Genomic DNA, 57,671 nt, shown 5'->3' on the forward strand with positions numbered 1-57,671 from the left:
ACTTACGCACTTGTTCTTTGCCACAATGGATGGTCCGGGAGGCTTTAATCGTTCTACAAAATCGTGGAATATGGTATTGCCTCTGAAATAGGTTCGACCGTTCTAAAGTACGGCATTGAAGCGATGTGCAACGATGGTGAAAGAAACCACAAAGACGGTTTGCTAAGTTTAAAGTCGTGAAAAGTGCGAAAAATAGAAATTGATAATTATAAATAGTGTTATGAGATTTTTGGGACAGCTTTTTTTTATTTTGATTTCCATAGGAGTCTTTTTCGGATGTAAGAAGGAAAATGCAAATCAAACTTTTATAGAAGAGAATATAGAATTTGCATCTGGTCAAATCGGATTGCAATTGGATGCAATTCGTAAAACCAATAAGGTGTTGAATCCAAGAACAATTAATGAGGATGGGACTACCCGCTATGTGAATCCGCAATGTTGGACAAGTGGCTTTTTTCCTGGTACGATGTGGTATATGTATGAACTAACTGGCGAGCAGAAATGGATCGATTACGGGACTGAATTAACTGAATCGTTGGAGAGTGTGCAATACCTGAAGTGGCATCACGATGTGGGTTTCATGATCGGATGTAGTTATGGCAATGCATACCGATTAAACAAAAAAGAGAAGTATGCCAACGTGATTGTCCAGGCAGCTAAGTCGTTATCAACCCGATTCAGACCCGGAGCAGGCGTTATACAATCGTGGAATACCACAAACGGATGGATGTCGCAGCGTGGTTGGGAATGTCCGGTCATTATAGACAACATGATGAACCTCGAACTGTTGTTTAATGCCACGCGCCTGAGTGGTGATTCCACTTTTTATAACATTGCAGTACAGCATGCTAACACTACTTTAATAAACCAGTTCAGGGAGGATTTTAGCTCGTGGCATGTTGTTGACTATGATACTATTACCGGGGATGTGCGTCAGAAAAATACCGCGCAGGGGTATTCCGATGATTCGGCCTGGGCCAGAGGGCAAGCCTGGGGCTTGTACGGCTACACAGTGTGTTATCGCGAAACAAAGGATCCCAGGTATCTTAAGGTGGCCGAAGAAATAGCTAATTTCATTTTTAGCTCACCAAGTTTACCGGATGACTTAGTGCCGTTTTGGGATTACAATGCACCGAATGTTCCTAATGAGTTGCGCGATGCTTCAGCCGCTGCTATAACGGCGTCTGCCTTGTACGAACTTAGCGGTTTCTCTGAAAACAGGGAGCTTTATCTTGTAAAAGCGAAAAAGATAATGGAATCATTGGCCTCGTCGGTCTACAGAGCAAAGTTAGGAGAAAACAATTTCTTTTTATTAAAACACTCAGTAGGAAGCATTCCTCATGGAGCCGAAATTGATGTACCTCTCAATTATGCTGATTACTATTTCCTTGAAGCACTCAAACGGTTTAGGGAATTAGAACAATAATTAATCTGTTTCACTCCCATCCGCCAAGAATTCTTGGCGAAATAATAATTAGCGAACCATGTGTATGAAAAATAATAGTGAGAATAAATTAATGATGGCCTTTCGAAACCTAGCGGCTCTATTAGTCGTGCTTTGTTTTTCGATAGGCCAAACCGAAGCGCAACAGCACGACTGGGAAAACCCTGCGGTGATCGGGATCAATAAGGAACAACCGCACGCCACGCTCTATCCTTTTGATACATGGGAACAGGCCCTGAGTGGGCAAGCAGAAAATTCACAATGGATACAGCTGTTGAATGGAAACTGGAAATTCAACTGGGTTAAGCACCCGGACGAACGACCTGTTGACTTTTATCAGACCAGTTTTGATGATTTTAAATGGAACACCATTCCGGTACCGTCTAACTGGCAGTTGCACGGCTATGGAAAGCCGATTTATACCAATGCAACTTATCCGTTTAAAAACAATCCTCCCTACGTTATGTCGGAGCCGGATAGCGCCTACACTTCATTCGAAATGCGCAATCCGGTTGGCTCTTACAGACACCAGTTCATGGTTGATGAGAGCTGGGATGGACGCGAGCTGTTCATCCATTTTAATGGTGTGAAAAGTGCATTCTATTTATGGATTAATGGTAAGAAAGTAGGATATAGTCAGGGAAGTATGACTTCAGCAGAGTTCAATGTGACCGACTATGTGAAGCCGGGTAAAAACCTTTTGGCGGCGGAAGTATACCGCTGGAGTGATGGTTCCTACCTGGAAGATCAGGATTTCTTCAGGTTCAGTGGAATTTTTAGGGATGTTTACCTGATGGCTGCACCAAAATTGCATATCCGTGACTTTTTTGCCCGAAGCACTTTCGACGCGGATTATAAAAACGCAGAATTGAATGTTACGGCTTACATTCACAATTATGGAGAAAAAGCTCAGTACCGCACGCATTTGCAGCTTGACCTGGTGGATGCCAATGGCAATTACTACAAACAATCGCCTTTAGCAGAACACCTGACGGTGATGATTTTTCCCGGTAACGAAAGTGTTGTTCATTTAAAACAAAAGGTTTTGAATCCGCGTCAGTGGAGTGCCGAAGATCCATACTTGTACAAAGCTATTCTGACGCTAAAAGATGATCAGGGCAATGTGCTTGAACGGGTATCCACCGATTTTGGTTTCCGTGATGTAAAGGTGGAAGAAGGTGAATTGCTGGTTAATGGACAGCCTGTCTATATAAAAGGAGTGAACCGTCATGAGCACGACCCTGTTACGGGACGTAATGTATCCAAAGAGCGTATGTTACAGGATGTGTTAATCATGAAGCAAAATAACATCAACACGGTGCGGATGGCACACTATCCCAATGATCCCTACTTTTATGAGTTATGTAATAAGTACGGCTTGTATGTTATTGATGAAGCCAATGTGGAATCGCACGGAGTGGGTTATGAACCAGCTAAAACACTGGCCAACCAACTGGAGTGGCGCGAGGCTCATGTCGATCGGATTCGTCGGATGGTAGAGCGCGATAAAAACCATCCTTCCATTATCATCTGGTCATTAGGAAATGAAGCCGGAGATGGTACCAGCTTTGAAGTGGCGCGCGATTACATCCGTCAGCGCGATCCGGAGCGTCTGGTGCAATACGAGCGCGCCGGCACACGCAGTTATACCGATATTATCTGTCCGCAATATTCTCATCCGTGGGAATTGGTTAATTATGCCACAGGTAAGAGTGGTTCTGTGTACCCAGGCTCATGGAGATGGGGTACCTTTGATTATGCGGCGTCGCAAACACGCACACAGCCCTGGATTTTCTCTGAATATGCACACGCTATGGGCAACAGTTTAGGTAATTTCCAGGATTACTGGGATGTAATTGAAGGGTATAAATACCTGCAGGGTGGTTGTATTTGGGATTTTGTAGATCAGGGGCTTCAGGCTACAGATGATAACGGAAACGTGTATTTCAAATACGGTGGTGATTACAAAGATTACCCTAACGATGGTAATTTCTGCTGTAACGGAATTGTACGACCAGACCGAACACCAAACCCTGCTTTATATGAGGTGAAAAAGGTTTATCAATATCAAAAGGTTGAACCAGTGAACCTGTTGATCGGGGAAGTGGATTTGTTTAATAAGCACTTCTTTATAGGAACAGAACATTTGGTATTTAGCTGGGAGCTTACCGAGAATGGAAAATTGCTGCAGCAAGGACAATTGCCTCATTACAACGTGGTACCTCGTCAAAAGATGCGTATCCGCATCCCGTTTGAAAGGCCGCAATTGAAGCCGGGTGCCGAGTATTACCTGAAAGTAACAGCTGCTTTGCGCGAAGATGCTTTATGGGCGAAGAAAGGGCATGTAACAGCCTGGGACCAGTACGCTATCCCTTTTGAGGTACCGGCCATGGAAGAACAAGATCTTGCGGCATTACCTGCTGTTCAGGTCTCGCAAAGCGAAGAGGCGATTCGTGTGTTCAACAAGGAATTCTCGGTTGAAGTAGATCCTAAAAGTGGCCAGTTGGTGTCGTACAGGCAAAGAAAGACCGAGCTGCTTACCGCGCCTGTGAAAGTGAATTTCTGGCGTGTGCCAACCGACAACGATCGAGGCAATAAAATGCCTAAGCGCCTGGGAGTGTGGAAGCAGCCTCAAATGGAAGTTCAAACAATAGATGTGAAGCAGGTGAGCAGCACACAAGTTATTGTGGAGGTTAAAAATAAGCTGGAGATTGGAAAGAATAGCCAGTTAGTGAATAAGTATACCATAACTGGAGATGGAGCATTGAGAGTGCATACATCGGTAAGTTTAGAAGGTGAAGAAATCCCTGAAATGCCTCGATTCGGAGTTCAACTAGCCATTGATGACAAATACAACAATGTTAGTTTCTTTGGTCGTGGCCCATGGGAAACCTATTGGGACCGCAAAACATGCGGGGAAGTGGCTATCCATTCGGGAAAAGTAGATGAATTTATTCACGATTATGTTCGCCCTCAGGAAAATGGTAATCACGCCGATGTTCGTTGGGTAACACTGACCGATTCAGGGAAGAACGGATTGAAGGTGGTTGCCAAAGAATTAATTCATTTTTCGGCATGGCCTTATAGTATGGAAACACTGGAGGCAGCGACCCATCCTGTTTATTTGAAACGAGATGGCAACATTACTTTGAATATTGATTATAAGCAGATGGGAGTTGGTGGTGACGACAGTTGGGGATCTAAAACCCATGAAAAGTATTGGCTGAAAGCAAATAACTATGCGTTTGAATTTGTTCTACAATGGGAGTAGCATTAATATAGCGGCAGTGGATAAAAATGACCCTGTAGTAAGGAATTTTTGAGCCAATGGTGTACTGGTTGAAGCATCGTGACGATCCATGGTTTCAACAAGTTTTTAACAGGTTAATTAGTTGGAAACATAGGTCAGAATAGCTATTTAAAAGATTATGAAAGAGAAAAAAAATCTGCGGATATTATTGATTGTGATATGTTCCTGTGTTTTTTTGGTGGGATATCAATTATTGAAGGGTAATGGTACCGAAACAGATATTGAACAAGGCGTTAAGCATCCTAACGTTGTCATTATATATGCCGATGACTTAGGATATGGTGATATAAGTGCTTATGGGGTAGGAAAACTTAATACGCCCAATATAGATCGGATAGCTACCGAGGGTATTCGGTTCGGAAATGGATATGCCACTTCTGCAACCTGTACACCAAGCCGTTATTCATTGCTCACCGGGCAATACCCATGGCGTAATGCCAAAGCTCAGGTGCTTTCAGGAGACGCACCTTTTTTGATAGATACTGAGCAGCCTACATTGCCAAAAATATTGAAGAATGCTGGCTACAGAACAGCCGTAGTAGGGAAATGGCATTTAGGAATGGGCGACGGCTATGTGGATTGGAATGAGACAATAAAATTAAATCCCAATGCCATAGGTTTTGATTATTCATACGTGATGGCTGCTACCAACGACCGTGTGCCCAATGTGTATGTTGAGAATGGTGATGTGGTTGGATTAGATAAAACCGATTCATTAAAGGTTAGTTACAAGAAAAACTTTGAAGGCGAACCAACCGGAAAAGCCAATCCTGAACTTTTAAAAGTAATGTATAGCCACGGACACGATATGAGCATTAATAATGGTATTTCCAGAATTGGCTATCAGAAAGGAGGGAAGTCTGCGCAATGGATAGATGAAAATATGGCAGATACATTTCTTGTAAGGGCGCAGCAATTTGTAAAACAAAGAAGTGACAATCCATTCTTCCTGTTTTATGCCCTGCACCAGCCGCATGTGCCGAGGGTGCCACATCCCCGATTTGTGGGCACAACAGGAATGGGACCGCGTGGCGATGTTATTGCAGAAGCAGATTGGTGTGTTGGTGAATTTCTGAAAACGCTGGAGCAGGAAGGGCTAATGGAAAACACCCTTATTGTATTCTCGAGTGACAATGGGCCGGTCCTCGATGACGGTTATTTGGACGAATCGGCAGAGAAAGTAGGTGATCATACACCCGCCGGTCCTCTCAGGGGAGGTAAATATAGTTTATATGATGCCGGTACAAGGGTTCCTTTTATGGTGATGTGGAAAGACAAAATTAAACCGGGAGTGTCGGATGCAATTATTTCTCAGGTTGACCTGGTGGCATCCTTAAGCAAATTAACTGGGCAAACCGTCCCACAAACCGATAGCGAAGATATGCTGGATGTGCTGCTTGGCCACTCGCAAAAAGGAAGAGAAAGTGTTGTTATCGAAGGGCTCTATCATCGAACAGCATTCAGGAAAGGCGACTGGATACTGATACCTGCGTACGAAGGCACCAAAAAAGTGCGTTGGGGGGTCGATAATGAAACTGGTTTTGGATATGATACACAGCTGTATAATATTACAGACGATGTTGCGCAGCAGAATGATTTGGCAAAACAGATGCCTGAAAAGGTAAATGAGCTGATGGAAGAATTTAGAATAATTTTAGATGACAACTGATTCATAGTAAGGAGTTAGCTGGCGAGGCTCATTTAAGTTGTTATCCAGTTATGCATTAAAAAGATATTGATTGGGTTTTGTTCTGTTGGCAAGCAAGGTAGCGGATTGTTAGGCGATGGAGCCTTTCTTATTACCTAGTTGTGATTTAAAATGCTGTCTTGGTTCCCGTTAAATTTTGATGAGATTATTTGACCTTAACCGAGAATAAATTACAGGGTAGTTATAGATGGATATAATCTCTAATTTGATCCATTTGGAATAATCAACGTTCGAATGTTCCAATGTTCCAGTCTATTTGAGATATTCTAAATTCTGATATTAGAATCTTGAATATTATCTCAAGCATTCTATTTTAGAATGGAAAATGAAAAGATTGGAACATTGGAACAATTTTAGAAGGATCTATTTAGATGCATCATCAGCAAATCTGTTTCTTGGGTTTCCAGTTCAATTTTTTTCGAAGATTTCCTAAGGAGCAAGAGTATTGTCTAGAGTGAATCTGTTTTTTTGCAAAAGCGCAGTTAAATCGAGTTTTATTGTTGGTGCAATGAAACCCTAGATCTTTTAATACCTGTTTTAATACAAATTCATCAGTCCTATCTAGTCCTAGGTAATCTCTAGCAGGAGAAATAGCAAACTGGATATCGTTGTCATTTGAATAAGAAAACCACAGATCATTTAGAAGTCCTAAGAAAGTAGTTGTTGTTATGTCCATAACTTCGAAGTACCTTTCCCCCTTTACAATTTTGTTTAGGGCAGGAGTCTTATAAGCCTCATAAGGAAACCAAAACCGTGTTGAATTATTCCAGAAGAATTGGTGATGATTCATAAGATAGTCCAAAAAATTAGGTAATTCTGCTTCAATCTTATCTAACAAGAATGGATCCTCACTGTTAGGGGCAAGAGGAGCAACTTCTAATACGAAATACCTGTTCTCTTCTATATCGACTTCAGCAAAGTCTGCAATCTCATTTGATGCCATTACGAACTTAGTATAGTTTGGAACACTCAAGTGATTTTTAAATTTAGCATTGATGATTCGACTAGAACTAGTTGCTTCATTACGTATGGCTACTTGGAGTCTTTTGTTGATGCAAGCTTCATCTACTAAAACAAAATTTTTAGTTCCCCATGTCAGATTGAATTGAGATTCAAGGTCTGAGGATGAAACTAATTGAGCATTGTTTTGAAACATTAATTCAATTAATCTGAGAAATGTTGTTTTGCCAGTACTTCGCTCTTTTGATAAAAGTACTAGAATCGGTAGACGTTGTTTGGGATACTTCCAGGCAATAGCTAGATATTCTAGGATTAATTCGGTATAGGTGTGTTTTGAGAAGGGGAAAGGTTTTGAGTATGGAGCAATATGCTTTAAAAACTTTAAGATTGTTGGCCAATTTGTAGATTTATTATCTGTTACAGTATGTTGCCCCTCTGGATGAGACGGTAAGTCGTATAGATTAAAATTTCTCACACCATCTCCTAAGTCGATTGAACGGTTATAGGTATTAGGAGTGTTGTCCGGTTCTATTGTAAAACCTGCGTAAACAGGAATCTGATGGAAATTTTCTTTTGGAATATTGTAAACTTTAATTAAAGTTAGAGGACTAACTTCGTCTAATAATGCAAAGGTATTTCTTCCATTCGAACTTAGTCGATATACATAGTATTCAGATTTTATAAAGAAGTGTTCAAGTTTAAAATGCTCTGTATTGACCATAATGATGAATTTTGAGTATAGAATACCTAGAAATATGATAGATATTAAGTATCTATTATTAGTATCGAAGCAGGTATCCTACACTTGATTAATAGTAAAAGTTTTGAAAATGGCTAGATCTTTGAAATTCAAGTCTTCAAATTTAGAGACTGATTTAAAACAACTCCGATAATGACTTCCAGGAATTATTTTGAAAGCATATAGTCGTTCCTTCTGACGACTCTACGTGCTTATCGCTATCTTTCAAAGCTCTCTAATGCGGAGTAAATTTCTTTTTTTCGGTAATAAATACGATTACTTATTCGATGTGGAGTGAGAAAACCCTTCGCCTCCCATCGTTGCATTGTAAGATTTGTTTTAACTTTCAACAATGCCATAGCATCTTTTCGTGAAAGATACTCTGTTTGCTCCAGTTTTTGTTTTACCACATTCTCCGCGGTCGATTTGGCAACCTTGTCGATAATCTCCATTAGATCTTGAGCTCTTACTTCAAACCTGAGAGCTCCAGGAATCTTTACAAGGTTAGTAAAGTCATACACCATACTTAATTATTTGTATTGAGACCGCGAAACAAATAAAGACTGTTTTATTAAAAGAGGGTAAAGTTTTTTTCAAAAAGTTCCCTTCTTGATAATTAGGGGATTAATACGAAATCTTTTTCAATATATTTTTTGATGCGATTATAAATAATAGTCGAACCTTCCGTGTTGTATATGTTTAAGCGTCTATTATCTTCAGGTTTATTCATATTTGCTTTTGCAATTTCATTAGCTTCATCTAAAGTTAAAAATGGAGCTTGGTCGAAGATCTCAAGATCATGCATTATTAGGCTAACCATAATGCATTTTTCTTTTTTATTTTTCATTGGGAAAAGTTCATTGATTAAATAAAAGAAGCCATTGATAAGGTATTTTATTGGATCGATTTCCAAGACTAAATGTAGTAGCTGAATTTCTTGGCCGATTAGATATCTGATTCTGGTTTCTCGATGACATATATCTGAATTGTAGAAACTTTTCGCTTCCAAGTATTGCTTCTTTATTTTGGGTCTCAGCTTTTTATAAACTTTGGTATAATAGGATCTGTAGATTATTTCAGTAACAACAGGATTCCACTTAGTATGTGCAGCCTGGTCTGATAACTCCGAGATGGTTTGACTTTGCTCCAGAAATGTATCAAAAAAACAACCTGCCTCCTCAAACATTTTTTGATCCATATCTTCAAAGGCCTTATTTTGTATTCTCTCAAACCCAATAGTTCGTCTTCTAAAGCTCAAAATCTGATTGAGAAATTCGTTTGATATTCTAGTCATTTTAGATTAATTGTGTTGCGATTCCCAGTGCTTTAAAAGCATCTCGGCATGCTCTTCTTCATTTACTTTGATGTAGCTATAGAATGCTTTCTCTGTTTTATGTCCAGTGATGGCCATTATGCTGATGGATGGGAAGCCAGACTTATAAAGGTTGGTTGCGAATGATCTTCTGGCGGTATGGCTAGTGACCATTTCCCATTTCTCTTTAACTTCAGTTTCTCTTCGGCCACCTTTAGTTAGACTTTTTGATATTTTTTCTGAAAAATTAGCTGTTTTGCAGACTTCTTTAATATAATCATTGAATTTTTGATTGCTAATCATTTTTGGAAGCTCTCCATCGTATTTTTCAATAATCGAACGTATTACGGGATGAAGTGGGATTACTACACGTTTTTGCGTTTTCTGTTGTTCGAGATGAATAAAGTTGCCTTTAATATTGTCGTGATTTACTTTATCCAGGTCGCTAAATCTACAGCCAGTCCAACAGCCTATAAGAAATATATCTCTAGCTTTGTCTAAGTATGGTTTTGAGGATAAGTTTAGTTTAGATATGATATTTAGCTCCTCCTCACTTAAGTATATATTATAAGATTCTTCTGTTTGCTTTTTGAAGCTCTGATAACTTGTGTTGTTATGAATATTTCGTTCTAGTGCTGCTCGACAGAAGACCTTGAGATTTTTAATTCTTGAAGCAATCGTATTCTTTGCGAACCCTTTTCCTGTTAAATATTTAATAAACTTGTAGTAAAAATCGATATCCAGATCATTCCATGTTAAGTCAGGGTTGAATTCTTTTAGGCTTTTTAGAGTGGAATGGTAAGCGCGGATAGTTCGGTATTCGTTCTCCGATTTGTCAATCCACTCTTGAATCCATTGAGACATGGTGGTAGAGCTATTATTTTTGTGCTTCTCAGGGAATAGATATTTGTCGACAACATCATTTAACCAGCCGGTTGGATAAGTTCTTGTCTTTGCGGCTTCTTCCAATACGTGATTCTCAAGATTCTTTAGCCGAAGTTTCAAATTATCTTTTCCCTTAAAGCTTGTTCTCTTTAATTTCTGAGAACTTAGATCCCAATATTGTAGGGAGACTTTTTCCCCTGTCTTTGAAATTTGATCAGTTTTCCCGGATTTGAATCGAATCCGTATTGAAACCATTTGTTTAGGATCATCTTTCTTTGTTCTAACCTTAAAATATACATTTGGCATATTGCTTGTGTTAGGTTATTAAAATGAATAGGGTGCAAATAAACAGAATTGCACCCTATAAATGTGCACTCAAGTAATATTTTTTATAATTTCAGGAATACGGCATTGGTTGAATTGCCAGTTAACATAGGGGATTGATGTTTGTTGTGTATTATCTATTCTCATGAAAGAGGACTAAAATTATTCCCGTCGGGACTACTTTTGAAAACTCAAAGCCCTTGTGATCTGGTTGATTGCAAGGGCTTTGTTTTTTCAGGGGACAGGTTTGATTTTAAAATGCCCACAAAGAGAATCCATAGGAGGCCATAGGTGCTCTTGTTATCTATTGATGGAGTCGCTCCTTTTATCTTTTCATTTATGTTTAGACAGCAACCAGAGGTGCTGCTGATTTTATTCCTGATTACAGTCGATAATCGAGCGCGTGAGTTCCTGCTTTTTGCGTTTTTGGGAAGAATCCCCTCTTGTTGGTGGGGGATTTATTGAATTTTTGCTGCTTTTTAGACTAACTGCGGGCATGTAAAAGTATCGTTCATGAGTCGAAACGGGCTATTGGGTGGTTCAAAAGCCTCGCTCATGAAGTCATGGCCATTTTCTTACCTCTCTTCATCCATTTATTCTATTTTTGGAAACAAACAAAAGTGCAATTTGTAGGCCGTGAATTTTAGTCGCCCATGGCATTGGATTGATCAAGCGAAGATGTTCAATTTCTTTTGAGTGTGCAGTGGTAATCCGGCTGGGTGTTGTTTGATAGTCGTTGAGAGGGGCGTAATTTTTATTCGAAAGTTCACTTTTGTTTACAGCTTAAATTTTCGAGGGAATGACGTGTGATTCAGTTGAGCAGTGCCAGCGGAATTATTAGATCGTAATTTGAGCATACACTAAAAGTATAACATACCTAAATTTGTGAGATGAATCATGGAAAAACAATTAACCATTGCCGTTGATTTTGATGGCACCATCGTTGAGCATAAGTTTCCGGCCATAGGAGGCGAACTTCCATTTGCCACGCACACCTTAAAAACCCTGCAGGAAAAGGGGCATCGGTTGATTTTGTGGACCTACCGCAGTGGGGAGCAGCTTGATGAGGCTGTTGATTTTTGCAAGGACAGGGGGTTGAGCTTTTATGCCGTGAACAAGAATTACCCCGAGGAAAAGATGACAGATAGTATCAGTCGTAAGATTTTAGCCGATGTGTATATTGATGACCGCAACATTGGTGGCATGCCCAGTTGGACCGAGATTTACCATCTGATTCACCCCGAGGAAGCCCCGAGAAAGGAAAAACAAAAAGCCAAAAGATGGTGGCAGTAGCTGCCTTGTGGGCAAGAATAATAGCATTTTAGGGTATCTGAAAAAGATAGCCAATCACTTTACAAACTAACAAATGAATCTTCTTCAACTAATACCCCGGATCTGTATTCTGCTTATTTTGGGTTTATCTTCCTGTAGAAACAGCCAAGAGCTTGTTTACATGCAGAATGTTTCCAATCATGAGATTCTGGAGGCTTTGCCGGACTCTATAATTGAATACCGGGTCAAGCCCGGCGACATCTTGTATGTTAGTATTAAGTCGATGAATGCCGAGGTGAATGCCCTCTTCAATCCCGAAGCTGGTATGAGTACACAGAGTTACAATTCTTTTCAGAAGTTTACCACGCCACAAGGCGCCTACCTGTATGGTTTTGAGGTGAATAAAGACGGGGATTTGCGACTTCCCATTTTAGGCTTGATTCCGGTGGCGGGGAATCCCCAATCAGAGATTGAAGCCATTGTCCAGGCTCAGGCCGATAAGTACATGAAAGATGCCATTGTCAAAGTGAAATTGCTGAATTACATGGTGACCGTGCTGGGGGAAGTAAAAAGTCCCGGTGTCTATTATAATTACAACAACAATTTCACCTTGCTTAGCGCTTTAGGGATGGCCAATGGGAATACCGATTTTGCAGATATTAACAAGGTAACTATCATACGTCCGATGGAGAGTGGAAAGAAGGTGATCAAGCTGGATCTGTCCAATAAGGAATCCTGGATGTCGGAGGCCTTTTACTTGTATCCCAATGATTATGTGTTTGTAGAGCCGGATAAGCATAAAAACTTTCAGCTGAACAGTCAGGCTTATTCACTGATGTTTTCATCATTCAGCATTCTTTTAGCTGTTTTTGGATTTTTATTGTGATGATTCAGGCTCAACTCGTCGGTCGCCTTGGTGTTGTTTCGGAGCAAGGTAGAGGCATAAGAAAGATAAACTTGTTCGGAGTGGGATATAGCTTCCAGTAAAAACAGATCAATTCGTTGTAGTACCTTTTTAGCACCCTGATAAAATATGAATAAAGATTATAGTGCTCAGGCACAGCCCGTAAATGCAGAAGACGAAATTAACTTAAAACGTCTGTTTTTTATTTTATTGCAAAAGTGGTGTTGGCTGCTTCTGGTTACTCTTGTTGGGGCTTTGGGTGGCTATCTTTATGGTAAGTTTACTCCTCAGTCGTACCGTATCAATACAAGTATTATTGCTCCGGAAGATAAAAGTGTGGTTAACCTTGGAAGTTTATTTGAAAGCGAAATGCCTGGAGTTGGGAAAATCACTATCAATAATGAGATTGAACTGCTGAAATCGTATACGCTGAATCATCGGGTTGTTGGAAATTTGAACTGGCGTACGGCCTGGTACGAACGGGAGCTTTTGATCTGGAAAGGGTTGTATGCCCATGAGCCTTTTCAGGTGGAGGAAGGATATAACGGGCAAAATGTTGAAGGGGTTTACCTGAACATTACCCCGATGGGCGGCAATACTTGCAGGGTTGAAGTTGACGGTACGGGTTTTCTCCATAATCAAAAGGTGGAAATCAGTTTTTCCGAAACCATTGTGTTGGGTCAACCTTTTCAAAATCAATTTTTCAATTTCACGCTTCATCCGAAGGAAGGAGCAATGGACTATGAGGACAAAGAGTATCGTTTTGTCTTTCAGAATAGCAATAAGCAAACCTTCTGCTTTCTGGATCGGATGCAGGTGACTCAGGCGGATAAACTGGGAGAAGTGATTTGCTTGACGCTGGAAGGTACAGAGCCGCTTCGGAATATTCATTACCTGAATGAGTTGGTTCGGGTGTACCTCGATTTGAAGCTACAACAGCAAACGCAGACTCAGAAGCGATCGCTGGAGTTTATCGATAAGCAGTTGTCCGGTATTTCCGACTCACTGCATTTGGCAGGAACAACTTTTTCTGAGTTTCGTTCGCGTAATCAAATCATTGATCTTAGCGCACAGGGTGCAATGGTGATGCAGCAGCTGGGAGATATTGAACTACAGAAGTCGCAGCAGCAAACCAGGTTAGAATATTTCCGAAACCTGCTCAATTACCTCAATAGGGGACAGGATATTAATCAAATTTCAACTCCCTCGGTGGTTGGTATTGAGGATCCGTCCTTGAATGCAATGGTTTTGAAACTTTGTGATTTATATAGTCGACGGGAAGTCCTCTCGTTTAGTGCATATGAGAGTAACCCTACCTTGGTGCTGCTGAATCAGGAAATCAGACAGGTAAATGAGCAACTTCGCGAAAACCTGCTCAACCTGATTGATAATGCCCAAATCAGTATTAGGAGTTTGGATGTTCGCCATGACCGGATTAATGACGAGCTTAATAACTTGCCTGGGCAGGAGCAGCAGCTTGTTAATATCCAACGGCAATACCAGCTGACAAGTGAGATTTATACGTTTTTGCTCCAGAAGAGGGCGGAAATTGAAATTGCGTTGGCAGCAGCTGTAGTTGATGTTCAGATTATTGATCAGGCTCGTTTGGAGCGTATCATTCCGATGGGGAAATCAAATTTTTTGTTATTGCTCTTCGGGGCGTTTATGGGGCTGGCTTTGGCTGTGCTGGTCGTGCTGTTGTTAGAGCAATTGAATAGTAAAATCCATTTGCTGGAAGACGTGGAAAATCGGACCACTCTTGCGATTGTCGGTAATGTTTTGCATAGTCGTGAAAAGTCGGAGTTGGTAGTTATGGAGCATCCAACGGCGCCGATTTCTGAATCGTATCGAACCATTCGTACCAACCTGCAATATAAATTTAGGGGGCCGGGAGAGAAAGTTATAGGCATTCATTCCATTAGTCCTGGTGATGGAAAAACCTTTACATCAACCAATCTGGCTTCGATTTTGGCAATGAATGAAAAAAAGACCTTGCTGATAGGAGCTGATATGAGAAAGCCGCGTTTGCATCAAATCTTTGGAGTTGATAATCGCCATGGATTGAGTAGTTACCTTGTTGGACAGGGAACTGTGAGGGAGGTTGTGAAGGAAAGCCTGATTGATAATCTGTTTGTTATTCCTTCGGGACCTATACCTCCTAATCCGGCCGAGTTGCTGGAGCGGAAACGACTTAAGGAATTGATCGATTGGGCGAAAGGCGAATTCGATTACATCATTTTTGATAATGCGCCGGTGTCGATGGTGACGGACGGGTTGATTACCAGTCAGCAAAGTGACTTGAATCTGTTTGTGTTGCGCTATGGTGTGAGTGATCAAGATCAGCTTCGGTTTATTAATGATATGACAAAAAAGGGAACCATGCCCAATGCTGCGTTGGTAATTAATGATATTAAGTTGAAGGGATACGGTTTTAGTTACTCCTATAAATATGCCTATGCAAAGGGGTATTATGCAGAATAAAAGTCAGGGGGGTGAGGTGTTTGTGTATTGAGTTGTCGCTATATGGGTTCTTTGCGGTCAAGATTGAAAACGTGTCATTATTAGTCATTCATTGGATGCTCGATTCTCGCCATTTTCATTTGACATTGTGCCTGCGTTCCTTCGTGCGCTCGTGCGTTCTTCTGCCTTCTTCCTCTCTAGCGTCTATTGTCTGTTGTCAGATGTTCAGATTCTCAGATCGTCAGATTGACGGATTTTACAACGTTCACGGGGTCTTGAGTTCGTGCCTTCGTACGTTCGTGATTTCTCTGCCTTCTCCCTTGTTTCTTTAACCTTGTCTCTTGCTTATACCGGACGGGACTTCATTTTTTCCAGTTGATGAAAAAACGAAGGAAAAAAATCTTGTCAACCGGATCCTTCCACGCGCGTCCCGGTTTTTTCTTTCCGGCCCACTTCCCTGAACACCCACCAAAAACCGCTTCCGCCATCGCTGGCCCGGGCGAGTTTGACGGCCTACGCTGCATTCGCCTGCGGCGAAGTGGGGGGCTTGATTGAGGCCTTTCAGGCTTTTGTCAGTCCTATGAAATCTTCACCCTGTTAAATTTTCACTTTGCTATTTCACTGGGTGAACTGCGTGAATTTCACAGGATAAATTGTCAGTTCTCGGTTATCAGTTTCAAATTCCAGGTTTCAAGTTCCGTCATTGCGAGCGTAGCGAAGCAATCTGTTTTCGGATGCTCGGATTTTCGGATGTTCAGATTTTCGGATTCCAATAATGTGCATGCGTTCGTGCGTTCATCCTGTCTCCTGTCTATTATCTAATGTCTATCGTCAGTTTTCCAGATGCTCAGATTTTCGGATACTCGGATGTTCAGACACTCACTACTTTATCCTTTAACCCTGTTCCGGTCTCCGTTTCCCGCCCTTGTTTAACCGCTACGCGGTATGCTTTGCGCGTTGGCCTTCCCCTTTAGGGGCTAGGGGTAGCGTTGGACTCGTGCGTTCTGCTTGCTGGTTTTAACCACCCCGTCCCCGGAGTACCGGGTCCACCGCTCCTTACCAGGCGGGGAAAGGGTATGGTTCGGAGAGCAAAAGACAAAGCGCATTCGTGCGTTCTTCCTGTCTATTGTCTAAAATCTAAGGTCTAAAGCCTAGCGTTATCTAAGCCTCATAGACTCCCGCGGTCAGCGCATATTCTCTAGGATAAACAGGCCTTGGGTTGGTATTCATCGAAATGATTTTCCCTTTGCTAAAGATGTTGCTGAACGCTGCCGGGCTCTTTAGGGTTTCTTTGGCTTTATCAATGCCTTTGTCTTCTTTGATAGCCGATTTGATGGCTCCCTTTTGGTAGTAATAACGCGTTACAATTTCATCAGTCAGGATTTCTTTCAGCTCCTCCTTAAAGGCCTCCAGGTCTTTGTCCAGCTCATGGCCAATCTTGATTTTCAGCTGTTCAAATTCAGCTTGGGCGATCTCATAGTATTTTTCTTCTTTGGCTGTTTTTAGCAGCTCGTTGAACGCCTCTTCCGTTTCCGATTGGTAGGAGAATTTGCGCGCTTTCACAAAAGCTTTAAAATCGTTGAAAATCTCGTTGGTCAACTCAAATTCTTCCGGAGTGGCGATTGACTCGTGTTCGCTGGCAAATTTGGTGGCATAGTCGAAGAAAAGGAAGTCGCGCATAAGGTTGATGGATAGGCTGCTGATTCGGTCCATGTCAATTTTAATGTCCGGAACAATGCCGCCGCCGTCGTATACCTTACGTCCCTTTTTGGTGGTGAATTCACTGATCAGCGAGTCCGGAACAACGCCTACGCTGCCATCCTCGTTGCGATGTGAATAGTCGAGTGCCTGAATGCACCGCCCGCTGGGAATGTAATATTTAGCTGTGGTAACTTTCAGTTTGGCGTTGTAGCTCAGGTCGCGTGTGGTTTGTACCAAGCCTTTTCCGAAGGTGCGGTTGCCAATGATTACCGCGCGGTCCAGGTCCTGAAGGGCGCCCGACACAATCTCAGATGCTGAGGCAGACCCCCGGTTTACCAACACCGCGATGGGCATTACTGTGTCAATGGGGTTTTCGGTAGCATGATACACTTTATCCCATTGTTTTACTTTGCCCTTGGTGCTGACCACTTCCGATCCTTTCGGAACAAAAAGGTTGACAATTTTAACTGATTCCATAAGCAGGCCGCCCGGGTTGGAGCGCAAATCAAGAATCAGTGATTGGGCCTGATGCTGCTCTTTCAGTTCTACAAAGGCTTTTTTGACTTCATTGGCACAGTTCTGGGTGAAGTTGGAAAGGCGAATGTAGGCTGTTTCGTCGTCGAGCATGCCATAGTAGGGAACCGCATCAATCTGTATTTTTTCACGGACGATGTCAATGTCCAGCTTTTTCTTTTGTCCCGGGCGTTCAATCTTAATTGAAACCACTTTATTGGCAGGCCCCTTAAGCAGGTTGCTTACATCTTCAACCGACAGGTTCTGGGTTTCCTTTCCCGCTACTTCCAGCAGAATGTCACCGGCTTTTAGGCCCGCCTTTTGGGCTGGAAACCCTTCGTAAGGCTCAGCAATAACAACCTGTTTGTCGTGCTTGCTTATGACGGCTCCAATGCCGGCATATTCTCCCGTGGTCATAAACTTGAAATCTTCCATTTCTGATTCGGGAATATAAGTGGTGTACGGATCGAGCGATTCAAGCATGTCGTCAATGCTGGTTTTGACCAGGTCCGTCGGGTTGATGTCGTCAACATAGAACAGGTTGAGTTCGCGAACCAGGGTGTAAAAAATATCCAGATTCTTGTCGATTAGGAATAACTTTTCATCGCGGTTGAAGCTTGTGAATACCAGTAGTCCAGAGAGAAGGACGGCAGTGAGGGTTAATCCTATTTTTGTTTTCCTGTTTTGTTTCATGGTGAACTGTTTTTAATGCAGACGACAAAAATAATAAAGCTTTGTTTAAAAGCGGTTGTCATTTTCAGCTAATTAGTTAAATAATCTTAATTGGCATTACACTTTCAAGTTGAATTTTGACGATAGCAAACTTCGTGCACCAGTGTTTGTCTTCGTTAAAGAAGAAGATACCGCTTTTTTAAAAGGCTATCTTTGTGTTATGGATGCAAGTTCAAAACGGCTCCCGGCCGTTTTTTTTCAGCGCGGTACGCTGCAGGTAGCCAGCGAGCTGGTGGGTAAAACCCTTGTTCGTGTGTTTGATGATGGAACGGTTTGTCGGTACCGAATTACGGAAACCGAGGCCTATTGTGGGCAGGAAGATTTAGCGTGTCACACCAGCAAGGGACGTACCCGGCGAACTGAAGTGATGTTTCAGCCGGGTGGGCTGGTGTATGTGTATTTGATATACGGCCTGTATTGGCTGTTGAATGTGGTCACCGATCAGGAAGGACAGGGCTCGGCCGTGCTGATTCGTGGGCTGGAAGGATTTGATGGGCCGGGAAGGGTGGGGCGTGAGTTGCAACTTGACCGGTCGTTTTATGGGGAGGACCTGGATACTTCCGCGCGGTTGTGGGTGGAAGATGCCCCTCATGATGTAACAGTAACCGCCTTGCCGCGTATCGGAATTCAGTATGCCGGGGAGCCTTGGGTGAGTAAGCCGTGGCGTTTTAAACAGGTGTCGGAAATTTATATTTCCCCCGCAGGCCCTGAGCACAGGTAAAAGGTGGCTGTTATTCCGGATATCCCTTGCTATCGGCTATTTGAGTGCAGGAGGGTATTTGCAGCTTCTTGCTTGTAAATCTTTGGGTTAATTTTATTTTAGCTGCACTTTTCTGTTTGGTTTTTCAGAAAAAAGAAATACTTTTGCAGTCCCGATTATTGTCCGTACTTGCAGTTCTTATAAATGATTGATAATGTTGTTGGTAGAAATCTTATTAACATGCCCGATGTTGATAAGTCGGAAGCCTCTCAACCAATTGGATTGTAAGTTTTTGCAACTTTTAGTGTTAATTTAAAAAATTAAAGGCAAGTGGATACTTTATCTTACAAGACCGTTTCGGCCAACAGTGCCACGGCAAATAAGGAATGGGTTGTGATTGACGCAACAGACATGGTGCTTGGTCGTTTGGCCACAGCAGTAGCCAAGATTCTGAGAGGCAAACACAAACCTAACTTTACACCTCACGCTGACTGTGGGGACAATGTAGTTGTTATCAACGCTGAAAAAGTGCGTTTAACAGGTAACAAACTGAGTGATAAAATTTACCTGCGCCACACTGGGTACCCAGGTGGACAGCGCAAGCAAACTCCAGCCGATATTTTAGCTAAATATCCGGAACGTTTAGTGGAGAAAGCTGTAAAAGGTATGCTACCCAAAAATCGTTTGGGCCGCAAGGTTTATGGCAACATGAAAGTATACGTTGGTGCTGAGCACAAACAAGAGGCTCAAAATCCAAAAGTAATTGATTTAAACAAGATTAAACTATAACAATGGAAGTCGTAAATACCCTAGGACGTAGAAAATCTGCTGTTGCTCGTGTTTACATCAGCGAGGGCAAAGGAAATGTTACCATTAATAAAAGGGATTTGAAAGAGTATTTCCCCAATGGAACACTGCAGTATATTGTTATGCAACCCTTAAACCTTGTTGGTGTAGCTGATCAATATGATGTAAAAGTAAATCTTGACGGAGGTGGTATTAAAGGACAAGCTGAGGCTTTGCGTTTAGCAATCTCCAGAGCTTTGATCGAAATCGATCCGGAAGCAAGACCAGTATTGAAACAAGCCGGCTTTTTGACGCGTGACCCACGTGAAGTGGAACGTAAAAAACCAGGTCAACCAAAAGCACGGAAACGTTTCCAATTCTCAAAACGTTAAGAACGATTATCAATCTAAATATGACTGTGGATCTGAAATCACTGAGACTTCCAACTTTTGGTTAGGAGCTACTCAGCGGTTGCTTTTCAACAAATTATTTAAAAAAGTAAAAAGATGCCAAGAACAAATTTTCAAGAATTATTGGATGCAGGTGTACACTTTGGTCACCTGAAAAGAAAGTGGAATCCAAACATGGCTCCATACATTTTCATGGAGAAAAACGGAATTCACATCATCGATTTACAGAAAACTGTTGTGAAAATCGATGAGGCCGCTGCCGCCTTGAAACAAATTGCCAAATCGGGACGCAAAATTTTATTCGTTGCAACGAAAAAACAAGCTAAAGAAATCGTTGCCGATGCCGTAGGGGGTGTGAACATGCCTTACGTAGTTGAGCGTTGGCCAGGGGGTATGCTAACCAACTTCCCAACCATCCGTAAAGCGGTGAAAAAAATGATCGCTATCGACAAAATGGCGAATGACGGAAGTTGGGATAACTTGTCAAAACGCGAAAAGTTGCAAATTACACGTCAGCGTGCTAAACTGGAAAAAGTTCTGGGAAGTATCGCCGACTTAACGCGTCTTCCAGCAGCCTTGTTTGTTGTTGACGTATTGAAAGAAAAGATCGCTGTTCGCGAAGCTCAGAAATTGGGTATTCCTGTATTCGCAATGGTTGATACCAATTCAAATCCAGAGGGATTGGATTTTGTCATTCCTGCTAACGATGATGCTTCTCAATCGGTTCGTTTGATTGTTCGCCTGATGTGCGATGCTATTGGCGAAGGTTTGAACGAGCGCAAAGTAGAGCGTGAAAACGAAGGAGACGAAGACAAACCCAAAAAAGCCAGAAGCAAAAAATCAGCTGCTAAAGCGGAAGTGAAAGCTGAAGTAAAAGCAGAAGCTAAGGCTGAAGGAGATGTTGAAGTAGAGAAAAACAACGAAGAATAATTGCTCTTTTAACAACTAAAAACACAAACAATTATGGCAATTACTGCTGCAGATGTAATGAAGTTGCGTAAAGCAACAGGCGCCGGCATGATGGACTGTAAAAACGCCCTTGCCGATGCAAACGGTGATTTTGATGCCGCCGTTCAGATAATCCGCGAAAAAGGTAAACTGGTAGCAAACAAGCGTTCTGACCGCGAAGCTTCAGAAGGTGTTGCGCTTGCTGGTGTTAGTGATGATAATAAATTCGGAGCAATCGTTGTTTTGAACTGTGAAACAGACTTCGTGGCCAAAAATGAAGACTTTGTTAATAAAACCAAATCCTTTTTGGATGCGGCAATTGCTAACAAAGCAGCTGACTTGGAAGCATTGAAAGCACTGGAAGTTGATGGACGTACAATTGAATCACACGTAGCAGAGCAATCTGGTGTGATTGGTGAGAAAATTGAATTGTCTTTCTACGCTAAAGTGGAAGCCGAAGCTGTTGTTCCTTACATTCACCCAGGAAATAAATTAGCCACTTTGGTTGGTTTCAACCAAGGAGTAGCTGATGTGCAAATTCTGAAGGATGTAGCGATGCAAGTGGCTGCAATGAGCCCGGTAGCTGTTGATAAAGACAATGTTGCTCCTGAGGTTGTTGAGAAAGAATTGGAAATTGCTAAGGAAAAATTCCGTCAGGAAGGCAAGCCAGAAGCAATGCTTGACAAAATCGCTCAAGGTGCTTTGAATAAATTCTTCAAAGAAAACACATTGTTGAATCAAGCCTTTGTGAAAGACAACAAACAAACAGTAAAAGAATACCTGCAATCAGCTGATAAAGGGTTGACGGTTACTGAGTTTGTTCGTACAACACTAGCAGAATAAGAGCTTAGAACTCTATACATAGCAGGGCTAACCATTTTGGTTAGCCCTTTTTTTATGCCTTGTGTTTGAGGAAAAGTTTCTGAGTACATAGGGGCAGGGGCATGGACTTCCAGATGCTCACGACTGACTACTTTCTTTCTCCTTTAACTTTGGCTCTTGCTTCTCTTAAGCCATCCGGCCCGGTTCCCGGGGCACCTTCCCTTCGAGAGTGGAAGGAAGGTCAACCACTGGGGCATGTGTGCATTCTAACTTGTTTTTTCTTTTGCGTGCTCTGTATCAATGCCTGAATAAGGTTGAATGGGAAATAAAGATTATTGGTTTTCTCTTCAACGAGTGCAGCCATCTTGCATCAGAGAATCATTCTACCCTGTCCGACAACGACCATCTTTTAAAAGATGAGAACAATCTTACAGAAGATCATGATGCTACCCCGCCCGATGGAGGCTATCTTCCATCAGAGGAACATGCTACCCCGCCCGATGGCCTCTCTCTGGCGTAAGATTAAGACCATCTTCCATCAGAGGAAGCTTCTCTTATAGAAGATCAAGACGCTACCCCGTCAGATAGCCATTATCTGGCATAAGATAATGGCTATCTTATGGAAGATGATGATCCTACCCTTAAAGCAAAAAACGCCAAAGATCGCGAGAGGGCAGGGGATACGGGGGCTCCATTTGCCAGCTAACTGCTGTTTGTCACCGGTCCTCCTTCTTCGTTTTCCTTGGTGTCTCATTGTATGAACAAAAAAAGGCCGGATCTATCGAAACGGCCTTCAAGGGTAAGTATGTGTTATTGCTTAGCTTAACTTAGCAAAAAGCGCTTTAAAATTCACCTGCGAAGCAATGATTTCTTTTAGTTCGCTGATTGCTACGCGCTCTTGTTTCATCGTGTCGCGGTAGCGAATAGTGACCGTTTGATCCTCCAGGCTTTGGTGGTCTACCGTAGCGCAAAATGGGGTTCCTACAGCGTCCTGACGACGGTAGCGTTTTCCGATGGAGTCTTTCTCGTCATACTGACAGTTGAAGTCAAACTTCAGGTCATCAATAATTTCGCGGGCCTTTTCAGGCAGTCCGTCTTTCTTCACCAAAGGCATTACAGCCAGTTTTACAGGCGCTAGCGGTGCAGGCAGTTTCAAGACTACACGGGTATCTTTTTTGCCATTTGCGGATTCCAGCTCTTCCTCAAAATAAGAGGCTGACATGATTTGCAGGAACATGCGGTCAAGCCCGATAGAAGTTTCTACGACATAAGGAACGTAGGACTCTCCTAATTCCGGATCGTAATATTGAATTTTCTTACCGGAGAATTCCTGGTGTTGAGAGAGGTCAAAGTCGGTGCGGGAGTGAATTCCCTCTACTTCTTTGAAACCAAAGGGGAATTTGTATTCTACATCCACAGCAGCATTGGCGTAGTGAGCCAGCTTTTCGTGCTCGTGAAAGCGGTAGTTGTCATCGCCAAAGCCCAATGCGCGGTGCCATTTCATGCGGGTTTCCTTCCACTTTTCAAACCAGTCAAGCTCTGATCCGGGGCGAACGAAGAATTGCATCTCCATTTGTTCGAATTCGCGCATGCGGAAAATAAACTGGCGGGCCACAATCTCGTTCCGGAAGGCTTTACCAATCTGCGCAATTCCAAACGGAATTTTCATGCGTCCGGTCTTTTGAACGTTCAGGTAGTTTACAAAGATTCCCTGGGCTGTTTCAGGGCGCAGGTACACTTTTAAGGCACCGTCGGCTGTCGAGCCCATTTCGGTTCCAAACATCAGGTTGAATTGACGGACATCGGTCCAGTTGCGTGTGCCGCTGATCGGGCAGGCGATCTCCTGGTCAACAATGATTTGTTTGAGCTCAGCCAGGTCATTGTCGTTAAGGGCTTTTGCAAAACGGGCATGCAGCTCATTCCATTTCTGCTGGTTGGCCAGCACACGTGAGTTGGTTTCGCGGAATTGTTTTTCGTCAAACGCATCGCCAAAACGTTTTTGAGCTTTGGCAACTTCCTTGTTCATTTTTTCTTCGAACTTAGCCAGTTGCTCTTCAATTAAAACATCGGCACGGTAACGCTTCTTCGAGTCCTTGTTGTCAATCAACGGATCGTTAAAGGCATCTACGTGACCTGAAGCTTTCCAGATAGTGGGGTGCATAAAGATGGCCGAGTCCAGGCCAACTACATTTTCGTGCAGCATCACCATGCTGTCCCACCAATATTTTTTGATGTTGTTTTTAAGTTCTACGCCATTCTGACCGTAATCATACACCGCTCCAAGCCCATCGTAAATTTCGCTTGACTGAAATACAAACCCATACTCTTTACAATGCGCAATCAGCTTCTTGAAAATATCTTCCTGAGCCATAATAATCGTTATTAAAATATCCGTTTGAAATTAATCGACTTCTTCAAAATCAACATACTCGCCTTCGTCTTTGGGAATGCGTCCATTGTTGTATTGGTTTTTCTCAATGGTTACTTCGCCTTCTGGTTTTGAGGGGCGGGGTTCCCTGAAATCCCGATGTTGTTTTGGCTGACTTATAAATAAGGGGAGAACATACTTTGTAAGCAACTTGATCAGATAGTAAATGACCACGAAGACAAATAATGTTCTAAAAAATCCTACCAAAAATAAAATCACATTTAATTGTTCCATATCTCTTGAAAATCAGCGGCCGTAAAATTAGCAATTATATTATGAATTGGGAATTTGATTCGCTCAATTATTGAAATTTGGAGATAGAATTGATTTATCGGAATTTTTAGAATATTTCTACCTTTGCAGGAAAAAGAAAAAAATGACCACATACAAACGCGTTCTGTTAAAATTAAGCGGTGAATCTCTGATGGGAGAACAAGCTTATGGTATTGATCAGGAAAGGCTGAGTGATTATGCTATCCAAATTAAAGAAGCGGTTGCTTTGGGTGTCCAAATCGGAATCGTGATTGGCGGCGGCAATATTTTCAGAGGACTTAGCGGTGCTGCCAAAGGATTTGACCGGGTAAAGGGTGATCAGATGGGCATGATGGCTACGGTGATCAACAGCCTGGCTTTGAATTCGGCCTTGACCGCCCATGGGGTGAAGTCGCGGGTGCTAACTGCGATTCGCATGGAGCCGGTTGGCGAGTTTTACTCCAAAGACAAAGCCATTGAGACCTTGGAAAAGGGCGAAGTTGCCATTTTCTCCGCCGGAACCGGAAACCCTTACTTTACGACAGACACGGGCTCATCATTACGCGGAATAGAAATTGAAGCGGATGCCATGTTAAAGGGAACGCGTGTAGATGGTATTTATACTGCCGATCCGGAAAAGGATGCTTCGGCCACTAAGTTTGATAAAATATCTTTTGATGAGATTTACAACCGGGGTTTGAAAGTGATGGATTTGACGGCAACAACCATGTGTAAAGAAAATAATTTACCCATCGTTGTGTTTAATATGGACGAGAAAGGCAACCTGCTGAAAGTCTTGTCTGGCGCGAATATTGGGACGTTGGTACACGTCTGAACGAAATTTTTATACTAAAATTGATTAAAAAAGTTAAGGAATTTCAAAATTCTTTAATTTTTTCTATATTTGCTCACAGCACAACGATACTGACCATTTTAAATTGAATATGGAAGAAGAATTAGAATTGATACTCGAAGTTTGTAAAGAGAAGATGGAGTCAGCCATCAGGCACCTGGAAGATGAATTAGTTCATATTCGTGCCGGAAAGGCTTCTACAAGGATGTTGGATGGAGTATTAGTTGATTACTACGGGAGTATGACTCCGCTGAATCAGGTTTCAAATGTCAGTACACCTGATGCTCGTACCATTGCTGTCCAGCCTTGGGAAAAACCAATGATTGCTCCGATTGAAAAAGCGATTATGAACGCCAACCTGGGTTTCAATCCAGAAAATAATGGTGAGATGATTCGTATCAGTGTTCCTCCTCTAACCGAAGAGCGTCGTCGAAACCTGACGAAGCAAGTTAGTCAGGAGGGCGAAAAGGCACGTATCAGTATTCGTAGCGCACGAAAGGAAGCCAACGAAGGGTTGAAGAAACTATTGAAAGATGGCTTGTCTGAGGATCTGCAGAAGAATGCAGAATCCGATGTGCAAGAAATGACCGATCGCTTTGGTAAAGAAGTTGATGGCCTGCTTGAAGAGAAAAATCAAGAGATTTTAACGATATAATTGTTTCTAGTTTTCTGTTTTCTGAACATTGTTTAATTGTTTTCATGGCTTTGAGGCAGCTTGTTGAAGCTGCCTTTTTTTTGTCCTTTTTTTTGGGATTGTTCGGTCTTTAAAAGGTTACATCATTGTCGGTCATGGCTCATTTGTTGTGTGGATGAATACCAAGCTGAGCCAATCTTTCAAACACATTTTTATATTCCCGCCCTTTCATTAATTTTAGATTCAAATTAGCATCAGTGCCGATACGTGGTGCGATGTGGTTTCAGTTAAAACAAAAGATTAAATAAACACCATGGTAGGATTAGTTGATTATCATATGCATACCGTCCTCTCTGACGGAAAGAACACCTATGAGGAGATGATTGAAAGGGCTATTGCTATTGGGCTGGACGAGATTGGCTTTAGCGATCATGTGGGACTTAAAGCAGTTGACTGGGCCGTTAGTCCGGTAGATATTCCGGTGATGACCGAGCAGATTCTGGAGCTTCGTGAGAAGTATCGTTCTCAAATTAAAGTCCGCTATGGAATTGAAATGGACTACTTCCCCGGGCGGGAAGCTGAGATTCAGGAGATCATCAGCCAGCTCCCCCTTGATTATGTGATTGGCTCGGTTCACTTCATCGGTGACTGGAATTTTGATACGGACAAATCGTTGTATGGAAAGTGGTCCAACGACGAGCTTTATCATATTTACTACGACTTAATTCAGCAAGCGGCAAAATCGGGTTTGTTTGATACAATCGGACATTTGGATATTATTAAAAAGTTTCAGATTTATCCGGAGTCCGACCAATCGGAATTGATTGAGGACACCTTAAGTGTGATTAAGGAACACGACCTGGTTGTTGAGCTGAATACGGGAGGACTTGATCGTCCGTGTGCCGAATTTACGCCAAGCCCGGAGATTGTGACGCGCTGTTATCATCATCATATTCCAATGACCTTGTCGTCTGATGCACACGGCGCTGATCAGATTGCTCGTCATTATGAGTCGGCACTTAACCTGATGAAGCGGGTTGGCTTTGAAGAAATAGCTACTTTTGATGGACGCCATCGTAGAGCGATGCGGATCTGATACTAATCGGCTCGGCGGCTCGTTAGTCTTTCGGCCGGATGATTTTAATCGCTTAATCATTCAGCCTGTAACTAATAGAAGTTGTATATTTGAGCCCTAATTTTTTGAGATGGAAGAACCTGTGGGAAGCATACTTGAAACAATAAATACGCCCGCCGATCTTCGTCAGTTAAAGCAGGAGGACTTAATCACGCTTTGCGACGAGCTTAGGCAGTTTATCATTGATGAGGTATCTAACAATCCGGGGCACTTGGGGGCAAGTCTTGGAGTGGTAGAGCTTACCGTAGCCTTGCATTACGCTTATAATACCCCTTATGACCAGCTTATTTGGGATGTGGGTCATCAAGCTTACGGGCATAAAATACTCACGGGGCGCAGAACCCAGTTTCATACCAACCGGAAATACAATGGCCTGAGTGGTTTCCCGAAACCTTCGGAAAGTGAATACGATGCTTTTGGTGTAGGGCATGCCAGTACCTCGATTTCTGCCGCCTTGGGCATGGCTCAGGCTGCTTCAGTTAAGAAGGAGAAGAACCGGAAAGTTGTGGCTGTTATTGGTGATGGCTCAATGACCGGAGGGATGGCTTTTGAAGGGCTAAACAATGCAGGTTTCAATAATTCAGATGTGCTGATTGTGTTGAATGATAATCAAATGGCCATTGATCCGAATGTGGGCGGAGTAAGTAATTACCTGTTAAATATTTCCAAGTCGAAATCTTATAATAAGCTGAAGAACGAAATATGGGAAGTCCTTGGAAAACTCAATGGTTTTGGGCCTAAAGCCCGTCGGTTGGTTCAAAAAATGGAGGGCGCCTTAAAGTCCTATCTTCTGAAGGAATCAAACCTCTTTGAAAGTTTAGGTATTCGTTATTTTGGACCGGTTGATGGACACGATGTAGAATACCTGAGCAATGTTTTGCGTGACCTTCGCGATATTCCCGGGCCCAAGTTACTTCATGTAATAACCAAGAAGGGGAAAGGGTTTAAGCTGGCTGAGATGAATCAGACGGTTTATCATGCTCCTGGTAAATTCAATAAAGAAACGGGAGAAATTATTGGCTGCGAGTGCGATTTGAACAAGCCTCCCAAATTTCAGAATGTATTTGGCAACACCTTGGTGGAGCTGGCTGAAAATAATCCCAAAATAGTAGGAGTGACACCTGCCATGCCAACGGGCTGCTCCCTGAATATTATGATGGAAAAAATGCCGGACCGGGCATTTGACGTTGGTATTGCTGAACCGCATGCCGTTACTTTTTCGGCCGGAATGGCTATTCAGGGTTTGATTCCTTTTTGCAATATTTACTCCTCTTTTATGCAGCGGGCCTATGATCAGATCATTCACGATGTGGCCATTCAGAAGCTGAATGTGGTTTTCTGCCTGGATCGTGGCGGCTTGGTTGGAGCTGACGGGGCCACACACCATGGGGTGTTCGATCTGGCTTATATGCGGAGTATCCCGAACATGACTGTTTCTGCACCGATGGATGAAATTGAATTGCGCAACCTGATGTATACGGCTCAGCAGGATAATATGGGGCCTTTTTCCATTCGTTATCCTCGCGGTTGTGGATGCAAAGTTGATTGGAAGCAGCCTTTTGGGCTTGTTGAAATTGGTAAAGGACGATTGCTGACTGAAGGTGAAGATTTGGCGGTGCTAACCATTGGTACAACTGGAGTTAACGCCTCAAGGGCAGTAAAGTCGCTGAATAGCAAAGATTTTTCGGTGGCGCATTATGACATGCGCTTTGTTAAGCCGTTGGATGAAGAATTGCTTCACCAGATCTTTCAAAAATACACTTGTGTGATTACGGTCGAAGATGGGGTGATTCAGGGAGGTTTTGGCTCGGCTGTGCTTGAATTTATGAATGACCACCATTATCAGGCGCAACTGGTTCGCTTGGGAGTACCTGATCAGTTTATTGAACATGGTACGCCGGAAGAGCTGCAGCATGATTGTGGCTTCGATCAGAAGGGGATTTACCAGGCTTGTATCGACTTGCTTGAGCAATAAGGCAAGGAGTGTCTGTGTTGGTTTTAGTTCGTTAGGAGGCAGGTGCTCGTAGCCTGAGGTGAGTCTGGATTGACGAAGAAAAGAGGGGGCGGTTATACTTTATAGTCAGATGATTCGTTTAGAAAGGAAATCAAAACTGAATACCATTGGAACTCTATTTCAAAAAACGGCGCTGGAAACTACTTCTTTTACTAATTGCAATGCTTATTGGCGCCAGTTCTCTTATTTATACCAACTGGTTGATCGGACAAATGTCCAAGCAGGAGCGCAAGAGTGTTGAACTGTGGGCGGAAGCCATGAAAAGACTGGTGGATGTTGGAAATGGCAGCAATCAAGACCTGACTTTTTTGCAGGATATCATGGAGGATAATACCACCATTCCTATTATTTATACCGATGAAGCGGGCACCATTTTAGGCGATCGGAACATCAGTTATACCGAAAAGCGAAAAGCTATTGTGTTGCAGCATGAACTGGAAAAGATGAAAGGGCAAAAGGCTCCCATCGAGGTCGTTCTTTCCGAGGAAGTGAAGCAATATTTATACTACCGGGATTCCAACTTGCTTCAGAACTTGCGTTACTTTCCCCTGGCTCAGTTCGGAGTCATTATGCTATTCATCATTGTTTCCTACTTTGCCTTTAGCTCTTCGCGTAAAGCTGAGCAGAACCAGGTTTGGGTAGGAATGTCGAAGGAAACGGCGCACCAGTTGGGAACGCCCATTTCATCCTTAATGGCTTGGGTCGAGCTTTTGAAAATGAAACAGATTGATCAGGAGCTAATCGCTGAGATTGAAAAAGATGTTTCCCGGCTGGAAAAGATTACCGAGCGTTTCTCCAAGATTGGCTCAGCGCCGGAGTTGGTGGTGGCTGATTTGAAGCATGTGCTGCAAACGACGGTCAGTTACCTGCAGAACCGATCCTCTCAGAAAGTTCGCTTTCAACTGGAGGTGGATAACGAGCAGAGGTATGATGTGCCTCACAATGCGGCTCTTTTTAGTTGGGTGATCGAGAACTTGTGTAAAAATGCGGTTGATGCCATTGAATCGGATGGTATTATTCGCTTGCAGCTATCGAAAAATAGTAAACAGACGATTCTGGATATTTCGGACAATGGAAAAGGTATTCCCAAATCGCAATATAAAACGGTTTTTGAGCCCGGGTATACAACCAAGAAGCGGGGCTGGGGTTTGGGACTTTCGTTGGCCCGACGAATTATTGAAAATTACCATCAAGGTAAAATTGCCCTTAAACACTCCGAAATAGGCCGGGGAACGACCTTCCGGATTGTGTTGCCGAACGCCTGATTTTTCAACATTTTTGGGCTGCATAATTCGTTGAGCAAAAGAATTTTGTAGAAAAGCCGGGAATCGATGTTAAAAAAATCAGATAATTTTCTCTGTTTGTTTATTTTTTATACTTTTGCAACACTTTTTTCTAGGCAATGGCAAATTTGAAAGCATATAACGTTGCACTTAAAGGACTTGGATTAGGCAAGCATCGGTTTGACTATCAGGTAGGATCAGCGTTCTTTAAGTACTTCGACGGAGGAATCGCCGATGACGGGAATGTTGACATTACGCTGGAGCTTGAGAAACAAAGTGCATTGATAGTTCTTTGGTTTCATGTCCGTGGAACGGTGAAAATACAGTGCGATCGCTGTTTGGACTTGTTTGACCAGCCGGTTGACAGTCAAAACAAGGTTTTCGTAAAGTATGGTGAAGAAAAATTTGAAGAAGGCGATGATGTGGTTTGGGTTGCACCGGATGAATCTCACATCAACGTGGCGAAGCTGATTTATGACTTTATCATTTTGTCGATTCCAATAAAACATGTACATCCGGATGATGCGAATGGAGAAAGCCTTTGTAATCCGGAAATGTTGGAAAAACTGAACCTATTGTCTGTGCAGGACGTTGAACAAGAGGAAGAACCTGAGACAGATTCACGATGGGACGAGTTGAAAAAATTATTAGAATAACAAATAAAGACTTTTTAAAATGGCACATCCAAAACACAAAACATCAAAATCCAGAAGGGATAAGAGAAGAACACACTATAAAGCAACGCCATCAACATTGGCTACGTGTTCTAACTGCGGCTCGACTGTAAAATACCACACCGTTTGTCCGGAATGTGGATACTACAAAGGCAAGCTTGCAATCGAAAAAGACGTTACTGTTTAACTTTCATATCATGATCAGAAGAGCCACTCTTCTGATCTTTTTTTTACCCCATTGTAAACTTTTCGAACGATTTAATTAGTTGTTTTAAAATGACTTAGGGTTATTCTTTTGCCCGCTTTTCTTTGCTGTTCGAATTTTTCACCCTATCTTTCGCAACCAAATTAACAACGTTTTGTTTCTCCATTTCCAGTAGCCTTTCAGTCAGGGATTGAAAGCGCTTTTTTGATTGATATAAAGATTAAATTATGCAAAATATTCGTGCCGCGATTACGGGCATTGGTGCTTTTCTGCCTGAGTATAGGCTTAACAATGAAGAACTAAGCACCATGGTTGATACGACCGATGAATGGATTATGCAACGCATCGGTATTAAGGAAAGACGTATTCTGAAAGAAAAAGGGAAAGCGACTTCAGATATGGGGGCAGAAGCCGTTAAAGAGCTGTTAAGAAAAACCAATACGCATCCTGATGAAATTGATTTGGTGATTTGTGCCACCATTACTCCTGATCGTCCCTTGCCCGCTGCGGCCAACGTAATTAGCCGTAAAACGCGGCTGGTGAACGCCTGGAGCTTTGATATTAATGCAGCCTGTTCAGGTTTTGTATTTGCTTTAACTACCGGGTCGAAATTTGTGGAAAGTGGTCAGTATAAAAAAGTAATTGTCGTAGGAGCCGACATGATGTCTGCAATTACGGATTACACGGATCGTACGACCTGCCCATTGTTTGGTGATGGCGCTGCCGCTGTTTTGCTTGAGCCAACCACGGAAGATGTGGGCATTATTGATCACATCAACCATACCGACGGGAAAGGACGTCACTACCTGCATATGAAAGCCGGAGGTTCTAAGATGCCGGCATCGATGGAGACTGTTCAAAATCGGATGCACTATGTCCACCAGGATGGACAAACGGTGTTTAAATACGCTGTTTCGCGCATGGCCGATGTGGCAGTTGAAATTATGGATAAGAATAACATCACGCCGGAAAACCTGGCTTGGCTTGTTCCTCATCAGGCCAATATGCGGATTATTGATGCAGTGGCTCGTCGTATGAAGATTAGTCCCAAGCAGGTGATGATTAACATTCAAAAGTATGGAAACACCACGGCTGCTACGATTCCGTTGTGTTTGTATGATTTTGAAAGCCAGCTGAAAAAGGGCGATAACATTATTCTGGCTGCTTTTGGCGCAGGTTTTACTTGGGGATCGGTCTATTTGAAATGGGCCTACGATTCAAGCAAATAATCTTATTCATAAAATATAAAGGAACCTTCTAATGAGTAAACTGTTAATTCAAAGCCATCAGGAATTTGAAAGTTACCTGGGGCAGAAGTTGGGTGTTTCAGATTATCATACTGTTACGCAGGAGCAGATCGATCAATTTGCGGATGCAACGCTCGATCATCAATGGATTCATACGGACCCGGAGCGGGCCAAAAATGAAGGTGCCTTTGGCGGTACCATTGCACACGGCTATCTGACGCTTTCGTTGCTGCCTTACTTGTGGGATCAGGTTATTGAGGTGACCAATTACAAGATGCTGGTTAATTATGGTATTGATCAGCTTAAGTTTGGAGCGCCCGTAGTGGTAAACAGCCGGCTTCGGACGCATGTTTGGCTGAAAGAATGCACTAACTTGCGAGGAATCAGTCGTGTGAAACTTCGGGTGCAAATGGAAATTGAAGGCAATAAGAAGCCTGCTTTCGATGGACACATTACCTTCCTCTATCATTTCAATGATTAACTGGAATATCTTAAAATAAAATAGCTTCATGCACGTTTCTAAAGGGAAAATGACTCATTTTCCCTTTAGAAACGTGCATGATCTGTGTACTGAAAAATCGGGGGAGCCCGATTTTAACTTTTGGTCATGTTGGAGATTCTATTGAGGAAAGTCAGTGGATTAAACCAGTTTCTTACTATATTTGATGCTTCTCAAAAAAACAAACAACATGGCAAGAATGAACAATGAAGTTGATTCGCAGGGGATTAACTTGATCGGGAAAGGCACTCGAATTACGGGTGATATTGAGTCGGAAGGCGATATCCGGATTGATGGAGAATTGATTGGTAACCTGAACTGTTCCGGACGTGTTGTCATTGGTGTTACCGGCAAGGTAGATGGAGAAGTCACTTGCAAAGACTCTGAAGTGTCGGGCTGCCAAAAGGGAAAACTTTTGGTTGAACAACATTTAAGCCTAAAGTCTTCATCCAAAGTATATGGAGAAATTAGCACCGGAAAGTTAAGCATTGAACCCGGAGCATTATTTTCAGGTTCATGCCAGATGGGCGAACAACTCAAGCATGAAGAATCCCAAAAACTTCAGGAAGCCTAAGCGAAAATTTGACGATTTCATCCGCTATTCGAACATCGCCTTTGAAATGATTGCAATCATGGTCGGAGGTGTTTTTTTGGGTTATAAGATCGATCATTGGTTGGAATTGTCTTTTCCCGCTTTTACCCTTGGGCTGATGATTCTTTCTGTGATAGCTGCTATTTATCATGCCATTAAAAATTTTCTGAAATGAACAAACTCATGAAGCGATTCCTGTATCGGTCCATCCTATTAACCATTGTACTTATGTTGGCGGGCTGGGGGCTTTATGCTCAGCTTATTCCGCAGTATTCCTTGCCGGGATGGCCATTTATTCTGATTTTTTTCTTTTGTACAACAAACCTTGTTCATTTTTATTTGTTAAGGATTGCCGAGAAAGATATCGCAAAATTCTCAACCCACTTTATGGCCTTAAGTACATTGAAAATGTTGTTTTACCTGTTCGTTGCTCTTGGCTTTTTTTTAGCGAGCCGAGATCAGGCAAAACTGTTTTTAATTAACTTTTTAGTGGCGTACATGGCTTATACGGTAATGGAAGTAGCCGAGATCAGCCATGTCGTAAAGTTGAAGAAATAGCTTGAATCAATCGAATTTTTTAGTAATTTGGAGTACTTTTTTAAAAAGGACATTCAGACTCATCTATATGTTATGAAAGCAACGAAAAACCAAAGATACAGCGCTTTTATTTTATTCCTTCTAATCTCTTTTTGCTTGGTGTCAACTCCTGCATTTGCGGAAGGCGATACGCATGACGTACACACCAATGAATTTGTGCCCGGAGAATTTATTATGCACCACGTAGCTGATGCCTATGAATGGCACTTGGCCACCATTGGCGAAACACACATTACGGTGCCTTTACCCATCATTCTTTACAGTAAAACTACCGGCTGGCATGTGTTTATGTCGTCGAAGTTTAAGCATGGCGAAGAAACCTACCACAATTTCAGACTGGCGCACCACGGTGAGAACGCCGGAAAGATAGAAGAGCTTAACAGTGAGGGGGAATATGTTGGCTTACCCATCAACCTGTCCCTTTCCAAATCGATAACGGGGGCAATTATCAGCGTATTTTTCATGGTTTGGATTTTTGTTGCAGCAGCCAAATCAGCCCAGCGCAATAAAGGAAAAGCACCCACTGGCGTGCTGAACGTGGTGGAACCAATCATTGTGTTTGTTCGCGATGAAATTGCTAAGCCAGCAATTGGTGAGCATAAGTTTGAGAAGTTTATGCCTTATCTGCTTACCCTGTTTTTCTTTATCTTGCTGAATAACTTAATGGGACTTATCCCGATTTTTCCGTTTGGAGCCAATGTTACCGGTAATATTGCGGTGACCATGGTACTGGCCTTGTTTACCTTCGCCGTTACCAATCTGAATGGGAACAAGCATTATTGGAAAGAAATTTTCAATCCGGATGTGCCATGGTGGCTGAAATTCCCCATTCCGATGATGCCCATTATCGAGCTTTCCGGAATGTTCACCAAGCCGTTTGTATTAATGGTTCGTCTTTTTGCCAACATGATGGCTGGACACATGATCGTTACGGTGTTCCTTAGCTTGATCTTTATATTTGGAAAATTAATGGGAACGGTGGCCGGTTTGTCTATCAGCCCGGTATCCATTGCCTTTTCATTGTTCATCATGATGCTTGATATTCTTGTTTCGTTTATTCAAGCCTACGTTTTTACCTTATTGTCCGCCTTGTATTTTGGCATGGCAAAAGCAGAACATCACTAGTTTTAATACTATAAATTAAAGTTTATGTTATCAACTATTTTGACAGTTTTATTGCAAGTTACTGATGCGGTAGATGCAGCCACTGCAGCAGCTACTTTTGAAGGGTTTGCTAAGTTAGGAGCTGCTCTTGGAGCTAGTTTTGCAGCAATCGGTGCTGGATACGGTATCGGTAAAATTGGAGCCACAGCAATGGAAGCAATTGCGCGCCAACCTGAAGCAAGTGGTGATATTCGGTCAAGTATGATCGTATCAGCCGCCTTGATTGAAGGGGTAGCGTTCTTTGCTGTAATTACCTGTGCCTTGGTCCTTTTTGTGTAAAGGAAATTCATTTACTGTTCGTCCGCTCCCGGGGTTGCCGGGAGGCTGGGCGACATTAACTTAAAACTAGAATTATGGGATTTGTCACTCCGGATTATGGAACCCTGTTTTGGATGACTATCATCTTTGGGATCCTGCTGATTATCATGAAGAAATTTGCATGGAAACCCATTTTGAACGCCTTAAAAGAACGGGAAACATCGATTGCCGATGCACTGGCATCCGCCGATAAGGCTCGTGAAGAAGTGGAAGACTTAAAAGCCGACCATGAAAAAATTATTGCCGAGGCTCGTAAAGAAAGAGAAGTTATTCTGAAGGAGGCCCGCGTTTTAAAAGATAAGTTGCTTATTGAGGCGAAAGCACAAGCATCCAACGAAGGACAAAAGATTGTTACTGCTGCTCGTCAACAAATCGAAAACGAGAAGCAGGCAGCCATTTCTGAAATTAGAAATCAGGTGGCTGATTTGTCTGTATTGATTGCCGAAAAGGTCATTCAAAAGGAATTGAAAGATAAACAAGCTCAGGAAAGTATGGTGGAAGACCTCCTGAAGGATCTTAAATTACAATAGAGGTTTATGGATCAAAGTAAAGTTACAGTTCGTTATGCCAAAGCGTTCTTTAGCCTGGCTAAGGAGAAAAATATGCTGGAGGAAATCAAAGCTGATGCCAGTCTGGTTGAGCAACTGACGAAAGAAAGCGCTGACTTTGTCTTGCTTTTAGAAAGTCCGGTTATTAAAACATCCCAAAAAATTACGCTGCTGAAGTCAATTTTTGAAGGGAAGGTAAACGAACTGACAATTAATTTCCTAACCCTTGTTGCTGAAAATAAGCGTGAAACTTATATCGGTGACATGTGTCGTCACTTGCTGACCCTGTATCGTCAGGATCAGGGAGTCAAATCGGCTGTTATTACCACGGCCGTCCCACTGCAAGAAGATCTCATTACCCACATCAATAAAAAACTCGAAAGCGAATTCAATACCCGTGTTGAATTGAGCCAACGGGTAGACAGTGACCTGATTGGAGGATTTGTTTTACGGATTGATGACCGTCAAATCGATGCCAGTCTGGCGAGCCAATTACGCAAGGTCAAAGAAACACTTTTACAAACTGAAATCAACAAGTAAAAAAGATAACAATGGCTGATATAAAACCCGCTGAAGTATCCGCAATACTGAAACAGCAACTGGAAGGCTTTAAATCGGAAGCCGAATTGGAGGAAGTTGGAACAGTACTCACGGTTGGAGACGGCATTGCCCGTATTTATGGACTTTCAAATGTTGAAGCAAATGAGATGCTCGAATTTGAGGGTGGTATTAAAGGGATTGTTTTAAACCTGGAAGAAGACAACGTTGGCGCTGTACTACTCGGACCTTCTGAAAACGTTAAAGAGGGCGATACGGTTAAACGACTCAAACGAATTGCGTCTATCGAAGTAGGTGAAGGACTGCTGGGACGTGTTGTCAACACCCTTGGAGAACCTATTGATGGTAAAGGGGCAGTCAGTGGTGAAAAATTTGAATTGCCTTTGGAACGTAAAGCTCCCGGGGTAATTTTTCGTCAGCCGGTAAACCAACCTTTGCAAACAGGAATTAAAGCGATTGACGCGATGATTCCCGTAGGACGCGGACAGCGCGAACTTATTATTGGTGACCGTCAGACTGGTAAAACAGCTGTAGCTATTGACACCATCATTAACCAGCGGGAAAATTTCGAAGCCGGTAAGCCGGTTTATTGTATCTATGTAGCTATTGGGCAAAAAGGTTCAACCGTTGCCAACATTGCTTCCACGCTGGAAAAGTACGGAGCCATGGATTATACTGTTATTGTTTCAGCAACAGCAGCTGATCCTGCAGCACTTCAATATTATGCCCCCTATGCCGGTGCTTCTATTGGAGAATATTTCCGTGATACAGGCCGCGATGCCTTGATTATTTACGATGACTTGTCGAAGCAAGCTGTATCCTACCGTGAGGTGTCTTTGTTGCTTCGTCGTCCGCCGGGTCGTGAGGCCTATCCGGGAGACGTTTTCTACTTGCACTCACGCTTGTTGGAACGGGCTGCAAAAATTATCGACTCGGATGAGATTGCCGCTAAAATGAACGACTTGCCCGAATGTCTGAAAGGCAAAGTTAAAGGCGGGGGCTCTTTGACCGCACTTCCCATTATTGAAACGCAGGCCAGTGACGTGTCGGCCTATATTCCGACCAACGTAATTTCCATTACTGATGGTCAGATTTTCCTTGAGTCAAACTTGTTTAACTCAGGGGTGCGCCCCGCGATTAACGTAGGTATCTCTGTGTCGCGTGTAGGTGGAAATGCTCAGGTGAAAGCCATGAAAAAGATTGCCGGTACTTTGAAACTGGACCAGGCACAGTTCCGTGAACTGGAAGCCTTCTCGAAGTTTGGTTCCGACTTGGATGCTGCGACCATGCGGGTTCTTGACAAAGGACGTAAGAACGTTGAAATTCTGAAGCAGGGACAGTACGCTCCGATTAAGATTGAACACCAGATTGCAATTATATACTGCGGAGCCAATGAGTTGCTACGTTCAGTTCCGGTTGAAAAAGTAAAGGCCTTTGAAAAGGACTTTATTGATGTCATGGAAACAGAACATCGCCCTATTTTGGATGAGTTGCGAAAAGGCGTTCTGAATGACGAAATTGCCGGGGTGCTGAAAAAGGTAGCCGGAAGTGTAGCAGAACGATTTAAATAATGGAATGACAGCCGGCTGCCCAGCAGCCTGTCATTTAATGATTTTTTGAAAAATGGCCAGTTTAAAAGAAATACGAACACGAATTTCATCGGTAAAAACGACGCGGCAAGTAACCAGCGCGATGAAAATGGTATCGGCAGCGAAGTTGAAAAAAGCGCAAGATGCCATTCTTCAAATCAGACCCTATGCCGATAAATTGCACGAAATATTAAGCTCGTTGAGTTCCAGTCTGGAAAACAGCGAAGACTCGGTATATACGCAGCAACGGAAGCCCGAAAAGGTTTTGCTGGTACTGATTAGCTCAAACCGTGGCTTGTGTGGCGCTTTTAATTCATCCATTGCTAAAATGGCTTACGAGGTGGCCACCACCAGGTACCGGGACCAGCTTATGGCTGGTAACCTTGAATTTTTAATTATCGGGAAACAAGGTGAAAAGTTCCTGAAGTTAAAGCGAATGCCAGTTGCTGCGCAGGCCAATGATTTGCTGGAGACGCTCACTTTTGAACAAACATCAGAACTGGCTTCACGCTTGATGAATGATTTCGCCGAGCACCGGTTTGACCGGGTTGAACTGGTTTACAATGAATTTAAAAATGCGGCTGTGCAAATTTGTACTGCCGAACAATTTCTGCCGGTTGAAATCTCGCAGGAAGATGAAGATGACACCGCTAGCTTCGATTTCATTTATGAGCCGAGCAAGCAAGAAATTGTTCAGGAGTTGATTCCGCGATCACTGAAAATTCAGTTTTATCGGGCATTGCTTGATTCGAATGCCGCCGAACAGGGGGCACGAATGACAGCCATGCACAAGGCCACTGACAATGCCACTGACCTGATTAAAGATTTAACCTTAACCTTCAATAAAGCCCGTCAGGCTGCTATTACCAACGAAATTTTGGAGGTTACCAATGGCGCCGAGGCCTTGAATGGATAAGCACAAATATGCCTTTAAAAAGTCTTAAAAAGCCTGTCAGTTTCTGACAGGCTTTTTTGTTGTTCTCTGGGCTGAGTTTACTGTTTTAGCCCGAATCGTGTATCGAACGCCTGGAGATAAGTACCTGCAGGAATTGGCTGCCGGTTTTATTCTTAGGTAAATACAAGTTGTGTTCGAAGTTGTTCTAACGCTAGGAGGATCCGGATTCCTGGATAAAAAAAAGCTCCGAAGTCTTCTTCGGAGCTTTTAAATATGGGGTGGATGAAATTCGCTAGATAATGAATTTGATCACAAACAAAACTGCCAGTACATACATGACAACAGAAACATCTTTGTGTTTTCCTGTCAGCAGTTTCAGAATCACAAAGGCCAACATACCAAATACGATACCCTCAGCAATGCTGTAGGCTAAAGGCATCATAATGATGGTGAAAAAGGCCGGAATTGATTCGGTGTAATCCTCCATGTCAATTTTCAGGATTGGTGAAAGCATGAACAAACCGACAACAATTAAAGCCGGAGCGGTTGCTGCACCAGGAATCATGATAAACAATGGAGCGAAGAACAATGAAATCAGGAATAAACCGGCAACTGTCAGTGAAGTTAATCCGGTACGCCCACCTTCGGCAACACCCGATGCACTTTCAACATAAGTTGTAACGGTACTGGTTCCAAGCATTGATCCGAATGTGGTACCGATGGCGTCAGCAAAAAGAGCTTGTTTCGCGCGTGGTACTTTTCCGTCAGGAGTCAGCATATCTGCTTTTGATGACACGCCAACCAAAGTTCCTACTGTATCAAACATGTCGACAAACAGGAAGGTGAAAAGCACGATCAGCATGTCGATTGTAAAGATCTGGTGGAAATCAAATTTGAAGAAGATTGGACTTACAGAAGGAGGTAAGGATACCAAATGTCCTTCAGGTAAGTGGGTAACACCAAATGGAATTCCTGCAATTGTGGCTGCAAAGATTCCAATCAATAAGGCACCTTTCACTTTCAGGGCCAGCAACACACCAATCAACAGCACGCCAAACAAGGCGATTAATACACTTGGAGAACCCATGTTTCCTAAGCCAACTAATACAGCGTCGTTATCCACGATAACACCGGCACCTTGCAAACCAATAAAGGCAATGAATAGTCCGATACCTGCCGATACGGCATGCTTCATGGAAAGCGGAATAGCATTGACAATCAGCTCTCGAATGTTGAATGCAGTAAGCACCAGGAAGATAAGTCCTTCCAGGAAAACAGCCGTTAAGGCAAATTGCCAGCTGTAGCCCATTCCAAGAACAACCGTGAAAGCAAAAAAGGCATTCAGTCCCATACCCGGAGCCAACGCAAAAGGCAAACGGGCAACAAGGGCCATAACCAAGGTTCCAATCAAGGCTGAAAGGGCAGTGGCTGTAAACAGGGCGTTTTTATCCATGCCGGTGGCGCTCAAAATACTGGGGTTAACCGCCAGAATATAGGCCATGGTCATGAAGGTGGTAATTCCCGCTAAAACCTCAGTTTTTACGGTTGTTTTATTTTCTGCGAGTTTGAAAAAACGATTCATTTTTGGGGTCGTTTAGGATTAGAAAGTCCATTTCGCAGCAACGGTAGGATTAACCATGAATCCGTCTTTGCCAAAGTTATTGCTCATTTCAATTTCCGTACCGATGGCAAAATTCTTGCAGAAGTTATACCAAAGTTGTGGCTCGGCTAAGAATCGGTAGTCTGAACCCCAGAACATTTCTTCTTTCCAGAAGTCAGCAAAACCAGTGAAGGTCAATTTGTTTTCCAACATTTGAACTGTCCAAACAGCTGTCAATTGGAAAGCAGCGTCTTCTTTATCTTTAATGTACTTGTAATTAGCTTGTAAAGTCAAAATTTTAGAGAAATCAGCCGAAGCAAAAGTGCGTTCAACACCGGCCAACCAGCAATTCTCGATAGGCACAAATGGTGCGTCGCCATCAAGCTTAAAAACTCCGCCGTTGAACTCCACACGAGGCATAAATTTCTGAGTCTCATTCCATTTGAATGCACGGGCAATTTCCCAGTATGCCAGTGAAATACCATTATCAACATTACGAGAGTCTGAACTGTAGTCCATGTCTACAAAGAAGAAAGTAGAACCATACTTGTCAGGACGGAACATCTCAACAGTTGTAGTGACTAATTTGCGGTCTTTGCCAAAATCGTAGTGTGTTTGGATGTTTTGAGCAAAAGCACCCATAGTCAGAATGCTCACAAAAAGAGCCAGTAAAAGTTTCTTCATTTTGGTTTTAATTTTTAAGTTTTCGAAAAAAAAATAAAGTGCTAAAATAATAAAAATCACCACTGCCGCAGTTAAATAGTAGTATCTGAAACTTATTTGTAATCAGTCCAGATGATGGTCTCGTATCCTGATAGGATATTTTTATTTCTAATTAATAGAAAATGAGTCACATATAGCTTTGCTTGTTGATTGAGTGAGCGGAGGATATTTAACCGTAAAATTGAAAGGCATTTAGAGTCCTTTCTTTGAATTTTTGAATGGAATAGGTCATCGTACGTTTCAAAGCTGCTTTTTATGCAGAAGACTCCTTTCATTCTGACCAAATTTTTCACCTGTAGCCGCCCTTCTACCTTAATTAGGGATTCGTGCCATTTCTTATGTTATTCTGACTAATCGAACGAAAGCTCAGTCTGGGGCGGGAAAGGCTGAGGAAGGGCTGATCAATCGGCATTTGTCTTCAAAAAGAGGAACTTCGGGAAAAATACTTAAATTAGCCAACCAGCCTAAAGGTTGCGCATGCAATTCTTTTGAAGCTGAAAATGAGATTAACGGCGCTTGTGTGCAAGACAAGTTTGCCTTAAACAAATAATAGTTAAATTGCTTTTATGAACCAGACATTACCTCCTCAGGGTTTAATCAAGCTCTACAGAGAATCTATGTTGCAGAATTGGGAATTACCATTGTTTACAGATTATGGTGGTTCAAGCTACCGTTATGGCGAAGTGGCGCAACAAATCCATCAAATCCATCTTTTCTTGCAGGAAATTGGTATTCAAAAAGGGGACAAGATTGCTTTGTTTGGACGAAATACAGCCAATTGGGCGACTTCGTTTTTGGCAATTATTAGTTATGGAGCCGTTGCTGTTCCGGTGTTGCCCGATTTTAATCCAGCTGATGTTCACCATATCCTGAATCATTCCGAGTCAAAACTGTTGTTTGCCGGTGATGTTTTGTTTGAAAAACTGGACGTGGAGCAACTCAAGCAGGTGCAAGCGGTGGTTAGTCTGATGAATTTTAGTTTGCTGCTTAATCCGGGCAATGGAACCGCACAGGCCTGGGAAAACCACTTGAAGGCTAAAACCCGGGAGCTGATTGGTCCGGGTGATTTTGTGCTCGAAGAGTTAGCCGATGAGGAGCTGTGTGTGTTGTCATACACCAGTGGAACATCCGGCTTTACCAAGGGGGTGATGATTCCGGCCCGGAGTTTACTCTCGAACATTATTTATGCACGCGAACATATGCCGCTGAAAACAGGAGAGCAGATTGTGTCGTTCCTACCCATGGCGCATGTATTTGGCCTGCTGTTCGAGTTTTTATTTCCGGCAACATTAGGTTGCCACATTACCTTTTTGAGTAAAACACCCACTCCGCAAATTATTACAAAAGCTTTTGGCGAAATCCGTCCCCATCTCATTCTGTCAGTTCCGCTGGTTATTGAGAAAATTTACAAGAAAAAGATTCTGCCTACCCTGGAAAAACCGGTGATGAAGTTTCTGTTGAAGGTGCCGCTGGTTTCAAGCATCCTGAAGACGAAAATTAAAGAAAAGCTGGTGGAAACTTTTGGAGGACGTTTCTATGAAATTGTCATCGGAGGGGCTCCCTTAAGCAAAGAGGTGGAGCAGTTTTTCAAGTCCATCGGTTTTCCGTTTACCATTGGCTATGGCATGACTGAGTGTGGTCCTTTAATTTCATATGATGCCTGGGACAGCACCCAAATTTCCTCAGCTGGTAAGGTAGTTGACCGAATGAAAGTCCGCATTGATTCCACAGATCCGTATCGGGTTGTTGGCGAAATTCAGGTGAAAGGACCCAATGTGATGCAAGGCTACTATAAAAATGAAGAGTCTACCCAGCAAGCCTTTACCGACGATGGATGGCTCCGGACAGGTGATCTGGGGCTGATTGATCCCCAGGATTTTGTATACATCAAAGGACGCAGCAAAAACATGTTACTCGGATCTTCCGGTCAGAATATTTACCCAGAGGAAATTGAAGCCAAGCTGGCCAACCTGCATGGTATTCAGGAATCGGTTGTTGTTGGGCGCGAAGGCAAACTGGTAGCGCTTGTTTATGCCGATCCGGAAGTGATTGCTGCTGATGGCCTGGACGAGGATGGCAAACGAAAGCTGATGGAGGAGAACAGACGATTGGCCAACCGCGAATTGCCTAAATACAGCCAGCTCGCCCAAATTGATTTGGTTAGCGAGGAATTTGAGAAAACACCCAAGCGAAACATTAAACGTTATTTATATACCGAATAAAAAAAGAAAGCCGGATGATCATCCGGCTTTTTCTTTCTACAAAAATAAAATGGGTTGATTGGGAAGAAACCATTGTATAGGTTTATTCAGTGGGAAGCCATTTGGTAACCCCCTTTTCTGAAAAATTGTATGAACTGCACGTTTTTTGGCCAAAACTGGCCTTCCGGACTCATGAACGAACATTTTTAAAAACTTACTTCCACCTTCCAAGGGCATAATTCAGGTATCGGTTAGCCTTGGAAAGTTCGCGAAAAGCATCAACAGCTATCCCCACAAAATCATCACTCAACACCGTTTGGTCATCCAGCGAAAGTCCGAACGTATATGATTTGTACCGAAGCAAATCAATGTCCTCAAAATCTTTAGGGAAACCCTTTGGGGCTGTTTTTAGCTTTTCTCCTTCAATGGAAGGGTAATAGTTTTTGAAGTCCGCATCGTGAATAACCTCTTTGAAGCCTTCCGGGTGGTGATAGATTTCGCTTCGGATGGCTTTGAGCTCAGCAGCTTCCGGCCGCCAGATGCCACCACCCAGAAACGAGTTTCCAGGTTCAACATGAATGTAATAACCGGCCATCCTGCTTTTTCGTCCTCCCGGGGCAATAAAGCTTCCCATGTGGGTCTTGTAGGGTGATTTGTCATGCGAAAAGCGGACATCCCTGAAAATGCGGAATAAGCAATCCTTGGGATCAATCAATGGTACCGACTCATCGAACTTGTGAATTTCCTGAATCAGAAGTTCTGTAAAAAAGAGCATCTGTTCCTTGCCTTCTTCATAACGTTTCCGGTTGTCATTAAACCAATCTCGATTGTTGTTCTTGCGCAAATCTGTCAGAAAATTCAAAAGTGTTTTCATGGGCGAATCAGTTAAATAAGGCTGTTCTTTTCAATTTCAGGCTTGAAGGTATTCATGTTGTTTGACCAAAACAAGGGGAATTGCAAATTGAATGCTACTTTTGCTTTTAACATTCTGATGTATGAAAAAGTTTGCCTTAATCGTTGCCGGAGGTGTTGGTGCAAGAATGGGAGCAGAGGTTCCCAAACAGTTTATTTTACTAGCGGGTAAGCCCATCCTGTTTTGGACCATTCAGCGTTTCCTGGATTTTGATCCTGGAATCGAGCTTACACTTGTGTTGCCCGAAAATCAATTTGGACGATGGCATGCCTTGTGCCGGGAGTATGCGTTTACTCCCGATGTTCAATTGGTGAAGGGTGGACAAACGCGATTTCAATCCGTCAAAAACGGCTTGGGTGCGATCAAGGAAGAAGGCATTGTTTTTATTCATGACGGAGTTCGCCCTTTGGTTTCGCATCAAACCTTGTCTAACTGTTTTCAGCTGGCAGTGGAAAAAGGCAATGCCTTGCCGGTTGCCCCGGTTGTTGAGTCGCTGCGACAAGTGACTGAAGACTCAAGCCGGCATGTCGATCGCAGCCAGTTTCGCTTGGTGCAGACTCCACAAACCTTTCAAACTTCAATTATTCAATTAGCTTACCAACAACCAGAGCAGGCTTTTTTCACTGACGATGCCTCGGTGTGTGAAGCTGCTAGCATTTCCATTCATTTGGTGGATGGGAATCCTGAGAACATTAAAATTACCACGCCGGTTGATCTTTTGCTGGCCGAAACCCTGCTGAATAAATTGCCCTGATCGACCTGGTTCCTTCAACAGGCATTTACACCCCATTCCTCGATTTATATCGGCATTCGCCGATTGCAGTCCGGTAAACTTGCTGCAATGAAATAGTTTTGTTCCCGGCATGAAAACAATCTTTATAGGCTGATGTTATTTCTGTGTAAACCATGGAAACTAAATTTGTTATTTTAGTTTCCTTCATTGTCAGAAGCTTATATTTGTTAAGGCATGGAAAACAAAAAAGAATACATCTTGAAACAGGTTGCCCAATTGTACATGCGCCATGGAATCCGAAGCATAACAATGGATGATGTGGCGGCGGAGTTGGGGATGTCTAAAAAGACCGTTTACCTGTATTTTAAAGATAAGGCAGATTTAGTGGGTGAGGTGGTGACCAACTTTTTAATGAAAGATGAAGCTTTTCATTGTGAGGAAAACAAAGGGTTGAATGCGATTGACCGGGTTTTCTGGATTCGAGAACACATCAACAATATGCTCGATCTGGTTCACAACAATATGGAATACGACCTGCGGAAGGGCTATCCCAAGGAGTACAAGAAGATAACGGAATACAAGCGAAAACGAATCTACCAGGACAACCTTTCCATTATGGAGCAGGGGAAAGCTGAAGGCTTATTTCGCGAAGAGGTGGATAATGATTTTGTAGCGCGTATTTCCGTTGGGCGTTTCCTGCTGGTGTTTAATCCCGATCATGAAATCTTCTCGGAAGAAGAGGTGCGGGACATTCGTCTGTTTGACCAGGTGATTGATTATCATTTTCATGGTATTTGTACCGAAAAAGGCTTGAAATACTATAAACAACAATTAAACAATGCTCAGAATGAAAACTAAGACAAAACAGCTTGTATCCCTGCTTTTGCTGCTGCTATGGACAGGCACCTTGAGGGCGCAGGATGAACTTAAGTTTAGCCTGACGGAAGCACAGGACTATGCGCTTACGAACTCTTTTGTCATTCAAAACAGTAGCCTGGATGTGCTGGCGGCCCGTAAAAAAGTGTGGGAAACCATTGCCATCGGTTTGCCTCAAATCACCGGTGAAGCCAACTACACCAAGTTTCTGAACCTGCCGGTTTCGCTTATTCCGGGTGAGTTTTTTGGCGAAGAAGCCGGAACCTATATCCCGGTGAAATTTGGACAAGACTATAACTCCGATTTTGGATTTACCGTCAACCAGCTCATTTTTGATGGCTCTTACATTGTTGGGGTCGGCTCGGCTAAAGTGTATTTGCAGATGGCTACTCAAACCAAGGAAAAGACTGAAATCGAAATAAAGCATGCTGTGGCTCAGTCCTATTTTATGGTGCTGGCTGCCGAAGAAAACCTGCTGGTGATGAACGAAAACCTTGTCAATTCGCAAAAGCTGCTCAGTGATACCCGCGCTTTGTATGAGAATGGTTTTTCGGAAGAGCAGGACGTGGATCAAATGCGTTTACTGGTGCAGAAAGCAGAGAATGAAATACTGAAGGCAGAGCGTGAAATCCGCGTGGCACGCATGGTGCTGAAATACACCATGGGCGTTGACGTGGAGTCGCGTATTGAACTGACGGACTCCTTAGATGGCTTCATCAATCCCTTGCTGGAACAGCAGGAAGCAGTTGGCGGTTTTGACTATGCTTCGCACATCGATTTTCGGATGCTGGATACGCAGCGTCAGCTGAGCATGAAAGAACTGAAGCTGGCGAAGTCCGCTTATTTGCCCAACATCAGTGGTTTTTATAACTGGTCGAAAACGGCCTACGGAAACAGTGCCAACTTGTTTAAAAGCAGTGTTCCGTGGTTTAAATCCTCCATGGTAGGCCTGAACATTTCAGTGCCGATTTTTACGGCAGGTCAGCAAATGGCCAAGGTGAAGCAGGCTCAGTTTGCTTACCAGCAAGCCGAAAATGAACAGAAACTGGCCGAACAAACCCTGCAGAAGGATTACCTGACTGCCGTGGCCGATGTGGAAAGTGCGGTGGATCAGTTTAGAAATGATGTAGACAACAAGCAACTGGCACGCAGGATTTACGACAAGACAACGGTCAAATACAACAACGGAATAAGCAGCAGCGTGGAGCTTTCGCAAACGGAGACCCAGTATATTCAGGCCCAGGCGGCTTGGGTGGCCTCGGTCATTCAGCTGTTGAATTCAAAAATAACCTTAGACAAAGCGATTGGAAAACTTTAAACACAAAACACGATGAACCGACTAGTTAGAAACATAAAATTGATACCCCAGCTTGCTGCTCTTTTGGCCGTGATTGTTTTGGCTTCCTGTTCAGCCGGAAATGCAGAGGATACCCAAGCCAAGCAGGCGCAGCTGGTTGAATACAAGCAGCAAATGCATGAGCTGGAACTCAAGATAGCCGAACTTGAAAAAGAATTGAAGGACAGCCTGGAAGTAGAGAAAATACAGGTGGTGCTTTCCGAGCTTCAGCCGCAGATGTTTGAGCATTTCATCGAGGTTTCCGGAAGTGTGGAAGCCGATCAGGAGGTGAATGTCAGCCCCGAAGGTTCCGGACAGATTCTGGAAATCCAGGTTCAGGAAGGAGATCGCGTGTCGAAAGGAACCGTTTTGGCCACACTGAACTCGGAGCCGATTGAGCGCACCATTGATGAGGTGGAGATTAACCTCGAACTGGCCCGGACAACTTTCGAGCGGCAAAAGAATTTGTGGGATCAGAATATTGGTTCAGAGTTGCAGTTCCTGCAGGCCAAATCAGCTAAAGACGCGCTGGAGAAACAGCTGCAGGGCTTAAAAGCACAGAAAAGCATGTCGACCATTACCGCGCCGGTTGATGGAGTGATTGATGTGATTTACCAAAAGCAAGGGCAAATAGCCAGTCCGCAGGTGCCTTTTGCCAAGCTGGTCAACATTCAGAAAATAAAAGTGTATGCCGATGTGGCCGAGTCCTACCTCACCAAAATAAGTGAAGGCGATGACGTACAGGTTTATTTCCCGGCTATTGGTCAAAGCCGGAAGACCAAGGTGCAGATGATCGGAAATTACATCGATCCGAACAACCGGACTTTCCGGGTCCGGATTGATCTTCAGAACAAGGATAACCTGATCAAGCCCAACCTGGATGCCGTTGTTACCCTGCGCGATTATGTGGCTGAAGAGGCCATCGTTATTCCATCGCTGTTGATTAAGGAAGACTTTAAGGGCAACTACACCTTTGTTGCCCGCAATGAAGAGGACCAGCTGGTGGCCCGAAAGGTTTACATCGAGCCGGGAATGTCGGACAACAACATGTCCGAAGTCCTTGGAGGTCTGAATGCGGGCGAGCATGTCATTGCCGAAGGCTTTAGCCAGGTGGTGGACGGAACTGTTTTACATGCCAATTAATGATCAGAATGTATCGTTGCAAAAAACACAAACATGGATAAAGTTAAAAAAGGGGAAAATACGGAACAGATACACCGGAAATTTGGTCCGGTTTACCTGGCCTTGAAAAATAAAACAACGGTTTATATTCTGACCTTCATGCTGGTTGTTTTCGGACTGTTTTCCTACAACCAGATGCCACGCGAATCGTTTCCCGAGATTGTGATTCCTTACATCTTTGTGCAAACCGTTTACCCGGGAAACTCGCCGGTAGATATCGAAAACCTCATCACCCGTCCCATTGAGCAGGAGCTGAAAGGGATGGACGGGGTCACCAAAGTGTCTTCGGCTTCCTACCAGGATGTGAGTACCATTGTGGTGGAATTTAACACCAATGTTGAGATTAAACAGGCCTTGCAGGACACCAAGGACAATGTGGACAAAGCACGTTCAGACTTGCCCGGCGACTTGGAAGATGACCCCCTGGTGATGGATTTGGACTTTGCAGAGTTCCCGATTCTGAACGTCAATATTTCGGGCGATTTCAGCATGCGGGAGCTGAAAGAGTATGCCGAGCTTCTTCAGGATGAGTTTGAAAGTCTGTCCGAAATTTCGGAAGCAACCATCCGGGGGATTGATGACCGGGAAATTCAGGTGAATGTAGATCCCTACAAAATGGAAACCCGTGGCGTGAGCTACAACGATATTGCGCTGGCTCTGCAGATGGAGAATGTCACGATTGGAGCCGGCGAATTTACAGCCGATAAAACCCGCCGGGTGGTGCGTACCGATGCCGATTACACCAACATGGATCAGATTCGGAATACCATCATCAAACTGAATGAAGGGAAAGAGGTGTATGTGCGCGATGTGGCCGAGGTGGTGGATGGCTACAAAGAGAAGTCAACCATTTCGAGGCTGGACAACAAGCCGGTGGTTACGCTGGCCGTGGTTAAGAAAAGCGGGGCCAACATTTTGGAGGCCACTTCAAAAATCAACCAGATACTGAAAGACCAGGTCGATAATGGCTACCTGCCCCGTAACCTGGAGATTATTGTGACCGATGACATGTCGACCTACATTGAAAATGAAATTGCCACCCTGGAGAACAGCATCATCATGGGAATGATTCTGGTGATTTTTGTGTTGTTCCTCTTCCTGGGGTTCCGCAATGCGTTGTTTTCAGGTCTGGCCATTCCCATGTCCATGTTTTTGTCTTTTATCATTCTCGACCAGTCGGGAGTCACCCTGAACTCGATGGTACTGTACGGTCTGATCTTAGCCTTGGGGATGTTGGTGGACAATGCCATTGTGGTGGTTGAAAATGTGTATCGCTTGCACGGCCTGGGCTATTCAACCCTGAAAGCCACTAAAAAGGGCGTGAGCGAAATCGCTTACCCCATTATCACTTCCACACTCACCACGCTGGCTGCCTTTTTCCCGCTGATGTTTTGGGAGGGAATTGTCGGCGAGTTTATGAGCATTTTGCCCCGCACCCTGATTGTGGTGCTGGCCTCGTCCCTGTTTGTGGCGCTGGTGCTTAACCCGCCTTTCATTGCCCGGTTTATGAAGATCGATGATATCCGGGTGAAGATGGACTGGAAAAAGACCTCAAAGAAAGCAGCTATTCTGGCTGCAGTCTCGGTTGTTTTCTACGTTTCTAAAATCTATTTGCTGGGAAATATTTTACTGACAGTGGCCTTGCTGATGGTGCTCAACCTGCTTGTGTTTCGGCCGGTGGCGCGTTGGTTTCAAACCCGTTTTTTGGTGTGGCTGGAGAATTTTTACGAAGGGCAGTTACGGTTTGCATTGAGTGGTAGAAAGCCCTTGTACTACTTCATCGGGACCTTCCTGTTGCTTATTGCGTCCATTAAATTTTACGATATCCGGCAGCCCAATGTGGTCTTCTTCCCCGATACCGATCCGCAAACCATTTATGTAACGATGGAATTGCCGCTCGGAACCTCCATTGATCGGACCGATGAAGTATCGCGGCGGGTGGAGACGATTATTAATGAAACCATTGAGCCGTACATGAAAATTGTGAAGTCGGTGACCACCTCGGTGGGGAACGGCAAAGGCGGGATGTTTGAAAACGATCAAAGCCCCAATAAATCGCTGACTTCTATTTCATTTGAGGAATATAAGCTGCGCGATGGCATCAACACCTCCAAAATTATGCAGGAGCTGTCGGCCAATCTGTCTGGTTTTGTGGGGGCTAAAATTTTTGTAGAGAAGGAAGAGAACGGGCCGCCCGTTGGGGCTGATGTTAATATTGAAGTGTCGGGTGATGACTTTGAAACCTTAATCAAGATCACCGACGATTTCATGTCCATGATTAACGAAGATAACATTCCGGGGATTGATGAGCTGAAGCTGGATATCAATGTGCATCAGCCGGAAATGTTGATTAAGGTGGACCGGGATAAAGCCCGTCGTTACGAGCTGTCGACCCAGGAAGTGGCCATGACTTTGCGTAACTCGCTCTATGGTTACGATGTGGGTGACTTTAAAGACGGAGAAGATGAATACGATATTTTTATTCGACTGAAAGAAGAGTACCGGAACGATGTGTCTACCTTGATGAATCAGAAGTTGATGGTGGAGGGGAACAAAATCCCGATCTCGGCCGTGGCCGATTTTGAGTACTCATCCACCTACGACAAGGTGAACCGCATCGATCATAAGCGGGTGCTCACCATCAGTTCGAATGTGACGGAAGGCTACAATTCCAACGAAGTGAACGACCGGATCCGACAGGTGCTGGCCGAGTATGAAATGCCTTCGGGCTATAATTATGCCTTTACCGGCGAGCAGCAGGAGCAGGACGAAAGCAGTGAGTTCTTGATTTTTGCCTTGCTGGTGGCTGTCGCTCTTATTGGGTTGATTATGGTCACCCAGTTTAATTCCTTCATCCGCCCCATGATTATTATGATTACGGTCTTGTTCAGTACCATCGGGGTGTTCCTTGGTCTGGCCGTTTTCAAAATGGAATTTGTGATTATCATGACCGGTATTGGAATTATTTCGCTGGCAGGTATTGTGGTGAACAACGGCATTGTATTGATTGACTACATTGATCTGATGCGGCAGAAAAAAAGGGAAGAGCTGGGCTATAGTGAAGGGGTTTTCCTGTCGGTGAAAGATGAGGTTGACTGCCTGGTGACGGCTGGTAAAACCCGATTGCGCCCCGTGCTTTTAACAGCCATTACGACGGTGTTGGGGCTTGTCCCGCTGGCCATCGGGTTAAACTTCGATTTCCTGACGCTGTATACGCATTTTGAACCCGACTTCTCGTTGGGTGGTGAAAGTACGGCCTTTTGGGGACCCATGTCGTGGACGGTGATCTTTGGCTTAAGCTTTGCAACCTTCCTCACCTTGCTGATTGCACCGGTGATGTACATGCTGACCATCCGGATCAACTTCCGCATTAAAAAGATGCTGGGCGTGCTGCCGGAAGAAAATCAACCGAAAAAGGTTTCAGAATAAGTTCATTTAAAAAATCCATGGAAGAGCTTCACAATTGTGTGAGGCTCTTTTTTTGCAACACGGAAAAGCTTTTGTCAGAACAAGCATGGCTGCTGCTAAAAATCTTCTTCCAGAATGTCGCAGGCGGTGGCTACAAAATGCGGACAAAACTCTTTGAAGGCATCTTTCTCCTTGGCTTTTACTTGTCCTTCGGGTGTGGAGATGTCACAGCCAATCAGTTCTTTGCAAATCAGTGAGCCGTGACGGGCTTTAAAGCGGGCATTGAATTTCAGAATCAACTCTTTGGTGCGATGTTTTTCCAGCAGATCGGTGCTGCTGTGCCCGTGCTTCATGCCAATAACCAGGTACGATCCGGTGACAGCACCACAGGTTTCGGCACAAGCCATGCCGCCGCCAAAACCGCTGGCCAGCTTGAGGGCGGTGGTTTCGTCCAGTCCCAGCTCATCGGCAAAACTGGAAAATACGGATTGAGAACAGTTGTAGGAGGGAAACTTCTGTAGAGCAAGGGTCGATTTTTTCATGACGTGTGGATTTGCTGTTAAAGATACGCAGAATTGCGAAAACCGGAGGGTGTTCGTTGGCGGTAAAGCGTTTTCAGTTGGCAGTTGTCAGTTTTCAGTTCCGTAACTTCATGCATTTGTGACTTCGGTTATCCGCTTTGAGCGTCTTCCTGAACTTGTTTCAGGATCTGTTACTGGTCAGAAGTTGTCGGTTTCGATTAAACGCTGACAGGACCTTCCGATGCAGTCGGGTTGTGGGCTACCGTTCACCGATGCGCTCTTTTCTCCTCCATTTTTGGCAAGGAGGAGTGTCACCGGTTTACCGGTGACGAGGTGGTTTTGTTGTCAATTCAGAAATAGTCCGCTTCCTTCTTTGTTGCTGATTTTGACCACCCCGTCACCGACAAGTCGTGGACACCCCTCCCTGTCAGGCGGGGAAATGGGCCTGAGCCAAACAATCGACTTTTGGCTATAGCGAAAGGAAGGTGCTTTTTGGTTCTTAGGTTCGTACGTTCGTGACTTCGTGATCTCGTGTGTCCCTCTCTTCGCGCTTTCTCTGCGTTCTTTGCCGTTAAGATGACTGTTGTCAGCATTAAGAAAACTTGTCCTTTTGGTTTGATCCAAAAGAACGAAAAGATCAAGGCGGACGATGCTTTTGAACGAAAACTACGGGTCGGTCACTCCCCGAAAACCAACTCCTCCCGTTGGTCGTCAAACAAGGTTTTCTTAGCAGGGCCCGCGCGGATTCCTTCCCTTGTTTCCGGTTTCAAAACCTTCGTAGGCCGTCCTTTTCACCTGGCGGTGAAGTTGGGGAATTGGATTTTGTCAGCTTCGGCCTTTGTACGTTCGTGTGTTTGCCTTGAATTCCAGCTATTTCTTTCTCCTCTTGGTCAGGAGGAGTCCTTTCGCTCAACGCAAAAGGAAGTGATTTTTCGTTCCTGAGTTCGTACGTTCGTGACTTCGTGATCTCGTGTGTCCCTCTCTTCGCGCTTTCTCTGCGTTCTTTGCGGTTAAGATGACTGTTGTCAGCATTAAGAAAACTTGTCCTTTTGGTTTGATCCAAAAGAACGAAAAGATCAAGGCGGACGATGCTTTTGAACGAAAACTACGGGTCGGTCACTCCCCGAAAACCAACTCCTCCCGTTGGTCGTCAAACAAGGTTTTCTTAGCAGGGCCCGCGCGGATTCCTTCCCTTGTTTCCGGTTTCAAAACCCTCGTAGGCCGTCCTTTTCACCTGGCGGTGAAGTTGGGGAATTGGGTTTATAAAAGTTCCGGAGTACCTAAGTTGACTAGCGGTAAAGAGCATGGGAGATCACCTTGCTGCCTACTGCCTGTCTCATCTGCTCACTTTTTGGTAACCCGACTTCAGTTCCCATTTTGGTGACTTGTTGCCTGTTTTTGCCGACTGTAGTTTGTTTGGAGGTAACTCGAGTCATGCGGGAACTGACTTCAGTCAGCTTGGAGGTAACTCTTCGCATCTTTTTACCGACTTCAGTCACCTTTTGGATGAATTGAGTCAGGTCAGAACTAACTGCAGTCACCCCGAAGGTAAGTCGAGTCAGGTCGGAACCGACTGCAGTCACCTCAGAGGTAACTCGAGTCATGTTTGAGGTGGGGGGGGGGTACCTCGGAGGTACCCCCCTGAGGTGTTAAATAGAAAATGCTCCATAAAGATTATCAGTTATTTAGAATGAAAATAAAAAGTTGCTTATTCGTACATACATTTTGTAAATTTTTATAACTTAATCGGCGAAATCGAAAAAGAACGAAACCTAAGAATATGAATTCAAACACCAGCCTCCTCCGCTTTTCAATCCGAGATAGCAAAACGATTTTCAATAGTGAAAAAAAACAAGTCAACTAATAGCGGGACAGATGTACCTGGTTAATATACACAGACGTTGGCGGGCATTTATAATAGCCCGTGAGCTATGGGTTATGTCAAAGCATGTCATTTCAGCGATATTTCTATGTCGTAACTACGTCAAATTATGACATTATCAATGACGTAGAAATATAATGTTTTTGGCGCAATCTGTTTCTAAGACTGCACTTATATTTGCTCCAAAATCAAACATATGACTAATATGAATACACATTATAGAATAAAAGAATTAAGAGAGACTAAGGGCTTATCTCAAGAAGAACTTAGTGAAAAAACAGGTGTTAGCTTACGAACAATACAAAGAATTGAAAGTGGAGAAAGTGTACCGAGAGGTAGCACGCTAAGAACTATTACGTCTTCATTAGATGTTGCACCTGATTACTTCAGCACTATTCCTCTTGGGGAAAGAACAGATACAATTGGGCTAGTTGAAAGTAAGCTACAAAGATTTAAAATAAGATTTCCATGGTATCTTTTCGGTTTTACTTTCATTGGAGGAGCTTTGGGTTTTCTCGTGGGAGTATTAATAATGATAATGCAACTCGTGCCAGAGAAAAACCATGAAGGAATGTTAGCACTTGCAATTACCATTCTATTTGGATCAATCGGTTTAGTAATTGGTAATTATATTGAGAAAAAGAATAAATAATCAAGTCTAACGAACTCTAGCAAAGTGAAACGAATAAAAAAGATAGCTAAAATATTTCTAATAATTTTCGCAAGCTTAATTGTTTTAGCAGTAATTGCTTCCACAATAAATAATAGAATTGGCAATTGTAGCATAAAAGGAGAAATTGAAGGGCTAGGAACCCGATTGGCTTTGGTAAATGGTGGAAATAATTCTGGAGGTGAAATATTCTTTAAATTGTTATTGGTTGTCAATGGTAAATTTAGTTTCAATGTAAAACTTGATAAACCTGGTGGAGGTAGACTAATAACACGAAATATGTTTTTTCAAAGAGCTAGTGGGAAACCCTTATGGATGCGTTCAAAGCTTATTGATTTTGATATTGCACCAAATGAAGAGATTGCTATTAATGGTTCTTTACGAGATTATTCAATAGATTATCTTATCACCGGTAATAATATTGCATCTGAATCATCAAAATTAAGAGCTAATAATTTACATATTCTGGAAAAAGAAACTCAACTCGCAATACTTGTTGATAGTTTGAGGTTTAACAATTCAAATAAAACCGTACTTGATTCAGCACAGAGAGAGTTTAACAATATTAGACGTGAGTATGCAAATAAAAGGTTGGAATATGTTGTTAAAAATCCAAACCAAACACTTAGTGCTACATATTTAGGAAAGCAACATAAGGACACCATAATGAAGTATTTGCCTACACTTGGAGAAAATGTTTTAGCAACGTACCAAGGAAAAATTTTGCAAGAAAGAGCAAATGTTTATAAGCAAACAAAAGCAGGGAAGCTAGCTCCTAATATTATAGATGGAAGTACTTTTAATTTATCCGACTTAAAAGGCAAATATGTTGTTTTAGATTTTTGGGGGACATGGTGTGGTGGATGTGTAAAAGGATTTCCTAAAATGCGGACCTATTATAATAAATACAGAACCAAAGTTGAATTTGTAGGAATTGCTTGTAAAGACAAAAAATCAGTGTGGGAGAAATTTATCAAAAGAGAGGGTTTACAATGGACTCAGCTTTTAAACAACCCTGAAAAGGATTTTGAAAAGCTATACGATATTCAAGTGTATCCAACAAAAATTATCATTGATAAAGAAGGAAATATTGTAAAAATATATGAAGGAGAATCACAAGATTTCTATGATAAATTAGATGAGTTGATGCAAGGATAAGAAATAACTACCGCTAACGCGCTGTAATAATGCATTAAAATGCCCCGTATCCGAACCGCTATCGGATAATGTAGCCAAGCCAATTTCTTAGTGAGCAGCTACTAACGAAAGAAACAGGATTGGAATCCATTCATACAAATTGAAAATGATTAAACTTAGTTCTCAAAGCTTCCAGCTAAAAGGGATATCCACCGAGGAGTTCTGGACAAAACTGAATGGCATAACCGTTGGGCAGCACATGAACCCTGAAATCAGCTACACCAATGCCTTTGATGGTAATCATGACAATGTATTTGGAGGCCGAAAGAAAAACAATACGTTTTCGCTTTATTTATACCGGCCAATAGCTCGCGGGTTTAGAACCGAAATATTGGCCAAAGGTGTTGTGACTACTCAAAACTCAAGCAATGAATTACAAATTGATTGTAACTACGAAATTCCCTTTTGGAGTATTCTGATGTTCCTGGTTTTTGGGGTGCTAATTTTCTTGCCTGCATTTGCCATGTCAACCACTGTAGGGATGGTAACCACAGCAATCGGCGTTTTGATCTATGGAATGATAATCAGTTCGAACCATGCTGACATGAGGAAAGCGCTCAACGAACAATTACGAAAACTATCTTCCGCCAGCAAGGACTCGTAAAGCCGAACTCGCCAAAGGCGCCAACCAAGCCACGTCTGTTACTCTTATTGCTTGGGGAGCGAGAAGGACCCGTCGGGGGTGTTCACCATCCAGTTGGAGAAGTCGTGCAGGTATTTCCAGAAGGCGACAATTAAATGCTCGGGAGCTTCCAGTTTCAGCAGCACTTCGCGGTAGCACTCCAGCCACACGATACGGGCGTCGGGCGTAATCTTAAAGGGTAGATGTCGCCGCACCAGCATGGGTTTTCCGCGGTGTTGGTTGAAGTAGTCGGGGCCACCCAGCCGCTGAACAAAGAAGTCGGCCGACCGTTCTTTGGCGGCATCCAGTCCCACGGGGTTGGTTGGAAACAGGTGTTTGATGCTGCTTTGAACCAGCAGGTCGTAGTGGTCATTCACCATTTTACGTACGCC

50 protein-coding genes (2 of these 50 only partly in view) are annotated in these 57,671 nt (G+C 43.3%); 39 read left to right on the forward strand and 11 right to left on the reverse strand.

Annotated features, from left to right (window positions below):
- The 4 genes from ACRD6K_RS00520 to ACRD6K_RS00535 all read left to right on the forward strand — a co-directional run.
- A protein-coding gene (locus tag ACRD6K_RS00520) for a glycoside hydrolase family protein (RefSeq protein WP_299581732.1) crosses the window boundary here: on the forward strand, positions 1 to 91 show its end. Its footprint begins 1,049 nt before the window's first position; only the last 91 of its 1,140 coding nucleotides appear in the window; its start codon lies beyond the left edge, outside the window; the stop codon is at positions 89 to 91.
- 261 nt (positions 92 to 352) lie between these two features.
- The gene (locus ACRD6K_RS00525; RefSeq protein ID WP_299581735.1) at positions 353 to 1,426 is read left to right on the forward strand and encodes a glycoside hydrolase family 88 protein; all 1,074 of its coding nucleotides are present in this window, start codon (positions 353 to 355) and stop codon (positions 1,424 to 1,426) included.
- A 64-nt stretch (positions 1,427 to 1,490) separates the two neighbouring features.
- Entirely contained in the window at positions 1,491 to 4,715 is a 3,225-nt protein-coding gene (gene lacZ, locus ACRD6K_RS00530; protein WP_430971649.1) for a beta-galactosidase, LacZ type, read from the forward strand.
- Positions 4,716 to 4,872: 157 nt separating this feature from the next.
- The gene (locus tag ACRD6K_RS00535) at positions 4,873 to 6,423 is read left to right on the forward strand and encodes a sulfatase family protein (protein WP_299581741.1); all 1,551 of its coding nucleotides are present in this window, start codon (positions 4,873 to 4,875) and stop codon (positions 6,421 to 6,423) included.
- Positions 6,424 to 6,841: 418 nt separating this feature from the next.
- Here the strand turns inward: ACRD6K_RS00535 and ACRD6K_RS00540 are convergent, their stop codons facing one another.
- The 3 genes from ACRD6K_RS00540 to ACRD6K_RS00550 form a co-directional block, all read right to left on the reverse strand.
- Positions 6,842 to 8,143, reverse strand: a complete 1,302-nt coding sequence (locus ACRD6K_RS00540) for a primase-helicase family protein (RefSeq protein WP_299581744.1) — start codon at positions 8,141 to 8,143, stop codon at positions 6,842 to 6,844.
- A gap of 634 nt (positions 8,144 to 8,777) precedes the next feature.
- Entirely contained in the window at positions 8,778 to 9,455 is a 678-nt protein-coding gene (locus tag ACRD6K_RS00545; protein ID WP_299581747.1) for a hypothetical protein, read from the reverse strand.
- A gap of 6 nt (positions 9,456 to 9,461) precedes the next feature.
- Entirely contained in the window at positions 9,462 to 10,664 is a 1,203-nt protein-coding gene (locus ACRD6K_RS00550; protein WP_299581750.1) for a tyrosine-type recombinase/integrase, read from the reverse strand.
- Positions 10,665 to 11,579: 915 nt separating this feature from the next.
- Between ACRD6K_RS00550 and ACRD6K_RS00555 the strand changes: the two genes are divergently transcribed.
- The 3 genes from ACRD6K_RS00555 to ACRD6K_RS00565 all read left to right on the forward strand — a co-directional run bounded on the left by ACRD6K_RS00555 (position 11,580) and on the right by ACRD6K_RS00565 (position 15,339).
- A complete protein-coding gene (locus tag ACRD6K_RS00555; protein WP_430971650.1) occupies positions 11,580 to 11,975 on the forward strand; it encodes a BT0820 family HAD-type phosphatase in 396 nt (131 codons plus the stop codon).
- Between the two features lie 160 nt (positions 11,976 to 12,135).
- Positions 12,136 to 12,840: a polysaccharide biosynthesis/export family protein gene (locus ACRD6K_RS00560; RefSeq protein ID WP_430971651.1), complete on the forward strand. Its 705-nt coding sequence runs from the start codon at positions 12,136 to 12,138 to the stop codon at positions 12,838 to 12,840.
- Between the two features lie 147 nt (positions 12,841 to 12,987).
- Entirely contained in the window at positions 12,988 to 15,339 is a 2,352-nt protein-coding gene (locus ACRD6K_RS00565; RefSeq protein ID WP_430971652.1) for a polysaccharide biosynthesis tyrosine autokinase, read from the forward strand.
- A gap of 1,140 nt (positions 15,340 to 16,479) precedes the next feature.
- Here the strand turns inward: ACRD6K_RS00565 and ACRD6K_RS00570 are convergent.
- The gene (locus ACRD6K_RS00570; protein ID WP_430971653.1) at positions 16,480 to 18,225 is read right to left on the reverse strand and encodes a S41 family peptidase; all 1,746 of its coding nucleotides are present in this window, start codon (positions 18,223 to 18,225) and stop codon (positions 16,480 to 16,482) included.
- A gap of 199 nt (positions 18,226 to 18,424) precedes the next feature.
- On the opposite strand from ACRD6K_RS00570, the gene ACRD6K_RS00575 reads away from it, so the two are divergent.
- The 5 genes from ACRD6K_RS00575 to tsf all read left to right on the forward strand — a co-directional run bounded on the left by ACRD6K_RS00575 (position 18,425) and on the right by tsf (position 21,951).
- Entirely contained in the window at positions 18,425 to 18,985 is a 561-nt protein-coding gene (locus tag ACRD6K_RS00575) for a DNA-3-methyladenine glycosylase (protein ID WP_430971654.1), read from the forward strand.
- Between the two features lie 309 nt (positions 18,986 to 19,294).
- Positions 19,295 to 19,753 (forward strand): 50S ribosomal protein L13, encoded by a 459-nt coding sequence (gene rplM / locus ACRD6K_RS00580; RefSeq protein ID WP_299581825.1) that lies wholly within the window; start codon positions 19,295 to 19,297, stop codon positions 19,751 to 19,753.
- A 2-nt stretch (positions 19,754 to 19,755) separates the two neighbouring features.
- Positions 19,756 to 20,142: a 30S ribosomal protein S9 gene (gene rpsI, locus ACRD6K_RS00585; protein ID WP_299581828.1), complete on the forward strand. Its 387-nt coding sequence runs from the start codon at positions 19,756 to 19,758 to the stop codon at positions 20,140 to 20,142.
- 114 nt (positions 20,143 to 20,256) lie between these two features.
- Positions 20,257 to 21,090 carry a 30S ribosomal protein S2 gene (gene rpsB, locus ACRD6K_RS00590; RefSeq protein WP_430971655.1) on the forward strand — a complete coding sequence of 278 codons (834 nt, stop codon included), beginning with the start codon at positions 20,257 to 20,259 and terminating at the stop codon, positions 21,088 to 21,090.
- A gap of 33 nt (positions 21,091 to 21,123) precedes the next feature.
- Positions 21,124 to 21,951, forward strand: a complete 828-nt coding sequence (gene tsf, locus ACRD6K_RS00595) for a translation elongation factor Ts (protein ID WP_299581836.1) — start codon at positions 21,124 to 21,126, stop codon at positions 21,949 to 21,951.
- Between the two features lie 796 nt (positions 21,952 to 22,747).
- Here the strand turns inward: tsf and ACRD6K_RS00600 are convergent.
- On the reverse strand, positions 22,748 to 24,301 hold the full coding sequence (locus ACRD6K_RS00600) for a glycine--tRNA ligase (RefSeq protein ID WP_430971656.1): 1,554 nt from the start codon (positions 24,299 to 24,301) through the stop codon (positions 22,748 to 22,750).
- A gap of 30 nt (positions 24,302 to 24,331) precedes the next feature.
- Entirely contained in the window at positions 24,332 to 24,592 is a 261-nt protein-coding gene (locus tag ACRD6K_RS00605; protein ID WP_299581842.1) for a hypothetical protein, read from the reverse strand.
- Positions 24,593 to 24,734: 142 nt separating this feature from the next.
- Here ACRD6K_RS00605 and pyrH point away from each other — a divergent pair, with 142 nt between their 5' ends.
- The 18 genes from pyrH (at position 24,735) to atpG (ending at position 39,436) form a co-directional block, all read left to right on the forward strand.
- Positions 24,735 to 25,445 carry a UMP kinase gene (gene pyrH / locus ACRD6K_RS00610; RefSeq protein WP_299581845.1) on the forward strand — a complete coding sequence of 237 codons (711 nt, stop codon included), beginning with the start codon at positions 24,735 to 24,737 and terminating at the stop codon, positions 25,443 to 25,445.
- Positions 25,446 to 25,554: 109 nt separating this feature from the next.
- A complete protein-coding gene (gene frr / locus ACRD6K_RS00615; protein ID WP_299581848.1) occupies positions 25,555 to 26,118 on the forward strand; it encodes a ribosome recycling factor in 564 nt (187 codons plus the stop codon).
- A gap of 292 nt (positions 26,119 to 26,410) precedes the next feature.
- Entirely contained in the window at positions 26,411 to 27,193 is a 783-nt protein-coding gene (locus ACRD6K_RS00620) for a histidinol-phosphatase (protein WP_430971657.1), read from the forward strand.
- Between the two features lie 109 nt (positions 27,194 to 27,302).
- Positions 27,303 to 29,207 (forward strand): 1-deoxy-D-xylulose-5-phosphate synthase, encoded by a 1,905-nt coding sequence (gene dxs / locus ACRD6K_RS00625; RefSeq protein ID WP_430971658.1) that lies wholly within the window; start codon positions 27,303 to 27,305, stop codon positions 29,205 to 29,207.
- A gap of 146 nt (positions 29,208 to 29,353) precedes the next feature.
- Positions 29,354 to 30,511, forward strand: coding sequence for a sensor histidine kinase (locus ACRD6K_RS00630; RefSeq protein ID WP_430971659.1), 1,158 nt, complete (start codon positions 29,354 to 29,356; stop codon positions 30,509 to 30,511).
- Between the two features lie 137 nt (positions 30,512 to 30,648).
- Positions 30,649 to 31,185 (forward strand): YceD family protein, encoded by a 537-nt coding sequence (locus ACRD6K_RS00635; RefSeq protein WP_299581860.1) that lies wholly within the window; start codon positions 30,649 to 30,651, stop codon positions 31,183 to 31,185.
- Positions 31,186 to 31,204: 19 nt separating this feature from the next.
- Positions 31,205 to 31,390, forward strand: coding sequence for a 50S ribosomal protein L32 (rpmF, locus tag ACRD6K_RS00640; RefSeq protein WP_299581863.1), 186 nt, complete (start codon positions 31,205 to 31,207; stop codon positions 31,388 to 31,390).
- A 245-nt stretch (positions 31,391 to 31,635) separates the two neighbouring features.
- A complete protein-coding gene (locus tag ACRD6K_RS00645) occupies positions 31,636 to 32,637 on the forward strand; it encodes a beta-ketoacyl-ACP synthase III (protein ID WP_430971660.1) in 1,002 nt (333 codons plus the stop codon).
- Between the two features lie 31 nt (positions 32,638 to 32,668).
- A complete protein-coding gene (locus tag ACRD6K_RS00650; RefSeq protein WP_299581869.1) occupies positions 32,669 to 33,136 on the forward strand; it encodes a MaoC family dehydratase in 468 nt (155 codons plus the stop codon).
- A 208-nt stretch (positions 33,137 to 33,344) separates the two neighbouring features.
- Entirely contained in the window at positions 33,345 to 33,728 is a 384-nt protein-coding gene (locus ACRD6K_RS00655) for a bactofilin family protein (RefSeq protein ID WP_299581872.1), read from the forward strand.
- Positions 33,697 to 33,921, forward strand: a complete 225-nt coding sequence (locus tag ACRD6K_RS00660; RefSeq protein WP_299581875.1) for an AtpZ/AtpI family protein — start codon at positions 33,697 to 33,699, stop codon at positions 33,919 to 33,921. The genes ACRD6K_RS00655 and ACRD6K_RS00660 overlap by 32 nt, the downstream gene beginning before the upstream one ends.
- The gene (locus ACRD6K_RS00665) at positions 33,918 to 34,304 is read left to right on the forward strand and encodes a hypothetical protein (protein ID WP_430971662.1); all 387 of its coding nucleotides are present in this window, start codon (positions 33,918 to 33,920) and stop codon (positions 34,302 to 34,304) included. Before ACRD6K_RS00660 ends, ACRD6K_RS00665 begins: the two co-directional genes overlap by 4 nt.
- A 72-nt stretch (positions 34,305 to 34,376) precedes the next feature.
- Positions 34,377 to 35,468: a F0F1 ATP synthase subunit A gene (atpB, locus tag ACRD6K_RS00670; RefSeq protein WP_430971663.1), complete on the forward strand. Its 1,092-nt coding sequence runs from the start codon at positions 34,377 to 34,379 to the stop codon at positions 35,466 to 35,468.
- 24 nt (positions 35,469 to 35,492) lie between these two features.
- Complete coding sequence (gene atpE, locus ACRD6K_RS00675; RefSeq protein ID WP_299581884.1) at positions 35,493 to 35,786, forward strand: ATP synthase F0 subunit C; 294 nt, start codon at positions 35,493 to 35,495, stop codon at positions 35,784 to 35,786.
- Between the two features lie 74 nt (positions 35,787 to 35,860).
- Positions 35,861 to 36,355 carry a F0F1 ATP synthase subunit B gene (locus ACRD6K_RS00680; protein ID WP_430971664.1) on the forward strand — a complete coding sequence of 165 codons (495 nt, stop codon included), beginning with the start codon at positions 35,861 to 35,863 and terminating at the stop codon, positions 36,353 to 36,355.
- 6 nt (positions 36,356 to 36,361) lie between these two features.
- The gene (gene atpH / locus ACRD6K_RS00685) at positions 36,362 to 36,913 is read left to right on the forward strand and encodes an ATP synthase F1 subunit delta (protein WP_299581890.1); all 552 of its coding nucleotides are present in this window, start codon (positions 36,362 to 36,364) and stop codon (positions 36,911 to 36,913) included.
- 11 nt (positions 36,914 to 36,924) lie between these two features.
- Complete coding sequence (gene atpA / locus ACRD6K_RS00690; RefSeq protein ID WP_430971665.1) at positions 36,925 to 38,502, forward strand: F0F1 ATP synthase subunit alpha; 1,578 nt, start codon at positions 36,925 to 36,927, stop codon at positions 38,500 to 38,502.
- 52 nt (positions 38,503 to 38,554) lie between these two features.
- Positions 38,555 to 39,436: an ATP synthase F1 subunit gamma gene (gene atpG, locus ACRD6K_RS00695; protein ID WP_299581898.1), complete on the forward strand. Its 882-nt coding sequence runs from the start codon at positions 38,555 to 38,557 to the stop codon at positions 39,434 to 39,436.
- Between the two features lie 271 nt (positions 39,437 to 39,707).
- Here the strand turns inward: atpG and ACRD6K_RS00700 are convergent, their stop codons facing one another.
- Both ACRD6K_RS00700 and ACRD6K_RS00705 read right to left on the reverse strand, forming a co-directional pair.
- A complete protein-coding gene (locus ACRD6K_RS00700; protein WP_430971666.1) occupies positions 39,708 to 40,997 on the reverse strand; it encodes an NCS2 family permease in 1,290 nt (429 codons plus the stop codon).
- Between the two features lie 18 nt (positions 40,998 to 41,015).
- Positions 41,016 to 41,759, reverse strand: a complete 744-nt coding sequence (locus ACRD6K_RS00705) for a DUF5020 family protein (protein WP_299581904.1) — start codon at positions 41,757 to 41,759, stop codon at positions 41,016 to 41,018.
- 545 nt (positions 41,760 to 42,304) lie between these two features.
- Here ACRD6K_RS00705 and ACRD6K_RS00710 point away from each other — a divergent pair.
- Complete coding sequence (locus ACRD6K_RS00710) at positions 42,305 to 43,960, forward strand: AMP-binding protein (protein ID WP_430971667.1); 1,656 nt, start codon at positions 42,305 to 42,307, stop codon at positions 43,958 to 43,960.
- Positions 43,961 to 44,153: 193 nt separating this feature from the next.
- On the opposite strand, the gene ACRD6K_RS00715 is transcribed toward ACRD6K_RS00710, so the two are convergent.
- The gene (locus ACRD6K_RS00715; RefSeq protein ID WP_299581910.1) at positions 44,154 to 44,813 is read right to left on the reverse strand and encodes a DUF2461 domain-containing protein; all 660 of its coding nucleotides are present in this window, start codon (positions 44,811 to 44,813) and stop codon (positions 44,154 to 44,156) included.
- A gap of 121 nt (positions 44,814 to 44,934) precedes the next feature.
- On the opposite strand from ACRD6K_RS00715, the gene ACRD6K_RS00720 reads away from it, so the two are divergent.
- The 5 genes from ACRD6K_RS00720 to ACRD6K_RS00740 all read left to right on the forward strand — a co-directional run bounded on the left by ACRD6K_RS00720 (position 44,935) and on the right by ACRD6K_RS00740 (position 52,408).
- A complete protein-coding gene (locus tag ACRD6K_RS00720) occupies positions 44,935 to 45,606 on the forward strand; it encodes a 2-C-methyl-D-erythritol 4-phosphate cytidylyltransferase (protein ID WP_430971668.1) in 672 nt (223 codons plus the stop codon).
- 213 nt (positions 45,607 to 45,819) lie between these two features.
- Positions 45,820 to 46,443 carry a TetR/AcrR family transcriptional regulator gene (locus ACRD6K_RS00725; protein WP_299581916.1) on the forward strand — a complete coding sequence of 208 codons (624 nt, stop codon included), beginning with the start codon at positions 45,820 to 45,822 and terminating at the stop codon, positions 46,441 to 46,443.
- Positions 46,433 to 47,779, forward strand: a complete 1,347-nt coding sequence (locus ACRD6K_RS00730; RefSeq protein WP_430971669.1) for a TolC family protein — start codon at positions 46,433 to 46,435, stop codon at positions 47,777 to 47,779. The genes ACRD6K_RS00725 and ACRD6K_RS00730 overlap by 11 nt, the downstream gene beginning before the upstream one ends.
- A 12-nt stretch (positions 47,780 to 47,791) precedes the next feature.
- Positions 47,792 to 48,940 carry an efflux RND transporter periplasmic adaptor subunit gene (locus ACRD6K_RS00735; RefSeq protein ID WP_299581921.1) on the forward strand — a complete coding sequence of 383 codons (1,149 nt, stop codon included), beginning with the start codon at positions 47,792 to 47,794 and terminating at the stop codon, positions 48,938 to 48,940.
- 33 nt (positions 48,941 to 48,973) lie between these two features.
- Positions 48,974 to 52,408 (forward strand): efflux RND transporter permease subunit, encoded by a 3,435-nt coding sequence (locus ACRD6K_RS00740; RefSeq protein ID WP_299581924.1) that lies wholly within the window; start codon positions 48,974 to 48,976, stop codon positions 52,406 to 52,408.
- Between the two features lie 95 nt (positions 52,409 to 52,503).
- Here ACRD6K_RS00740 and ACRD6K_RS00745 read toward each other — a convergent pair whose 3' ends face one another.
- Positions 52,504 to 52,929 (reverse strand): C-GCAxxG-C-C family protein, encoded by a 426-nt coding sequence (locus tag ACRD6K_RS00745; RefSeq protein ID WP_299581927.1) that lies wholly within the window; start codon positions 52,927 to 52,929, stop codon positions 52,504 to 52,506.
- A 2,057-nt stretch (positions 52,930 to 54,986) separates the two neighbouring features.
- Between ACRD6K_RS00745 and ACRD6K_RS00750 the strand changes: the two genes are divergently transcribed.
- From ACRD6K_RS00750 to ACRD6K_RS00760, 3 genes are all read left to right on the forward strand, one after another.
- Entirely contained in the window at positions 54,987 to 55,442 is a 456-nt protein-coding gene (locus tag ACRD6K_RS00750; protein ID WP_299578364.1) for a helix-turn-helix domain-containing protein, read from the forward strand.
- 24 nt (positions 55,443 to 55,466) lie between these two features.
- Positions 55,467 to 56,618, forward strand: a complete 1,152-nt coding sequence (locus tag ACRD6K_RS00755; protein ID WP_299578363.1) for a TlpA family protein disulfide reductase — start codon at positions 55,467 to 55,469, stop codon at positions 56,616 to 56,618.
- Between the two features lie 145 nt (positions 56,619 to 56,763).
- Positions 56,764 to 57,261, forward strand: a complete 498-nt coding sequence (locus tag ACRD6K_RS00760; RefSeq protein ID WP_430971670.1) for a hypothetical protein — start codon at positions 56,764 to 56,766, stop codon at positions 57,259 to 57,261.
- A 44-nt stretch (positions 57,262 to 57,305) separates the two neighbouring features.
- Here ACRD6K_RS00760 and ACRD6K_RS00765 read toward each other — a convergent pair whose 3' ends face one another.
- Positions 57,306 to 57,671, reverse strand: the 3' portion of a protein-coding gene (locus ACRD6K_RS00765; RefSeq protein WP_430971671.1) for a globin domain-containing protein. 90 nt of this gene lie beyond the right edge of the window; the window shows 366 of its 456 coding nt (coding positions 91–456); its start codon lies beyond the right edge, outside the window; the stop codon is at positions 57,306 to 57,308.

Origin of the sequence: Sunxiuqinia rutila, assembly GCF_050589705.1 — a bacterium.
In the GTDB taxonomy this organism is placed as follows: domain Bacteria; phylum Bacteroidota; class Bacteroidia; order Bacteroidales; family Prolixibacteraceae; genus Sunxiuqinia; species Sunxiuqinia rutila.

Excerpts from the sequence above, each read along its gene's own strand:
- lacZ (WP_430971649.1), top strand. The coding sequence starts at position 1,491 with ATGAAAAATAATAGTGAGAATAAATTAATGATGGCCTTTCGAAACCTA.
- ACRD6K_RS00535 (WP_299581741.1), top strand. The coding sequence starts at position 4,873 with ATGAAAGAGAAAAAAAATCTGCGGATATTATTGATTGTGATATGTTCC.
- ACRD6K_RS00540 (WP_299581744.1), bottom strand. The coding sequence starts at position 8,143 with ATGGTCAATACAGAGCATTTTAAACTTGAACACTTCTTTATAAAATCT.
- ACRD6K_RS00545 (WP_299581747.1), bottom strand. The coding sequence starts at position 9,455 with ATGACTAGAATATCAAACGAATTTCTCAATCAGATTTTGAGCTTTAGA.
- ACRD6K_RS00550 (WP_299581750.1), bottom strand. The coding sequence starts at position 10,664 with ATGCCAAATGTATATTTTAAGGTTAGAACAAAGAAAGATGATCCTAAA.
- ACRD6K_RS00555 (WP_430971650.1), top strand. The coding sequence starts at position 11,580 with ATGGAAAAACAATTAACCATTGCCGTTGATTTTGATGGCACCATCGTT.
- ACRD6K_RS00560 (WP_430971651.1), top strand. The coding sequence starts at position 12,136 with ATGCAGAATGTTTCCAATCATGAGATTCTGGAGGCTTTGCCGGACTCT.
- ACRD6K_RS00565 (WP_430971652.1), top strand. The coding sequence starts at position 12,988 with ATGAATAAAGATTATAGTGCTCAGGCACAGCCCGTAAATGCAGAAGAC.
- ACRD6K_RS00570 (WP_430971653.1), bottom strand. The coding sequence starts at position 18,225 with ATGAAACAAAACAGGAAAACAAAAATAGGATTAACCCTCACTGCCGTC.
- ACRD6K_RS00575 (WP_430971654.1), top strand. The coding sequence starts at position 18,425 with ATGGATGCAAGTTCAAAACGGCTCCCGGCCGTTTTTTTTCAGCGCGGT.
- rpsI (WP_299581828.1), top strand. The coding sequence starts at position 19,756 with ATGGAAGTCGTAAATACCCTAGGACGTAGAAAATCTGCTGTTGCTCGT.
- rpsB (WP_430971655.1), top strand. The coding sequence starts at position 20,257 with ATGCCAAGAACAAATTTTCAAGAATTATTGGATGCAGGTGTACACTTT.
- tsf (WP_299581836.1), top strand. The coding sequence starts at position 21,124 with ATGGCAATTACTGCTGCAGATGTAATGAAGTTGCGTAAAGCAACAGGC.
- ACRD6K_RS00600 (WP_430971656.1), bottom strand. The coding sequence starts at position 24,301 with ATGGCTCAGGAAGATATTTTCAAGAAGCTGATTGCGCATTGTAAAGAG.
- ACRD6K_RS00605 (WP_299581842.1), bottom strand. The coding sequence starts at position 24,592 with ATGGAACAATTAAATGTGATTTTATTTTTGGTAGGATTTTTTAGAACA.
- pyrH (WP_299581845.1), top strand. The coding sequence starts at position 24,735 with ATGACCACATACAAACGCGTTCTGTTAAAATTAAGCGGTGAATCTCTG.
- frr (WP_299581848.1), top strand. The coding sequence starts at position 25,555 with ATGGAAGAAGAATTAGAATTGATACTCGAAGTTTGTAAAGAGAAGATG.
- ACRD6K_RS00620 (WP_430971657.1), top strand. The coding sequence starts at position 26,411 with ATGGTAGGATTAGTTGATTATCATATGCATACCGTCCTCTCTGACGGA.
- dxs (WP_430971658.1), top strand. The coding sequence starts at position 27,303 with ATGGAAGAACCTGTGGGAAGCATACTTGAAACAATAAATACGCCCGCC.
- ACRD6K_RS00635 (WP_299581860.1), top strand. The coding sequence starts at position 30,649 with ATGGCAAATTTGAAAGCATATAACGTTGCACTTAAAGGACTTGGATTA.
- rpmF (WP_299581863.1), top strand. The coding sequence starts at position 31,205 with ATGGCACATCCAAAACACAAAACATCAAAATCCAGAAGGGATAAGAGA.
- ACRD6K_RS00645 (WP_430971660.1), top strand. The coding sequence starts at position 31,636 with ATGCAAAATATTCGTGCCGCGATTACGGGCATTGGTGCTTTTCTGCCT.
- ACRD6K_RS00650 (WP_299581869.1), top strand. The coding sequence starts at position 32,669 with ATGAGTAAACTGTTAATTCAAAGCCATCAGGAATTTGAAAGTTACCTG.
- ACRD6K_RS00655 (WP_299581872.1), top strand. The coding sequence starts at position 33,345 with ATGGCAAGAATGAACAATGAAGTTGATTCGCAGGGGATTAACTTGATC.
- ACRD6K_RS00660 (WP_299581875.1), top strand. The coding sequence starts at position 33,697 with ATGAAGAATCCCAAAAACTTCAGGAAGCCTAAGCGAAAATTTGACGAT.
- ACRD6K_RS00665 (WP_430971662.1), top strand. The coding sequence starts at position 33,918 with ATGAACAAACTCATGAAGCGATTCCTGTATCGGTCCATCCTATTAACC.
- atpB (WP_430971663.1), top strand. The coding sequence starts at position 34,377 with ATGAAAGCAACGAAAAACCAAAGATACAGCGCTTTTATTTTATTCCTT.
- atpE (WP_299581884.1), top strand. The coding sequence starts at position 35,493 with ATGTTATCAACTATTTTGACAGTTTTATTGCAAGTTACTGATGCGGTA.
- ACRD6K_RS00680 (WP_430971664.1), top strand. The coding sequence starts at position 35,861 with ATGGGATTTGTCACTCCGGATTATGGAACCCTGTTTTGGATGACTATC.
- atpH (WP_299581890.1), top strand. The coding sequence starts at position 36,362 with ATGGATCAAAGTAAAGTTACAGTTCGTTATGCCAAAGCGTTCTTTAGC.
- atpA (WP_430971665.1), top strand. The coding sequence starts at position 36,925 with ATGGCTGATATAAAACCCGCTGAAGTATCCGCAATACTGAAACAGCAA.
- atpG (WP_299581898.1), top strand. The coding sequence starts at position 38,555 with ATGGCCAGTTTAAAAGAAATACGAACACGAATTTCATCGGTAAAAACG.
- ACRD6K_RS00700 (WP_430971666.1), bottom strand. The coding sequence starts at position 40,997 with ATGAATCGTTTTTTCAAACTCGCAGAAAATAAAACAACCGTAAAAACT.
- ACRD6K_RS00710 (WP_430971667.1), top strand. The coding sequence starts at position 42,305 with ATGAACCAGACATTACCTCCTCAGGGTTTAATCAAGCTCTACAGAGAA.
- ACRD6K_RS00715 (WP_299581910.1), bottom strand. The coding sequence starts at position 44,813 with ATGAAAACACTTTTGAATTTTCTGACAGATTTGCGCAAGAACAACAAT.
- ACRD6K_RS00720 (WP_430971668.1), top strand. The coding sequence starts at position 44,935 with ATGAAAAAGTTTGCCTTAATCGTTGCCGGAGGTGTTGGTGCAAGAATG.
- ACRD6K_RS00725 (WP_299581916.1), top strand. The coding sequence starts at position 45,820 with ATGGAAAACAAAAAAGAATACATCTTGAAACAGGTTGCCCAATTGTAC.
- ACRD6K_RS00730 (WP_430971669.1), top strand. The coding sequence starts at position 46,433 with ATGAAAACTAAGACAAAACAGCTTGTATCCCTGCTTTTGCTGCTGCTA.
- ACRD6K_RS00735 (WP_299581921.1), top strand. The coding sequence starts at position 47,792 with ATGAACCGACTAGTTAGAAACATAAAATTGATACCCCAGCTTGCTGCT.
- ACRD6K_RS00740 (WP_299581924.1), top strand. The coding sequence starts at position 48,974 with ATGGATAAAGTTAAAAAAGGGGAAAATACGGAACAGATACACCGGAAA.
- ACRD6K_RS00745 (WP_299581927.1), bottom strand. The coding sequence starts at position 52,929 with ATGAAAAAATCGACCCTTGCTCTACAGAAGTTTCCCTCCTACAACTGT.
- ACRD6K_RS00750 (WP_299578364.1), top strand. The coding sequence starts at position 54,987 with ATGACTAATATGAATACACATTATAGAATAAAAGAATTAAGAGAGACT.
- ACRD6K_RS00760 (WP_430971670.1), top strand. The coding sequence starts at position 56,764 with ATGATTAAACTTAGTTCTCAAAGCTTCCAGCTAAAAGGGATATCCACC.